At 68.0% G+C, this 57,671-nt stretch carries 56 protein-coding genes (2 of these 56 cut by a window edge); 26 read left to right on the top strand and 30 right to left on the bottom strand.

All coding sequences use genetic code 11. The annotated features are described in order from the left end of the window. Both JOE46_RS04010 and JOE46_RS04005 read left to right on the top strand, forming a co-directional pair. Positions 1-364, top strand: the 3' portion of a protein-coding gene (locus JOE46_RS04010; protein WP_097209838.1) for an SRPBCC family protein. It extends 71 nt beyond the left edge of the window; only the last 364 of its 435 coding nucleotides appear in the window; the start codon falls outside the window, past its left edge; the stop codon is at positions 362-364. Continuing rightward, on the top strand, positions 345-767 hold the full coding sequence (locus tag JOE46_RS04005; RefSeq protein ID WP_209926312.1) for a MarR family winged helix-turn-helix transcriptional regulator: 423 nt from the start codon (positions 345-347) through the stop codon (positions 765-767). Before JOE46_RS04010 ends, JOE46_RS04005 begins: the two co-directional genes overlap by 20 nt. A gap of 11 nt (positions 768-778) precedes the next feature. Here the strand turns inward: JOE46_RS04005 and JOE46_RS04000 are convergent, their stop codons facing one another. Next, a complete protein-coding gene (locus tag JOE46_RS04000) occupies positions 779-1,246 on the bottom strand; it encodes a DUF4334 domain-containing protein (protein WP_209926311.1) in 468 nt (155 codons plus the stop codon). A 46-nt stretch (positions 1,247-1,292) separates the two neighbouring features. Next, positions 1,293-2,390, bottom strand: a complete 1,098-nt coding sequence (locus tag JOE46_RS03995) for an NAD(P)-dependent alcohol dehydrogenase (protein ID WP_307861341.1) — start codon at positions 2,388-2,390, stop codon at positions 1,293-1,295. 186 nt (positions 2,391-2,576) lie between these two features. Between JOE46_RS03995 and JOE46_RS03990 the strand changes: the two genes are divergently transcribed. From JOE46_RS03990 to JOE46_RS03965, 6 genes are all read left to right on the top strand, one after another. Then, positions 2,577-2,810 carry a hypothetical protein gene (locus tag JOE46_RS03990; protein WP_097209841.1) on the top strand — a complete coding sequence of 78 codons (234 nt, stop codon included), beginning with the start codon at positions 2,577-2,579 and terminating at the stop codon, positions 2,808-2,810. A 3-nt stretch (positions 2,811-2,813) separates the two neighbouring features. Next, complete coding sequence (gene frdA / locus JOE46_RS03985) at positions 2,814-4,571, top strand: fumarate reductase (quinol) flavoprotein subunit (protein ID WP_209926310.1); 1,758 nt, start codon at positions 2,814-2,816, stop codon at positions 4,569-4,571. A gap of 3 nt (positions 4,572-4,574) precedes the next feature. Beyond that, positions 4,575-5,324 carry a succinate dehydrogenase iron-sulfur subunit gene (gene sdhB, locus JOE46_RS03980; protein ID WP_097209843.1) on the top strand — a complete coding sequence of 250 codons (750 nt, stop codon included), beginning with the start codon at positions 4,575-4,577 and terminating at the stop codon, positions 5,322-5,324. Further along, positions 5,321-5,731 (top strand): fumarate reductase subunit C, encoded by a 411-nt coding sequence (locus JOE46_RS03975; RefSeq protein ID WP_097209844.1) that lies wholly within the window; start codon positions 5,321-5,323, stop codon positions 5,729-5,731. The genes sdhB and JOE46_RS03975 overlap by 4 nt, the downstream gene beginning before the upstream one ends. Next, entirely contained in the window at positions 5,728-6,111 is a 384-nt protein-coding gene (frdD, locus tag JOE46_RS03970) for a fumarate reductase subunit FrdD (RefSeq protein WP_209926309.1), read from the top strand. The genes JOE46_RS03975 and frdD overlap by 4 nt, the downstream gene beginning before the upstream one ends. Positions 6,112-6,379: 268 nt before the next feature. Further along, positions 6,380-6,733, top strand: coding sequence for a hypothetical protein (locus tag JOE46_RS03965; RefSeq protein WP_245220920.1), 354 nt, complete (start codon positions 6,380-6,382; stop codon positions 6,731-6,733). 71 nt (positions 6,734-6,804) lie between these two features. Here JOE46_RS03965 and JOE46_RS03960 read toward each other — a convergent pair whose 3' ends face one another. The 7 genes from JOE46_RS03960 to JOE46_RS03930 form a co-directional block, all read right to left on the bottom strand. After that, positions 6,805-7,224, bottom strand: coding sequence for a metal-sulfur cluster assembly factor (locus tag JOE46_RS03960; protein WP_097209846.1), 420 nt, complete (start codon positions 7,222-7,224; stop codon positions 6,805-6,807). Continuing rightward, entirely contained in the window at positions 7,221-7,730 is a 510-nt protein-coding gene (gene sufU / locus JOE46_RS03955; RefSeq protein ID WP_097209847.1) for a Fe-S cluster assembly sulfur transfer protein SufU, read from the bottom strand. The genes JOE46_RS03960 and sufU overlap by 4 nt, the downstream gene beginning before the upstream one ends. 2 nt (positions 7,731-7,732) lie before the next feature. Then, a complete protein-coding gene (locus JOE46_RS03950) occupies positions 7,733-9,028 on the bottom strand; it encodes a cysteine desulfurase (protein ID WP_097209848.1) in 1,296 nt (431 codons plus the stop codon). A 4-nt stretch (positions 9,029-9,032) separates the two neighbouring features. Next, positions 9,033-9,824, bottom strand: a complete 792-nt coding sequence (gene sufC, locus JOE46_RS03945; RefSeq protein WP_097209849.1) for a Fe-S cluster assembly ATPase SufC — start codon at positions 9,822-9,824, stop codon at positions 9,033-9,035. Between the two features lie 35 nt (positions 9,825-9,859). After that, the gene (gene sufD / locus JOE46_RS03940; RefSeq protein WP_077041546.1) at positions 9,860-11,059 is read right to left on the bottom strand and encodes a Fe-S cluster assembly protein SufD; all 1,200 of its coding nucleotides are present in this window, start codon (positions 11,057-11,059) and stop codon (positions 9,860-9,862) included. Continuing rightward, positions 11,059-12,516, bottom strand: coding sequence for a Fe-S cluster assembly protein SufB (sufB, locus tag JOE46_RS03935; protein ID WP_097209850.1), 1,458 nt, complete (start codon positions 12,514-12,516; stop codon positions 11,059-11,061). The genes sufD and sufB overlap by 1 nt, the downstream gene beginning before the upstream one ends. Before the next feature lie 62 nt (positions 12,517-12,578). After that, positions 12,579-13,352, bottom strand: a complete 774-nt coding sequence (locus JOE46_RS03930; protein WP_374102880.1) for a helix-turn-helix transcriptional regulator — start codon at positions 13,350-13,352, stop codon at positions 12,579-12,581. 73 nt (positions 13,353-13,425) lie between these two features. Here JOE46_RS03930 and mptB point away from each other — a divergent pair, with 73 nt between their 5' ends. The 6 genes from mptB (at position 13,426) to JOE46_RS03900 (ending at position 19,924) form a co-directional block, all read left to right on the top strand. Further along, positions 13,426-15,192: a polyprenol phosphomannose-dependent alpha 1,6 mannosyltransferase MptB gene (gene mptB, locus JOE46_RS03925; RefSeq protein WP_179800408.1), complete on the top strand. Its 1,767-nt coding sequence runs from the start codon at positions 13,426-13,428 to the stop codon at positions 15,190-15,192. Beyond that, positions 15,189-16,133, top strand: coding sequence for an ABC transporter ATP-binding protein (locus JOE46_RS03920; protein ID WP_136909338.1), 945 nt, complete (start codon positions 15,189-15,191; stop codon positions 16,131-16,133). Before mptB ends, JOE46_RS03920 begins: the two co-directional genes overlap by 4 nt. After that, positions 16,130-16,921 carry an ABC transporter permease gene (locus JOE46_RS03915; protein WP_209926304.1) on the top strand — a complete coding sequence of 264 codons (792 nt, stop codon included), beginning with the start codon at positions 16,130-16,132 and terminating at the stop codon, positions 16,919-16,921. Before JOE46_RS03920 ends, JOE46_RS03915 begins: the two co-directional genes overlap by 4 nt. Before the next feature lie 86 nt (positions 16,922-17,007). Continuing rightward, positions 17,008-18,426, top strand: a complete 1,419-nt coding sequence (locus JOE46_RS03910; RefSeq protein WP_209928945.1) for a hypothetical protein — start codon at positions 17,008-17,010, stop codon at positions 18,424-18,426. A 63-nt stretch (positions 18,427-18,489) separates the two neighbouring features. Continuing rightward, on the top strand, positions 18,490-19,464 hold the full coding sequence (locus tag JOE46_RS03905; RefSeq protein WP_209926302.1) for a heme A synthase: 975 nt from the start codon (positions 18,490-18,492) through the stop codon (positions 19,462-19,464). A 52-nt stretch (positions 19,465-19,516) separates the two neighbouring features. Next, a complete protein-coding gene (locus JOE46_RS03900) occupies positions 19,517-19,924 on the top strand; it encodes a hypothetical protein (protein ID WP_245220919.1) in 408 nt (135 codons plus the stop codon). Positions 19,925-20,006: 82 nt separating this feature from the next. On the opposite strand, the gene JOE46_RS03895 is transcribed toward JOE46_RS03900, so the two are convergent. Next, on the bottom strand, positions 20,007-20,372 hold the full coding sequence (locus JOE46_RS03895) for a hypothetical protein (protein ID WP_097209856.1): 366 nt from the start codon (positions 20,370-20,372) through the stop codon (positions 20,007-20,009). A gap of 33 nt (positions 20,373-20,405) precedes the next feature. Here JOE46_RS03895 and JOE46_RS03890 point away from each other — a divergent pair, with 33 nt between their 5' ends. Next, positions 20,406-21,371 carry a quinone oxidoreductase gene (locus JOE46_RS03890; protein WP_097209857.1) on the top strand — a complete coding sequence of 322 codons (966 nt, stop codon included), beginning with the start codon at positions 20,406-20,408 and terminating at the stop codon, positions 21,369-21,371. A 523-nt stretch (positions 21,372-21,894) separates the two neighbouring features. On the opposite strand, the gene JOE46_RS03885 is transcribed toward JOE46_RS03890, so the two are convergent. Further along, on the bottom strand, positions 21,895-22,878 hold the full coding sequence (locus JOE46_RS03885; RefSeq protein WP_097209858.1) for a heme o synthase: 984 nt from the start codon (positions 22,876-22,878) through the stop codon (positions 21,895-21,897). A gap of 265 nt (positions 22,879-23,143) precedes the next feature. Here JOE46_RS03885 and tkt point away from each other — a divergent pair, with 265 nt between their 5' ends. The 8 genes from tkt to JOE46_RS03845 all read left to right on the top strand — a co-directional run bounded on the left by tkt (position 23,144) and on the right by JOE46_RS03845 (position 34,751). After that, positions 23,144-25,246: a transketolase gene (tkt, locus tag JOE46_RS03880; protein WP_209926300.1), complete on the top strand. Its 2,103-nt coding sequence runs from the start codon at positions 23,144-23,146 to the stop codon at positions 25,244-25,246. Positions 25,247-25,251: 5 nt separating this feature from the next. Then, positions 25,252-26,385 (top strand): transaldolase, encoded by a 1,134-nt coding sequence (gene tal, locus JOE46_RS03875; protein ID WP_209926298.1) that lies wholly within the window; start codon positions 25,252-25,254, stop codon positions 26,383-26,385. Continuing rightward, positions 26,330-27,934, top strand: coding sequence for a glucose-6-phosphate dehydrogenase (gene zwf, locus JOE46_RS03870; RefSeq protein ID WP_354580528.1), 1,605 nt, complete (start codon positions 26,330-26,332; stop codon positions 27,932-27,934). Before tal ends, zwf begins: the two co-directional genes overlap by 56 nt. Before the next feature lie 19 nt (positions 27,935-27,953). Further along, a complete protein-coding gene (opcA, locus tag JOE46_RS03865; RefSeq protein ID WP_097209861.1) occupies positions 27,954-28,862 on the top strand; it encodes a glucose-6-phosphate dehydrogenase assembly protein OpcA in 909 nt (302 codons plus the stop codon). After that, the gene (pgl, locus tag JOE46_RS03860) at positions 28,855-29,604 is read left to right on the top strand and encodes a 6-phosphogluconolactonase (protein ID WP_209926293.1); all 750 of its coding nucleotides are present in this window, start codon (positions 28,855-28,857) and stop codon (positions 29,602-29,604) included. Before opcA ends, pgl begins: the two co-directional genes overlap by 8 nt. Positions 29,605-29,961: 357 nt before the next feature. Beyond that, positions 29,962-30,681: a hypothetical protein gene (locus JOE46_RS03855; protein WP_209926287.1), complete on the top strand. Its 720-nt coding sequence runs from the start codon at positions 29,962-29,964 to the stop codon at positions 30,679-30,681. Further along, positions 30,668-32,641 carry a hypothetical protein gene (locus JOE46_RS03850; protein WP_209926286.1) on the top strand — a complete coding sequence of 658 codons (1,974 nt, stop codon included), beginning with the start codon at positions 30,668-30,670 and terminating at the stop codon, positions 32,639-32,641. Before JOE46_RS03855 ends, JOE46_RS03850 begins: the two co-directional genes overlap by 14 nt. A gap of 34 nt (positions 32,642-32,675) precedes the next feature. Beyond that, complete coding sequence (locus JOE46_RS03845; RefSeq protein WP_209926285.1) at positions 32,676-34,751, top strand: hypothetical protein; 2,076 nt, start codon at positions 32,676-32,678, stop codon at positions 34,749-34,751. Positions 34,752-35,070: 319 nt separating this feature from the next. Here the strand turns inward: JOE46_RS03845 and JOE46_RS03840 are convergent, their stop codons facing one another. The 3 genes from JOE46_RS03840 to secG form a co-directional block, all read right to left on the bottom strand. After that, on the bottom strand, positions 35,071-36,021 hold the full coding sequence (locus JOE46_RS03840) for a hypothetical protein (RefSeq protein WP_209926284.1): 951 nt from the start codon (positions 36,019-36,021) through the stop codon (positions 35,071-35,073). 345 nt (positions 36,022-36,366) lie between these two features. Beyond that, on the bottom strand, positions 36,367-39,183 hold the full coding sequence (gene ppc / locus JOE46_RS03835) for a phosphoenolpyruvate carboxylase (RefSeq protein WP_209926283.1): 2,817 nt from the start codon (positions 39,181-39,183) through the stop codon (positions 36,367-36,369). A 64-nt stretch (positions 39,184-39,247) separates the two neighbouring features. Next, positions 39,248-39,481, bottom strand: a complete 234-nt coding sequence (gene secG, locus JOE46_RS03830; RefSeq protein ID WP_097209867.1) for a preprotein translocase subunit SecG — start codon at positions 39,479-39,481, stop codon at positions 39,248-39,250. A gap of 212 nt (positions 39,482-39,693) precedes the next feature. Between secG and JOE46_RS03825 the strand changes: the two genes are divergently transcribed. Then, entirely contained in the window at positions 39,694-40,623 is a 930-nt protein-coding gene (locus JOE46_RS03825) for a tyrosine-protein phosphatase (RefSeq protein WP_209926282.1), read from the top strand. A gap of 69 nt (positions 40,624-40,692) precedes the next feature. Here JOE46_RS03825 and JOE46_RS03820 read toward each other — a convergent pair whose 3' ends face one another. The 8 genes from JOE46_RS03820 to uvrC form a co-directional block, all read right to left on the bottom strand. Further along, positions 40,693-41,142 carry a nitroreductase family deazaflavin-dependent oxidoreductase gene (locus tag JOE46_RS03820; RefSeq protein ID WP_269590057.1) on the bottom strand — a complete coding sequence of 150 codons (450 nt, stop codon included), beginning with the start codon at positions 41,140-41,142 and terminating at the stop codon, positions 40,693-40,695. 114 nt (positions 41,143-41,256) lie between these two features. Further along, positions 41,257-42,042 carry a triose-phosphate isomerase gene (gene tpiA, locus JOE46_RS03815; RefSeq protein WP_097209870.1) on the bottom strand — a complete coding sequence of 262 codons (786 nt, stop codon included), beginning with the start codon at positions 42,040-42,042 and terminating at the stop codon, positions 41,257-41,259. A gap of 3 nt (positions 42,043-42,045) precedes the next feature. Then, positions 42,046-43,257, bottom strand: a complete 1,212-nt coding sequence (gene pgk, locus JOE46_RS03810; RefSeq protein WP_209926278.1) for a phosphoglycerate kinase — start codon at positions 43,255-43,257, stop codon at positions 42,046-42,048. A 6-nt stretch (positions 43,258-43,263) separates the two neighbouring features. Beyond that, entirely contained in the window at positions 43,264-44,283 is a 1,020-nt protein-coding gene (gene gap, locus JOE46_RS03805) for a type I glyceraldehyde-3-phosphate dehydrogenase (protein ID WP_077041527.1), read from the bottom strand. Positions 44,284-44,467: 184 nt separating this feature from the next. Beyond that, entirely contained in the window at positions 44,468-45,451 is a 984-nt protein-coding gene (gene whiA / locus JOE46_RS03800) for a DNA-binding protein WhiA (protein WP_077041526.1), read from the bottom strand. Next, positions 45,442-46,458, bottom strand: coding sequence for a uridine diphosphate-N-acetylglucosamine-binding protein YvcK (gene yvcK / locus JOE46_RS03795; protein ID WP_097209872.1), 1,017 nt, complete (start codon positions 46,456-46,458; stop codon positions 45,442-45,444). The genes whiA and yvcK overlap by 10 nt, the downstream gene beginning before the upstream one ends. Further along, a complete protein-coding gene (rapZ, locus tag JOE46_RS03790; protein ID WP_077041525.1) occupies positions 46,455-47,321 on the bottom strand; it encodes an RNase adapter RapZ in 867 nt (288 codons plus the stop codon). Before rapZ ends, yvcK begins: the two co-directional genes overlap by 4 nt. 29 nt (positions 47,322-47,350) lie before the next feature. Continuing rightward, positions 47,351-49,492 (bottom strand): excinuclease ABC subunit UvrC, encoded by a 2,142-nt coding sequence (gene uvrC, locus JOE46_RS03785; RefSeq protein WP_209926276.1) that lies wholly within the window; start codon positions 49,490-49,492, stop codon positions 47,351-47,353. 131 nt (positions 49,493-49,623) lie between these two features. Here uvrC and ggt point away from each other — a divergent pair, with 131 nt between their 5' ends. After that, a complete protein-coding gene (ggt, locus tag JOE46_RS03780) occupies positions 49,624-51,549 on the top strand; it encodes a gamma-glutamyltransferase (protein WP_209928944.1) in 1,926 nt (641 codons plus the stop codon). A 24-nt stretch (positions 51,550-51,573) separates the two neighbouring features. On the opposite strand, the gene JOE46_RS03775 is transcribed toward ggt, so the two are convergent. From JOE46_RS03775 to JOE46_RS03740, 8 genes are all read right to left on the bottom strand, one after another. Then, positions 51,574-51,834: a hypothetical protein gene (locus tag JOE46_RS03775; RefSeq protein WP_209926273.1), complete on the bottom strand. Its 261-nt coding sequence runs from the start codon at positions 51,832-51,834 to the stop codon at positions 51,574-51,576. A gap of 224 nt (positions 51,835-52,058) precedes the next feature. Continuing rightward, positions 52,059-52,508: a PH domain-containing protein gene (locus tag JOE46_RS03770; protein WP_136909300.1), complete on the bottom strand. Its 450-nt coding sequence runs from the start codon at positions 52,506-52,508 to the stop codon at positions 52,059-52,061. Further along, positions 52,505-53,002 carry a 6,7-dimethyl-8-ribityllumazine synthase gene (gene ribH, locus JOE46_RS03765; protein ID WP_097209876.1) on the bottom strand — a complete coding sequence of 166 codons (498 nt, stop codon included), beginning with the start codon at positions 53,000-53,002 and terminating at the stop codon, positions 52,505-52,507. The genes JOE46_RS03770 and ribH overlap by 4 nt, the downstream gene beginning before the upstream one ends. Further along, positions 52,999-54,252, bottom strand: a complete 1,254-nt coding sequence (locus JOE46_RS03760; protein ID WP_097209877.1) for a bifunctional 3,4-dihydroxy-2-butanone-4-phosphate synthase/GTP cyclohydrolase II — start codon at positions 54,250-54,252, stop codon at positions 52,999-53,001. The genes ribH and JOE46_RS03760 overlap by 4 nt, the downstream gene beginning before the upstream one ends. Positions 54,253-54,345: 93 nt before the next feature. After that, on the bottom strand, positions 54,346-54,957 hold the full coding sequence (locus tag JOE46_RS03755; protein WP_209926271.1) for a riboflavin synthase: 612 nt from the start codon (positions 54,955-54,957) through the stop codon (positions 54,346-54,348). A gap of 13 nt (positions 54,958-54,970) precedes the next feature. After that, positions 54,971-56,062 carry a bifunctional diaminohydroxyphosphoribosylaminopyrimidine deaminase/5-amino-6-(5-phosphoribosylamino)uracil reductase RibD gene (gene ribD, locus JOE46_RS03750; protein ID WP_097209879.1) on the bottom strand — a complete coding sequence of 364 codons (1,092 nt, stop codon included), beginning with the start codon at positions 56,060-56,062 and terminating at the stop codon, positions 54,971-54,973. 1 nt (position 56,063) lies between these two features. Further along, the gene (gene rpe / locus JOE46_RS03745; protein ID WP_097209880.1) at positions 56,064-56,747 is read right to left on the bottom strand and encodes a ribulose-phosphate 3-epimerase; all 684 of its coding nucleotides are present in this window, start codon (positions 56,745-56,747) and stop codon (positions 56,064-56,066) included. A gap of 11 nt (positions 56,748-56,758) precedes the next feature. Continuing rightward, positions 56,759-57,115, bottom strand: coding sequence for an MmcQ/YjbR family DNA-binding protein (locus tag JOE46_RS03740; protein WP_097209881.1), 357 nt, complete (start codon positions 57,113-57,115; stop codon positions 56,759-56,761). A 62-nt stretch (positions 57,116-57,177) separates the two neighbouring features. Here JOE46_RS03740 and JOE46_RS03735 point away from each other — a divergent pair, with 62 nt between their 5' ends. Beyond that, positions 57,178-57,671, top strand: the 5' portion of a protein-coding gene (locus tag JOE46_RS03735) for a hypothetical protein (protein WP_097209882.1). It continues 157 nt past the right edge of the window; only the first 494 of its 651 coding nucleotides appear in the window; its start codon is at positions 57,178-57,180; the stop codon falls past the right edge of the window.

The raw sequence follows: 57,671 nt of genomic DNA, 5'->3' as shown, positions 1-57,671 counted from the left end.
CGAGAACTGGGTCACCTGGAACGCCGATATCGAGCACATCGAGATCCGGGGCGACTTCGCCGACGGCACCGAGATCATCATGAAACCCGCAGGCGACGAACCGGTGCACCTGCGCCTTGCCGAGGTCACCGAGAACCGGTTGTTCGTGGACGAGGCCGAGATCGAGGGCCTGACCTTGCGCACCGCGCATCGCGCCGAGCCCCTCGCCGACGGCGGCACCCGGGTCACGTACCGGATGGAGGTCACCGGCGCCGGCGCCGACGTGGTCGGCCCCGAGATCGGGCCCGCGGTCACCGGCGACTGGCCCGACACCATGGCGACCCTCGTCGCGAAGGCACTCGATCATGCCGCTTCGGCCCGGTGAGAGCCCGGGGTTCCTGCTCTGGCACGCCACCCTGCGCTGGCAGCGTGGCACCGCCGAGGCGCTCGAACCCCTCGGGCTCACCCACGTCCAATTCGTCCTGCTGGCCTGCACCTGGTGGCTCAACACCCACGACGAGAACCCGAACCAACTCGCCGTGGCTCGCCAGGCGGGAACCGATGTGAAGATGACCTCGCAGGTATTGCGCACGCTGGAGAAGAAGGGACTGATCGAGCGCCACGTCGATCCCGCGGACACCCGAGCCAAGTTGCTGCGGGTCACCGACTCCGGCGCCGCACTGGCGCCGCGGGCGATCGAGGCGGTCGAGGAGGTCGACCGGCGGTTCTTCGAGCCGGTGGACCGCGGTGAGGCCACCGAGCTGCTGCGACGCCTCGCCCCGATGTGATGGAAGGCCGGCTATCCGGCCTGGTCCTTGACAAGGGCGAAGTAGAAATGCTCGCCGCCGTCGAGCACGTCCTTGCCGTTCATGATGCCCATCAGGGTCCGATCATCGACGCGCTTGAAGTGGTCGAACACCGGCATCCCGTCGTAGATCATCGTCGCGGTGCACTCGCCCCTGAACTCCACCATCCACAGGCTCGCCTCCCCCTTGCCCGCCGCCACGTCGGAGTAGAGCTCGCCGTCCGGCCCGCGGCACAGCAGCGGCTGTACATCGAATCGCGCTCCGAAGTTCTTGCCATACCACCCGGACCTGGCGAGCAACCTGCCCGTGCGATGCCCTGTCTCGAAGCCGCTGCCCCGCCATCTGCCCTCGAGCTCATCGATGTGCACGGTCGGCAGCGCCGCCCAGATGCCATCGAGATCGCGCGGATCGACGGGCACTTCACTCTCGAGCAGCTCCCGGAATCTGTGTGTGTCGGCCACGGCCTCTTCCTGTCTTCGGATGAATCGGTCGGTTGACTGCGGTAGTTCAGAACGTGAGCACCGGCTTGACCACGGCCCCGCTCGCCGCCGCCGCGAGCGCCGTCTCGATCTCCTCGAACGGGAAGGTCGTGATCATCTCCTCGAACGGAAAGCGCCCGGCCCGCCAGAGGTCGATGAGCTCGGGAATGAACGCCCGCGGGTCTACGTCGCCCTCGATGACACCGGTCACGCTGCGGCCCATCAACAGGCTCGACTGGTCGAGAAGCACCGGATTGCGTCGACCTCGCAGGCCCACGGTCGCGCAACTGCCCGGCGAACGCAGCGCGGCAACCGCCAGGTCCAGGACTTCCTCGCTGCTGACGGTGTCCACGCTGTGGTCCGCGCCGCCACCGGTCAGCCTGCGCAGCTCGCGGCCGAGCCCGGGGCCCGCGCTGTCCAGCGCCGCGGTGGCGCCGAGCGTGAGGGCCAGTGCCCGGCGGGCGGGCAGCGGATCGACCACGATGACGGTCGCGCATCCGATGGCGGCGGCCGCCAGGACCGACCCGAGCCCGACCGCACCGGCGCCGAAGACGACGACCGAGGAGCCCGGCTGGGGTCGCAACACCCGCATCAGCGCGCCCGCGCCGGTCTGGATGCTGCAGCCGAGGGGCCCGAGCAACGCCAGCGGGAGGTCGTCCGCGACCTTGACCGCACCCGCCTCGCCCACCACGGCGTGTGTCGCGAAGGAGGACTGACCGAACCACCCGCCGTGCACCTCCTCGGCTCCGGACCGCAGCGTGGTAGTGCCGTCCGGCCGGTACCCCGAGTAGTTGAGCGCGGCGAAACCCGCACAGTAGGCCGGGTGGCCCCCTTTGCAGTTCCGGCAGCTCCGACACGACGCGAAGCTCAGGACGACGTGATCACCGGGGCGGAGCGAGTCGACGCCCGGCCCGATCGACTCCACCACGCCCGATCCTTCGTGTCCGAGAACGGCAGGCAGCGGAAAGGGAATCCTCCCCGCGGCCGCCGTCAGATCGGTGTGACAGATGCCGACGCCGGCCATCCGCACCAGGATCTCCCGATCCCTCAGCGTGTCGGTCTGGATGTCACGGATCCGGGCGGGCTCGCCGTATCCGGACAGCACCGCGGCCCGGCGTCCAACCACCACACCCACCTCCACAGAGTTGAGAACTGCCGTTAACTTACGGGTCCGCACCGGGTCGATCCCAGCCAAATGAGCGTATCGTCCGATGTGAGATGGATCACACGGATCGCGTGGCGCCTGGCCCCGACTGTCCGGCCGAGGAGACCGATCGTCGTTGTGGCCACCTGCCAGGCAAGGAGGTGGGCGATGATCAGCACCAGTTCCCCCTTCACCGCGGAGCCGGCTCCGTGCGGACACGCCGTGGACGGGCGACGCCACCAGGAGAACGACGACGCGGGATTGCTCATCGACGACCGCGTCTACGCGTGCGGTTGCCGCGTGATCCGCCACGAGTATCACGACGGATCCGTGCGCATCAAGACGATTCGGCACGACGGCAAGGTCCTGGCGGATGAGCACAGCGGCAACCACGAGGCCTGAGCGATGACCGCATTCCACTCTGTCGTCATCGTCGGCGGCGGTGGCGCCGGACTGCGTGCGGCCATCTCGATCGCGGAATCCGACCCGAACCGCAGCGTTGCGATCGTGTCGAAGGTCTACCCGATGCGCAGCCACACCGTCTCCGCGGAGGGTGGCGCCGCCGCGGTCATCGCCCCGGACGACTCCCTCGACGAGCACGCCTATGACACCGTGTCCGGCAGCGATTGGCTCTGCGACCAGGACGCCGTCGAGGCATTCATCGACGAGGCACCGAAGGAGCTGCTCCGCCTGGAGCACTGGGGCTGCCCGTGGAGCAGACAACCGGACGGGCACATCGCCGTGCGCGCGTTCGGCGGGATGAAGAGGAAACGCACCTGGTTCGCCGCCGACAAGACCGGATTCCACCTGCTGCACACCCTCTTCCAGAAGGCGCTGTCCTACCCGGACGTCGTGCGCTACGACGAGTGGTTCGCCACCACGCTGCTCGTCGACGACGGGCGGGTGCGGGGCGTGGTGGCCATCGAGCTGTCCACCGGCCGGATCGAGACGATCGTCGCCGACGCCGTCATCGTGTGCACCGGGGGCTGCGGCAGGGTGTTCCCGTTCACCACCAACGCCACCATCAAGACCGGCGACGGGATGGCCCTGGCCTACCGGGCCGGGGCAGGTCTGAAGGACATGGAGTTCGTCCAGTACCACCCGACCGGATTGCCGTTCACCGGCATCCTCATCACGGAGGCCGTCCGGGCCGAGGGCGGCTGGCTGATCAACAAGGACGGGTATCGCTACCTCCAGGACTACGACCTCGGCACGCCCACGCCGGGACCGGTGCTGCGCAGCATGGAGCTGGGGCCGCGGGACCGGCTCTCCCAGGCCTTCGTGCACGAGCAGGAGAAGGGCAGGACGATCGACACGCCCGACGGACCGATCGTCCACCTGGACCTGCGTCATCTCGGCGCCGACGTCATCGACGCGAAGCTGCCGTTCGTCAGGGAACTGTGCGCGAGCTACCAGAACATCGACCCGGTCCACGAGCTGGTCCCGGTACGCCCGGTCGTGCACTACATGATGGGCGGGATCCACACCGACCTGCACGGAGCCACCGATCTGACCGGGCTGTACGCCGCGGGCGAGGTCGCCTGTGTCAGCATCAACGGCGCCAACCGTCTCGGTTCGAACTCGCTGCCGGAGCTGCTCGTCTTCGGCGCCCGTGCCGGAGAGGCCGCCACCGCATACGCTGCGGCGGCTCACACCGCCGGTCCCACCGCAGCGATCGAGGCGCAGGGACGCGACGAGCAACGTCGACTCGAACGCGAACTCGCTCGTCACGACGGCGCGGGCGGTCCAAGGCCCGACCGGATCGCCGACATCCGAACCGGGATGCAGGAGGCGATGGAGTCCGGCGCCGGCATCTACCGGGACCAGCGCACCCTGCGCACGGCGATCGATCGGATCCGCGAACTGAAGCAGCGCTACGCGGCCGCCGTCATCGATGATCACAGCCGGACGTTCAACACAGAACTGATCGCCACTCTCGAACTCTCGGGGATGTTGGACGTCGCCGAGTGCATCGTCGACAGCGCGCTGCGGCGCGAGGAGTCCAGAGGTGCCCACCAGCGCACCGACTTCCCGGACCGCGACGACGACAGATACCTGGCTCATTCACTGATCCACCGGCAACCGGATGGCGAGGCTCGGGTCTCGTATCTGCCGGTGACGATCACCCGCTGGCCCCCGGGGCAACGGGTATACGGGAGGTGAGCGATGGCCGACCACGACACCATCGCCGTCGAGGTCACGCGGTACCGGCCGGAGCAGGAGTCCGTGCCCGCGCCGCAGTGCTATCGGGTCCCACTGCGTAAGGAGTGGACCATCCTCGACGGACTCAACCACATCAAGGACCGGCTGGACGGCACGCTGTCCTACCGATGGTCCTGCCGGATGGGGATCTGCGGCAGCTGCGGCATGACGGTCAACGGCGAGCCGAAGCTGGCCTGTTCGACGTTCCTGACCGACTACGCCCCCGGATCGATTCGGGTCGAACCGATGCGGAACTTCCCGGTGATCCGCGACCTCGTCGTCGACATCAGCGACTTCATGGCCAAGCTGCCCAAGGTCAAGCCCTGGCTGATCCGCGCGGACCAGGACGAGCCAGAGGACGGCGAGTACCTGCAGACGCCCGAAGAAAAGGACGCGTACCAGCGCTACAGCATGTGCATCAACTGCATGCTCTGCTACTCGGCCTGCCCGGTGTACGCCCTCGAACCCACCTTCCTCGGGCCCGCGGTGATCGCACTCGGTCAGCGCTACAACCTGGATTCCCGCGACCAGGGCGCCGAGGACCGGCGCGATGTGCTGGCCTCGGCGGAGGGCGCGTGGGCCTGCACCCTCGTCGGCGAGTGCAGCGTGGCGTGCCCCAAGGGCGTCGACCCCGCAGGCGCGATCCAGCGCTACAAGCTGACCGCGGCGACCAGGTCGCTCAAGGAGTTCCTGCTACCCCGGGGTGCGCGATGACCGCCGAGGGTACCGGCATCGTTCCTGCGCGCCGGTACCGTCAGCCGGTGTCGCGGCTGTGGTGGCTGCGGCGCCGGTCCTACCTGCTGTTCGCGCTGCGCGAGCTGTCCTGCGTGTTCGTGGCGTGGTTCGTCGCGTTCACGCTGATGCTGGTCGTCGCGGTCGGCTCCGGCCCCGAGTCCTATCGGGACTTCCTCGACTGGAGTGCGCGCCCATGGGTGATCGCCCTCAACGTGATCGCGGCGGCGTTCGTGCTGCTGCACGCCGTGACCTGGTTCAACCTGGCCCCCAAGGCGATGGTGGTCCGGTTGGGCGGACGCCCCGTTCGGCCTGCCGCGGTGGTCGCCGCACATTACCTGCTGTGGATCGTGTGTTCGATCATCGCGGTGTGGGTGATCCTGCGATGACGACGGCACCGAATCCGACCGGGCGGGCCAACACCAGGCGGTCCCCCGAACCGATGTTCTGGCTGCTGTTCAGCGGGGGCGGGATGGCCGCCGCCCTGCTCGCTCCCGCCCTGCTGATCCTGTTCGGCGTCGCGATACCGCTCGGCTGGATCCAGGCGCCCGACCATCAACACCTGCACTCCGTGCTGCGCAACCCGATCACGGTGCTGGTGCTCATCGGGCTCTGCGTGCTCGCGCTGTTCCACGTGGCGCACCGCTTGCGGTTCCTGCTGCAGCACGGCCTGCGGCTCGGCGGGGCGCGGGGTCCGCTCGCGGTGTTGTGTTACGGCACCGCCGCGGTCGGCTCCGTCGTGGCCGCGTATCTGTTGATCACGGCGTGAGAGGCAATCCCGGGATGCTCGGCCCGAGTACTTCTGGACGCACGTAACGAATTGTCGGTTTCTCCCGATTTTCGTGTGTCGGCACTCCGAATCATCGCGGGGCTTTGACATGATCGGAAACGGTTAGTTTCAACAAACAGGGGAGATTATGTACATGAACGGCAACACCTTTCGACGCATAGCAACCGCTGCGGCGGTATCGGCCGGAATCGCGGGGGGCCTCGTCGCGGGCGCCGGATCGGCAGCGGCAGAAACACAGGTCATACCCATGAGCACATGCTTCGGCCTGAGCCCGTACATCGTCGACCAGCCGTACATCGCCAGCAGGGCATTCTTCTATCAGGACGGACCCGGCACCGGCAACCTCACCCTCGCCGACGTGTCGAGCCTCTGGTTCTTCGCCCCGCCCTATCTGTCGGACACCCGCCTCGACTGGCACAACAAGACCACCGGGGCCAGGGGCACTCTCACCGCGACCACGCCGATCGGTATGGGCAGCTCCGTCAACCTCCGTCTCAACAGCGGTCCCGGTGACGTCGAGATCACCAGGAGTGCGGTCAACCGGAATGCGCTGTGGAGCATCCCGACCACGTCCTGCACTGGTACGGTGCGCGTCAACTGATCCCCATGACCGCATGACAAAGGCGCCAGACCCGATCACTCGGGTCTGGCGCCTTCTCTGTCACGTTCGGATCAGACGGTGAAGCCGAGCGCCCGCAGCTGATCGCGGCCGTCCTCCGTGATCTTGTCCGGGCCCCACGGCGGCATCCAGACCCAGTTGATCTTCAAGTCGTTCACGAGGCCGCTCTTGACCAGGGCGCCGCGCGCCTGCTCCTCGATCACATCGGTCAGCGGGCAGGCCGCGGACGTCAGCGTCATGTCGACGATGGCGACATCCTCGGCGTCGACGCTGATGCCGTACACGAGGCCGAGATCGACCACGTTGATCCCCAGCTCGGGGTCGACGACGTCACGCATCGCCTCCTCGAGCTCGTCCACCACGGCCTGCTGGTCGGGGGTCAGCTCGATGACCGCCTGCTCATCGGCGGCGGGCGCGGACTCCTGCACGGCCTGGTCCTCGGTGGACTCGGTGTTTGCCTGGGTCTCGGTCATGATGACGATCCTCCGGTCTGGACCGGCACAGCGGTGCCGATGACATTCTTCGTGGGCGCAGCGTCGGCGCCGTCGACTATTTGAACAACGGCATCCTTGAATGCCATCCATCCCAGCAACGCGCACTTCACGCGGGCCGGGTACTTCGAGACGCCCGCGAACGCGATCCCGTCGCCGATCACGTCCTCGTCGCCCTCGATGTTGCCGCGGCTGGTGATCATCGCATCGAACGCGTCGACCGTCGCGAGCGCATCCCGCACGCTCAGCCCGACGACCTGATCGGTGAGCACCGAGGTCGAGGCCTGGCTGATCGAGCAGCCCTGCCCGTCGTACGAGATGTCCCCCACCCTGCCGTCGTCGGTCAGCGCGACCCGCAGCGTGACCTCGTCGCCACAGGTCGGGTTGACGTGGTGCACCTCGGCGCCGAACGGCTCCCGCAGCCCCCGCCCGTGCGGATGCTTGTAGTGATCCAGGATGACCTCCTGGTACATCTGCTCCATCCGCATGTCTACGAAGCCCCGTCGACCGAGTCGTCGGTAGCACCCGGCGAGGGGTGCGTACCGAAGAAGTCCTGCGCCCGACGGATGGCCGCCGCCAGCGCATACACCTCGTCGGCGGTGTTGTAGACGGCAAACGATGCGCGGGCGGTCGCCGCCACGCCGAAGTGGCGGTGCAGCGGCCAGGCGCAGTGATGGCCGACCCGGATCGCGATGCCCTCGTCGTCGAGGATCTGGCCGAGGTCGTGCGCGTGGATTCCGTCCACCACGAAGGACACCGCGCCGCCGCGGTTCTCGGGGGTGGTCGGACCGATGATCCGCACGCCCTCGATGGCCCCGAGCTGTTCGAGCGCCAGCGCCGTCAGCTCGTGTTCGTGCGCAGCAACGGAGTCCATGCCGAGCTCGTTCAGGTAGTGCACGGCCGCACCAAGCGCGACGACCTGCGAGGTCATCGGCACGCCGGCCTCGAAACGCTGCGGCGGGGCTGCGTAGGTGGTCGCCTCCATCGTGACGGTCTCGATCATCGAGCCGCCGGTGATGAACGGCGGCATCGACGCGAGCAGCTCGCGCTTGCCGTAGAGCACGCCGACGCCCGACGGCCCGAGCATCTTGTGCCCGGAGAACGCCGCGAAGTCCACGTCCAGCGCATGGAAGTCCACCGGCATGTGCGGCACCGACTGGCACGCGTCGAGCACGACCAGCGCGCCGACCGCCCTGGCCCGGCGGACCAGCTCGGCCACCGGCGCCACGGCTCCCGTCACGTTCGACTGGTGCGTGAACGACACGACCTTGACCGCGTCGGTCAGCTCCAGCGACTCCAGGTCGATGCGGCCGTCCTCGGTCACCCCGTACCAGCGCAGTGTCGCGCCGGTCCGACGGGCCAGCTCCTGCCACGGCACCAGGTTCGCGTGGTGCTCGAGCTCGGTGATGACGATCTCGTCGCCCGGGCGCAGGTGTCGCTCGAAGCGCTCGTCACCGAGCACATAGGTCACCAGGTTCAGCGACTCGGTGGCGTTCTTGGTGAACGTCAGCTCGTCGGCGTCGGCCCCGACGAAATCGGCGATCGCCGCGCGCGCACCCTCGTACGCGTCGGTCGCCTCCTCCGCGAGCTGGTGCGCCCCGCGGTGCACGGCCGCGTTGCAGGTGGTGAGGAACTCCCGCTCGGCATCGAGCACCTGGACGGGGCGCTGCGAGGTCGCCCCGGAATCCAGGTACACCAACGGTTTACCGTCGCGCACCGTACGGCCGAGGATCGGGAAGTCCTTCCGGATCCTGGTGATGTCGAGTTCCTTCACCGAGGTGGTCATGGAACTAGGCTCCTGTCGCTGCAGCCTGCGTGAATCGGACGTAGCCGTTCTCCTCGAGCTCATCGGCGAGCTCCGCGCCGCCGGACTCGACGATCTGGCCACCGACGAAAACGTGCACGAACTCCGGGGTGATGTACCGCAGGATGCGGGTGTAGTGCGTGATCAGCAGGACGCCGCCGTGCTCACGCTCCTTGTATCGGTTGACGCCCTCGGACACGATGCGCAGCGCATCCACGTCGAGGCCGGAGTCGGTCTCGTCGAGGATCGCGATCTTCGGCTTGAGCAGGCCCAGCTGAAGGATCTCGTGGCGCTTCTTCTCGCCGCCGGAGAAGCCCTCGTTGACGCTGCGCTCGCTGAACGACGGATCGATCTCGAGCTCGGTCAGGGACTCCTTGACCTCCTTGACCCAGTGCCGGAGCTTGGGGGCCTCGCCGCGGACCGCGGTCGCCGCGGTGCGCAGGAAGTTCGACATCGAGACGCCGGGCACCTCGACCGGGTACTGCATGGCGAGGAACAGGCCGGCGCGGGCCCGCTCGTCGACGCTCATCTCGAGCACGTTCTCACCGTTGAGGGTGATGCTGCCGGAGGTCACCACGTACTTGGGGTGGCCGGCGATGGCGTACGACAAGGTCGACTTGCCGGAGCCGTTCGGGCCCATGATCGCGTGGGTCTCCCCCGAGCGGACCGTGAGGTTCACGCCCTTGAGGATGTTGATCGGCTCGGCGTTCTCGTCGGTGGTGGCGACGTTGACGTGCAGGTCCTTGATTTCCAGAACCGAGTTTTCAGAGGTGGTCATTCAATGTTCCTTAGAGAAGTGTGGTGTCGGCGATCTCAGACGCCGACCGCGGCGAGCTCGACCTCGATGGCTGCTTCGAGGCGCTCGCGCACCTCCGGGACGGCAATGCGGTTGATGATCTCGTGGAAGAACCCACGGACCACCAGGCGACGGGCCTGGTCCTCCGGGATGCCCCGCGAACGCAGATAGAACAGCTGCTCGTCGTCGAATCGGCCGGTGGCGCTGGCGTGCCCCGCGCCGACGATCTCGCCGGTCTCGATCTCGAGGTTCGGCACCGAGTCGGCGCGGGCGCCGTCGGTGAGCACCAGGTTGCGGTTGAGCTCGAAGGTGTCGGTGCCCTCGGCCGCGGCGCGGATGAGCACGTCGCCCACCCAGACGGTGTGCGCGTCCGGCTTGCCGGAGTGCGGATCGCCCTGCAGCGCGCCCTTGTAAACGACATTCGACTTGCAGTGCGGCTGTGAGTGATCCACCAACAGGCGCTGCTCGAAGAACTGGCCCGCGTCGGCGAAGTACAAACCCAGCAGCTCGGCGTCGCCGCCGGGCCCGTCGTACTTCACGGTCGGGGTCAGCCGCACCAGATCGCCGCCAAGGCTCACCGAGGTGTACCGGAGGACGGCGTCGCGGCTGAGCCGCGAGTGGTGCGCCGCGACGTGCACGGCGTCATCGGCCCAGTCCTGCACCGCGACCACGGTCAGCTTGGCGCTGTCGCCGACGATGAACTCGACGTTCTCCGCGTAGGTGCCGCTGCCGCGCTGGTCGAGGACCACGGTGGCCTTCGCGAAGGCCTCGAGCCGAACCTGGATGTGGCCGTAGGCCACCTTGTCCACGCCGGGCCCGGTCACCACGATGTTGACGGCGTCGGCGACCTCATGCTCCTTGGCCACGGTGATCACCGTGGCCGACTCGAAGCCGGAGTACGCCTGCGCGGCGATGCGGTCGGCGGGCACACCGGCCTGCCCGAGACGGGCATCGTCACGGCCGACGGTCTCGACGCTGACACCCTCGACCGCCTGGACCTCGACGGTCGCGGCGCCGGAGCGGACCGCGGTTCCGTCGTGCAGGCCGCGCAGCCTGCGCAGCGGCGTGAAGCGCCACGCCTCGTCGCGTCCCGCGGGGACCTCGAAAGCGTTGACGTCGTATGAGGTGAACACCTCGCCCTTGTTGGTGGCGGGCACGATGTTCTCACCGGCGACGGCGGCCTTGACCCCGGTCGTCGCCTCGTTTGCGTTGGCCACTAACCCACGGCCCCTTCCATCTGCAGTTCGATCAGGCGGTTGAGCTCGAGGGCGTATTCCATCGGCAGCTCCTTGGCGATGGGCTCGACGAACCCGCGCACCACCATGGCCATTGCCTCGTCCTCGGTGAGGCCGCGGCTCATCAGGTAGAACAACTGGTCTTCGCTGACCTTCGAGACGGTCGCCTCGTGACCCATCGACACGTCGTCCTCGCGGATGTCCACGTAGGGGTAGGTGTCGGAACGGCTGATCTGGTCGACCAGCAGGGCGTCACACTTCACGGTCGACTTCGAGCCGTGCGCACCCTTGTTGACCTGGACCAGGCCGCGGTAGGAGGCGCGCCCGCCGCCGCGGGCCACCGACTTGCTGACGATGGTCGAGGACGTGTACGGCGCCAGGTGCAGCATCTTCGCACCGGTGTCCTGGTGCTGGCCCTCGCCCGCGAACGCGACCGAGAGGACCTCGCCGCGCGCGTGCTCGCCCATCATCCACACAGCCGGGTACTTCATGGTGACCTTGGATCCGATGTTGCCGTCGACCCACTCCATGGAACCGCCCGCGTCCACCTTGGTGCGCTTGGTCACCAGGTTGTAGACGTTGTTCGACCAGTTCTGGATGGTCGTGTAGCGGCAATGGCCGCCCTTCTTCACGATGATCTCGACGACCGCGGAGTGCAGCGAGTCGGACTTGTAGATCGGCGCGGTGCAACCCTCGACGTAGTGCACCGAGGCGCCCTCGTCGACGATGATCAGGGTGCGCTCGAACTGGCCCATGTTCTCGGTGTTGATCCGGAAGTAGGCCTGCAGCGGGATGTCGACGTGCACGCCCGGCGGCACGTAGATGAAGGAGCCGCCCGACCACACCGCGGTATTGAGCGCGGAGAACTTGTTGTCGCCGGCGGGGATCACCGAACCGAAGTACTCCTTGAACAGCTCCGGGTGCTGCTTGAGCCCGGTGTCCGTGTCGAGGAAGATCACGCCCTGCTTCTCGAGATCCTCACGGATCGAGTGGTAGACGACCTCGGACTCGTACTGCGCGGCGACACCGGCGACCAGGCGCTGCTTCTCCGCCTCGGGGATGCCGAGCCTGTCGTAGGTGTTCTTGATGTCCTCGGGCAGGTCCTCCCAGGACTCGGCCTGCTTCTCGCTCGAGCGCACGAAGTACTTGATGTTGTCGAAGTGGATGCCCTCGAGGTTGGAGCCCCAGTGCGGCATCGGCTTCTTGTCGAAGGTCTTGAGCGCCTTGAGCCGGATGTCGAGCATCCACTCGGGCTCGTTCTTCTTCGCGGAGATGTCCCGCACGACGGCCTCGGACAGCCCGCGCTGCGCGCTGGCGCCTGCCACGTCGGAATCAGACCAGCCGTAGCCGTAATGGCCGAGCGAGGCGATGGCCTCGTCCTGCGTCAGTGCAGGCGACTTCTCCGTGCTGCCGGATGCCTGATCTTGGGTGACTGTCATGCGAGCTCCTTCCGGAGTCTTGTTGCGTGCCGGTGCGGGCTGGGCATCGGCGTGGGTGGTGCTTACTTCGGGGATGCGTCTGGCGACGAGTCGGGCTCGTCCGGTGGGGCGATCGGTATGTGAGTGGTGCAGGCGCAGTCACCGTTGGCGATGGTCGCCAGGCGCTGCACATGGGTGCCGAGCAACTCGGCGAAGGCTTGCGTCTCCGCCTCGCACAGCTCAGGGAACTCCGAGGCGACGTGCGAGACCGGGCAGTGGTGCTGACATATCTGGACGCCGTTGCCAACCGGCCGGGTGGTGGCGGCGAAGCCGGCCGAGGTGAACGCGTCCGCGATGGCGTCGGCGGTGTCGGCCACCTCGCCGGGGGTGTGCGGGGCGACGGGATCGATGTCGGCGACGATCGTCTGGACCCGGCGGCGCGCGAACTCCACGATCGCCTCCTCACCGCCGACCTCGCGGAGGTGCCGCATGGCGGCGCCTGCGAGATCGTCGTAGGAGTGGCCGAGGCGCGAACGGCCCGCAGCGGTCAGCTGGAACTGCTTCGCCGGGCGCCCGCGACCCTTGTGCTGCCAGCTCGCGGCGTTCGAGGATCGCGCCTCGCCCGCATCGATCAGCGCCTCGAGGTGACGTCGGACACCCGCGGCGCTCAGACCGAGCTTCACTCCGATCTCGGGGGCCGTGATCGGGCCCTGCTCGAGGAGAAGCTGGACGACGGCGGCCCTGGTGTGCCCTTCGTGGCCCACAACGGTTGCGGTCGGGGCACCACTGAGCGCAGGCGGAACAGGTGCATGACCTGCGCCTTCACTGCGCGCGTCCCGAGCCGGTGCCGTTTTCACAACACAAGTGTGACGGAATTATCGGAGCTGGTCCACCAAGGGTGCCCTGTATTACACCGCTACGCTGCCCCATGTGCCGCAGACCGACGACGCACCGGACTCCGGTGACACCCCAAGCGCCGGCCCGGCGACCAGATTCCGCGAACGGGCGGTGACCCTCGCCAAGCGAGGGCTGGGAATCGACGGCCCCCACCACGGCTTCGAGGTCTCGAGCCTGCACGGCGACGAGGCGGAGGCACCCGGGCTCAACAAGCGCGAGACCGGTCAGCTCAAGGGGATCAGGCGCTTCGGTGCGACCGGGGCCGTGCTGATGGCGATCGGCGCGCTCGGTGCGGGCGCGCAGCCGGTGCTGCAGAACCCGGTGCAGGGCCTGCGGATCCTCGGACTGCCTGCGCGCCTCGGCGCGACCGCGCTCACGCTGACGATGACCGGCAGCGTGATGGTGGTGCTGGCGTGGCTGCTGCTCGGCCGGTTCGCGATCGGCCGCTACCGAGGGGAAGGCGCCGCGCCCCGGCGGCTGACCCGCTCCCAGCTGGACCGCACCCTGCTGCTGTGGGTGATCCCGCTGACGATCGCACCCCCGATGTTCAGCAAGGACGTCTACTCGTACCTGGCGCAGAGCGAGATCACCGCACGAGGACTGGACCCGTACGCAATCGGGCCCGCCCAGGCCCTCGGCGTCGACCACGTGCTGACCAGGACTGTCCCGACCATCTGGCGCGACACCCCCGCGCCGTACGGGCCGTTCTTCCTCTGGATCGGTCGCGGCATCTCCGCGGTCACCGGCGAGAACATCGTCGCAGGCATCTTCCTGCACCGGTTGCTCGCGCTCGCGGGCGTCGCGCTGATCGTCTGGGCACTCCCCCGGCTGGCGCGCCGATGCGGCGTCGCCAGCGTCACCGCGCTCTGGCTCGGCGCCGCCAACCCGCTTCTGCTGTTCCACCTGGTCGCGGGGATCCACAACGAGGCGCTGATGCTCGGCCTGATGCTGGCGGGCATGGAACTGGCGCTGCGCGCCGTCGAGAGCGCCGACCCGATCCGGTTCGACATCCGCGGCGCCACCGCGGGCGGCAGGAACCTGACGTATCTGCTGGCCGGGTCCGGCCTGATAGCGCTGTCGGCGACGGTCAAGATCCCGTCGCTGCTGGCACTCGGGTTCCTCGGCATGGCGCTGGCGCGGCGCTGGGGTGGCACCGTCCGATCCGTGCTGGCGGCCGCCGGACTGCTGATGGCGGTGACCGCGGTGGTCATCCTGGTGGTGAGCCTGGCCAGCGGCCTCGGCTTCGGCTGGCTCTCCCCGGACACCCTCGGCACCGCGAACGAGGTGCGCAGCTGGATGTCGCTGCCGACACTGCTCGGCCTCGGCACCGGCCTGGCGGGCGTGTTCCTCGGACTGGGCGACCACACCACCGCCGTCCTCAACCTGACCCGGCCGATCGCCTCCCTCGCCGCGGCCTTCGTCGCGCTGCGCATGCTGGTCGCCGTGCTCGTCGGGCGCGTGCACCCGGTGGGCGCGCTCGGCGTCTCCCTCGGCGTCCTGGTGCTGCTCTTCCCCGTGGTCCAGCCCTGGTACCTGCTGTGGGCGGTCATCCCGCTGGCCGCGTGGGCGACCCGGCCGGTCTTCCGCATCCCGGCGATCGTCTTCTCGTCGGCGGTGAGTCTGATCGTGATGCCCAACGGCGGCGAGTACCAGCCGTTCATGATCGTCCAGGCCGCCGTCGCCACCATCCTCGTGGTGGGACTGGCGATGTTCCTGACCCGAGACCGGCTGCCCTGGCGGGCCGGGACCGGGGCACCGAACGGCCGCGGATCGAGCGCCGAATACGCTGAGGCCCCGTGAGCTCTTCCGCGTCCGACACGGCGCATCCGGTTCTTCGGCTCGATGGCGTGGTCAAGTCCTTCGGCAGCGTCACCGCCGTCGACGGCCTCGATCTGTCCCTGCACCGCGGCGAGGTGCTGGCACTGCTCGGCCCCAACGGCGCGGGCAAGACCACGACCGTGGAGATGTGCGAGGGCTTCCTGAGCCCCGACAGCGGCACCGTCCGCGTGTTCGGCCTCGACCCGATCGCCGATTCCGGAGCGGTCCGGGCGCGCGTCGGCGTCATGCTGCAGGGCGGCGGCGCCTACCCGGGGTCCCGGGCGGGCGAGATGCTGGACCTGGTGGCGGCGTACTCGGCCGATCCGCTGGACCCGGCATGGCTGCTGCGGACCCTCGGCCTCACCGACGCCGCCCGCACCCCGTACCGCCGGCTCTCCGGTGGACAGCAGCAGCGCCTCGCGCTGGCCTGCGCGCTCGTCGGACGGCCCGAGCTGGTGTTCCTCGACGAACCGACCGCGGGTCTCGATGCCCAGGCCAGGCTGCTGGTCTGGGAGCTCATCGACGCGCTGCGCCGCGACGGCGTCGCCGTGCTGCTGACCACGCACCTGATGGACGAGGCGGAGGCGCTGGCCGACCGCCTGATCATCATCGACCACGGCCGGATCGTCGCCGAGGGCACACCGACGGAGCTGACGCGACACGGTTCGGCCGGACAACTCCGGTTCCTCGCGCCCGAGAACCTGGACCTGAGTGGGCTGCGCGCCGCCCTGCCCACCGGATTCACCCCACGGGAGGTCTCCCCCGGGTCGTATCTGGTCGAGGGCATCGTCGACCCGAAGGTGCTGGCGACGGTGACCGCGTGGTGCGCCGAGCTCGATGTGCTCGCCACCGAACTGCGGGTCGATCAGCGCAGGCTCGAGGATGTCTTCCTCGACCTCACCGGACGGGATCTGAGGGGATGAACGTGCAAGACCGGCTCGCCGACAACAGGTTCGAGGCGGGGACCTTCACCCCCGATCCCAGGCCGAGCGCCGCGCTGCCCATGCTGGCGGCCCAGACCCGGCTCGAGCTCACCCTGCTGCTGCGCAACGGTGAACAACTGCTGCTCACCATGTTCATCCCGATCACCCTCCTGATCGGGCTGTGTCTGCTCCCGATCGGCGACCTCGGCGACCCCCGCGTCGACACCGTCCTGCCCGCCGTGATGATGGTGGCGATCATGTCCACCGCGTTCACCGGGCAGGCCATCGCCGTCGGTTTCGATCGGCGCTACGGCGCGCTCAAGCGGCTCGGTGCGACCCCCCTGCCGCGCTGGGGAATCATCGTGGGCAAGAGCGCCGCGGTCATCATCGTGGTCGCCATGCAATCGGTCCTCCTCGGTGGCATCGCCTTCGCGCTCGGCTGGCGACTCGAGCCGACCGGCCTGCTGCTGGGCGCGCTCATCATCGCGCTCGGGACCATCACATTCGCCTCGCTCGGGCTGTTGCTCGGCGGCACCCTGCGGGCCGAGATCGTGCTCGCGCTGGCGAACGTCCTCTGGTTCGTGATGGCGGGCATCGGCTCCGTCGTGTTCTCCGATGACATCCCAGGACCGCTGCACACGGCGGCCCGGCTGATCCCGTCCGGCGCCCTCGCCGAGGCCCTGCAACAGGCGATCGGCGGCTCGCTCGACCTGTTCGCGGTCGCGGTGCTCGTGGTGTGGGGTTCCGTCGCCGCATGGCTGGCGACCCGATACTTCAAGTTCACCTAATACGGATCGTTCCAAAACGTATTCATTTCCGCCGCGAAGCGGCAATATGCGAAGCCGTGCCGAAAACACTCCGCGCCCTCGCCTGCATGGCCGCCGTCTCCGCGATCACCTTCGGCGGCGGACTCGCCTCAGCCCAGCCCACATGGGGCCCGCTCGCACCGCCCAACCCGTTCCTCGGACCTATGGGCACCTCGACGATGCACGGCGACGCCGGGTCCTCGGACGCGACACCGCTGGACGGTCCCGGCGCCGGAGCCGTCGGGGTGACCTCGTACCCGCTCCTGGCCGCGTGCCCGACCGTGCTGCAGGGCTCCGACGGACTGGTGGTCGCGCTGTGCACCTCGGTCCTCGGCCAGGACCCGACCGTGCACCTGATCGATCCCGCCGCGCCGGCGGCGCCGGTGGGCGGATCGCTCGCCCAGCTCAAGCTGGCCAAGGGCAGCCTGCTCGGCGGGGTGTACGCATTCCTGGACAACCAGAACCGGCTGGTCGCGGTCGACGGTGACCGCAAGCTCCAGCGGGTCGGCCACGCGAACAACGCGCTGTTCATCGACTCGACCGTCGACCTGTCCGGGGCCATCCCGGACGGCGACGCGGTGACGGGCCTCGCGCCGGACTGGCAGGGCAACGTCTGGTTCGCGACTGGCGGCGGGGTGATCGGCTCCGTCGATGCGGCGGGCGTCGCGAAGACCGTCGCGGTCCCGGCAGGCGAGCAGGTGCAGAACAGCATCTCCACCTCCCCTGCGGGCACCTCGGTGGCCACCACCCACGCCCTGTACCAGCTGAGCCTCGCCGCCGACGGCACCCCGAAGATCGATTGGCGCCGTGAGTACGACCGGGGATCGGCCCGCAAACCCGGGCAGCTGAGCTGGGGCACCGGGTCCACCCCCACCTATTTCGGTCCCACCAACGGCTACGAGTACGTCGCGATCGTCGACAGCGCCGACACCCGGGTGAACCTGCTGGTGCACCGCACCGACACCGGGCAGGAGGTCTGCAAGATCCCGGTGCTCGGCGCGGGCGGACCCGGCAGCGAGAACTCCCCGATCGGCGTTGGCAACTCCGTCTTCATCGCGGGCACCTACGGCTACCCGTACCCGAAGGTGCCCGAGGGCGCCGGACCGGCCGTGCCCGCGACCGCCCCGTTCACCGGCGGCATGACCCGCGTCGACCTCGACGGGGCCGGCTGCCATCAGGTGTGGGACAACGCGTTACGCAGCTCCGCGGTGCCGCACCTGTCGACGGCGGACGGTCACCTCTACACGGTGCTGCGGGACGGAACCGGCGGCCCCCTCGACGGCTATGCGTTCGCCGCCATCGACCCGAACACCGGCTCGATCCTGAAGCGCACCGGGCTCCCCGGCACCACGGCGAACGACACCCTGCAGATGTCGGCGCTGATCACCGCGCAGGGCGACTACCTGCAGGGCACCATCACCGGCATGCTCAAGGTCGGTGCGAACGGTTCCGGCAGCCTCGGTAGTTCGGGGAGCTCCGGAAGCTGAGGTCCCGGGGCGCGGCCAGCCCCAACGACGCTCTGTAGTTGACGGGCATCTACCATCGGTGGCGTGCTGTATCGAGGGTTCCTGAGCCTGGTCAACCGTCTGCCGCTCCCCTCTTTGGCGGTGCAGAAATGGATCGCCGTCGCGGTGATCCTGTCCCAGGGCGGTATCGCCGTGACCGGCGCCGTGGTCCGGGTGACCGCGTCGGGCCTCGGCTGCACCACCTGGCCGCAGTGCCATCCCGGCAGCTTCGTGCCCACCGGGACCGCCACCGCGCCGTGGTTCCACCAGGCCATCGAGTTCGGCAACCGGCTGCTGTCGTTCCTGGTGGTGGCGACGGCGGCGGCGGTGGTGCTCGCGGTGACCCGCGCGGCCCGCCGCCGTGAGGTGCTCGCCTACGCCTGGCTGATGCCGCTCTCGACCGTCGCGCAGGCGGTGATCGGCGGCATCACCGTGCTCACCGGCCTGTTGTGGTGGACCGTCGCGGTGCACCTGCTGGTGTCGATGGCGATGGTGTGGCTGTCGGTGATCCTGTACCACAAGATCGACCAGCCCGACGACGGCGTCGAGGTCATCACCGTGCCGAAGCAGCTGCGCTGGCTGACCGCACTGTCCGGCGTCGCGCTGGCCGGGACGCTGGTCGCGGGCACCATGGTGACGGGCGCGGGACCGCACGCGGGCGACAAGAACCCCGAGCGCACGGTCGAGCGCCTGAACCTCGACATCACCAACCTGGTGCACCTGCACGCCGAACTGCTGGTCGCCTACCTCGCGCTGCTGGTGGGTCTCGGCTTCGGGCTGTACGCGGTCGGAGCCAGGGCTGCGGTGAAGCTTCGACTCAAGGTCGTCGTGGGCGTGGTGGGGGCGCAGGCCTGCGTCGGCTTGGTCCAGTTCTGGACCGATGTCCCCGCCGCCCTGGTGACGGTGCACGTCGCGCTGGCGGCCGCCTGCACGGCCGCCACCGCCGCGCTGTACGCCGCCGGTCGGGTTCGCGAGGTCGCCCCGGCCGAGTTGGAGCCCATGAAGTCGGGAATCCGGTGATCACGGCCGAAGAAACGGCCGATCTGGTGGAGCGCGGGTACCGTCAATCCGCATGACCCGATCCAGAACAGTGAAGCGTGTCGCCATCGCCGCAGCCCTGTCCTTCTCGACCGTCGGTCTGCTGGCGGTGGGTCCCGCGGCAGCTGCGCCGAGCACCATTCCGTTCCAGCTAGATCCCTTTATCCCGCTGGTCGAGCTACCCACTCCCAGGCTCGCCGCGACTGTGGGCGAACAACCGGGCGTGGCCACCTTGAGTGTGCTCAGAACTCCCGGAAGCGGAAACCCGCACAGTGCGGTTGTCCACTGGGTCAGTCTCGCCACCGGCGCGTCAGGGTCCGCGTCGTTTCCGACATTGAACGCTGCGCCCGTGACCATCCATCCGGGCGCTGGTCAGGTAGTTGCGTTGGTCGACCCACAGGCGATCGCGTCACCAGGCTTCGGGACCTTCTTCGTTCCCTGATTCGGCATGGGGAGAGAAACACGTCCTCGACGAATGCGGGCCCCGGTCCATGACCGGGGCCCGCATTCGTTGCCGGTCTTGCTCAGCCGAGACCGTTGCGGGCCTTCGGGAAGCGGGTCTGGTTCGCCACCCAACCGGCCATCTTCCGCCAGTGACCGACACGCGGGGTGACGATGCTGGTGATCGCGCGCTCCCACTCGGAGACGGTGACGTTGTCGACCGCGGCAACCACGGCGTTCGCCGTCGCGAGGTCGTCGACGACCTGATCGCCGAGGACGCCGTCGGCGCCGACGAGGGTGATCCGGACGCCGTCGAGGCCGACCGGCTGGATCACCGCCGAGGCCGAACCGCCGTGCTCGGCAACGAACTTCTTCACCGCGGCGACGGTCCGCGGGGGCAGCGATACGGCCGGGGCGCTCGCGCCGGAGTCCTGGGTGTCCACAGTCATGGCGTCAGAATACTGGAGAGTAGAAATAGGGGCATGCGCGCAATCACCGTGACCGAGTTCGGCGGCCCCGAGGTACTCCGAATGTCCGAGATCCCCGACCCGGCACCGGGCGCCGCGGACCTGCTGGTTCGCACGGACGCGATCGGCGTGAACTACATCGACACCTACTACCGGACCGGCGCCTACGCCGTGGACCTGCCGTACGTCCCCGGACTCGAGGGCAGCGGCGTCGTCGAGGCGGTGGGCTCCGACGTCACCGGCGTCCGCGCCGGCGACCGGGTGGCGTGGTCCTCGGCGCCTGGCAGCTACGCGGAGAGGGTCGTGGTGCCCGCCGCGGTGGCGGTGCCGGTGCCGGAGGGCGTCGGCGCCCCCGAGGCCGCCTCGGTGCTCCTGCAGGGCATGACGGCGCACTACCTGATGAACTCGGTGTACTACGTCGAGCCCGGCGACACCGTGCTCGTGCACGCGGGCGCGGGCGGGGTCGGCCTGGTGCTGACGCAGCTCGCGGTCGCCAGGGGCGCGCGCGTGATCACCACCGTGTCCTCGGACGAGAAGGAACTGCTGTCCCGGGAGGCAGGCGCGGCGGAGGTGCTGCGCTACTCCGACGACCTCGCGCAGCAGGTCCGGGCGCTCACCGACGGCGAGGGCGTGGCTGCGGCGTTCGACGGCGTCGGCGCCGACACCTTCGAGGCCAGCCTCGCGTCGGTTCGGATCCGGGGCACGCTCGCCCTGTTCGGGGCCGCCAGCGGGCCGGTGCCGCCGTTCGATCCGCAGCGGCTCAACCCGGCGGGCTCGGTGTTCCTGACCCGACCCACCCTCGCGCACTACACCCGCGACCGCGACGAGCTGCTGTGGCGCTCGGGCGAGGTGTTCGAGGCGATCAGGGACGGCTCGCTGAAGATCCGGGTCGGCGCGCAGTACCCGCTCGACGAGGCCGAGCAGGCACACCGCGATCTGCAGGGCCGCCGCACCACCGGCTCGATCGTGCTGGTCCCCTAGGCGCGCCGGCCGCACAACCCAGGCGGCGCCAGCGGTCGGCGCACACCTTGTGACAACGTCGCGCCCCCTTTGTGCCCGCAGTGTGTATGCGTCCTTGCCAGAAGGTGTGCGCGCAGGGGTGTGGCCCGGGCACGCGCGGCCTCGCAATCTCCTTACGACGTAAAGCAGCGATCCCTTACGTCGTAAAGAGATACGGCCAGTGTGCGTATGTGCAGTTCAGGGCGATTCCGCGCGCTCTATCGCAATGCTGCGGCTGGCGCCCGCCGCCGGGGACCCGAGAACCGGACCTCGTCCCAAGCCAGGGCTGACCCTGGACGGACATCGTCGCGGACCCGCGATCGAGTAGCGAACGAGGCCGGGACGACAGAGGTCTGTCGACGCGATCAGTGAGTGAACGGCTCGGGCGCACGGATATGACCCTGTGCACCTACACCCCGAGCAAGAGCGAGCTGGTGGACCTGGCGCACCACCGGATGCAGGAACACTCGAGAGAGATGAGGGGACGAAGCGACTGCCCCCGCGATCAGCTGAAGAAGGAGCCGATCGTGTCCATGCCCAACACCGAGTCCACCGCGAGCCCGCAGAACACCACGGCAAGGTAGTTGTTGGACTGCAGGAACAGGCGCAGCGGCTTCACGGGCTCGCCGCGGCGCACGCCCGCGTACAGCTGGTGCGCCATCAGCAGGAACCAGGCACCGGCGACCAGGGCGATGGCGGCGTAGACGACGCCTGCCGCGGGGACCAGGGCCAGCGTGGTCAGCACGGTCAGCCAGGTGTAGACGAGGATCTGCTTGGTGACGCGCTCCTCGGTCGCGATGACCGGGAGCATCGGCACGCCTGCCGCCTTGTAGTCCTCCTTGTAGCGCATGGCGAGCGCCCAGGTGTGCGGCGGCGTCCAGAAGAAGATGACCAGGAACAGCACGATCGGCTCCCAGCTGATCGAGCCGGTGACCGCGGCCCACCCGACCATCACCGGCATGCAACCGGCTGCACCGCCCCAGATTACGTTCTGCCAGGTCCGGCGCTTGAGGATCATCGTGTACACGAGCACGTAGAACGCAATGGTGAGCACGATCAGCACGGCCGCCAGCAGGTTCGTCGCCCACCACAGCCAGGCGAAGGAGCCGGCGCCGAGGACGAGTCCGAAGACGAGCGCGTGCGAGGTCGGCACCGCCAGGCGGGCCAGTGGCCTGCGGGCGGTCCGCTTCATCACCTTGTCGATGTCCGCGTCGACCACACAGTTGAGCGTGTTGGCGCTCGCCGCGCCCATCCAGCCGCCGAACAGCGTGCTCAGGATGAGCGGGAAGTTCACGTTGCCGCGATCCGCGAGCAGCATCGCCGGGATCGTCGCGACCAGCAGCAGCTCGATCACCCGCGGCTTCGTCAGGGCGAGGTAGGCGAGAACCTTCCCGATCGCCCGGCCCCAGAGGGTGTCGGGCCTTTTCACCTGGGTGGGCTCGGAGCCACCAGCGAGACCGTGTCCGCCATGCTCCACAATCCGCACCATTTCTCCTTGCGACACGCGAGTGACCACCTGATCCTGTCGCGCACCGCTGCGCGCCTGACTTCGCACTACTACACAAGATGGTAGACGGCACGGCGAACAGATCCGAACCGCAGGTCGCACTAACGCCGGTTCCAGCACAGACCACCCGGTCTCGACACGGCCTTTCGACCGATCGACCGGGATGCGCCCGAGCACTAGTGTTGTCGCGGAACTACCCTTGGCGTTACCGCGTCGCCGTACCCCCACTGTCAGGAGACTTCTGCTCGTGTCGATCACAGACGAGATCCGCGTCCTCACCCAGCCGGTGCACCCCACCGACTGGACGGAGCTAGACACCAAGGCCGTGGACACCGCCCGTGTCCTCGCCGCCGACGCCGTGCAGAAGGTGGGGAACGGCCACCCCGGCACCGCGATGAGCCTCGCGCCGCTCGCGTACACGCTCTTCCAGCGCGTGATGCGGCATGACCCGTCGGACGCCGAATGGGTCGGCCGCGACCGGTTCGTCCTGTCCTGTGGACACAGCAGCCTCACGCTGTACCTGCAGCTCTACTTGTCGGGTTACGACCTCGAGCTCTCCGACATCGAGGCGCTGCGCACCTGGGGTTCGCTGACCCCCGGCCACCCCGAGTACGGCCACACCGTCGGCGTCGAGATGACCACCGGCCCGCTCGGCCAGGGTCTGGCCTCGGCCGTCGGCATGGCGATGGCGGCGCGCCGCGAGCGCGGGCTGTTCGACCCCGACACCGCCGAGGGCGCCAGCCCGTTCGACCACAACATCTACGTCATCGCCTCCGACGGTGACCTGCAGGAGGGCGTCACCTCCGAGGCCTCCTCGCTCGCCGGTGTCCAGCAGCTCGGCAACCTGATCGTCTTCTACGACGACAACGAGATCTCCATCGAGCACGACACCGCCATCGCGTTCGGCGAGGACGTCGCCAAGCGCTACGAGGCGTACGGCTGGCACGTGCAGCGCGTGGAGGGCGGCGAGAACGTCTCCGCGATGCTCGACGCCGTCGCCGCAGCGCAGGCCGTGACCGACAAGCCGTCGATCATCGTGCTCCGCACCATCATCGGCTACCCCGCCCCGACCAAGATGAACACCGGCGACGTGCACGGCGCGGCGCTCGGTGCGGACGAGGTCGCGGGCGTCAAGGTGGCGCTCGGCTTCGATCCCGAGAAGTCGTTCGAGGTCGACCCGGCCGCGCTGGCGCACGCTCGCGAGGTCGCGGTCCGTGGCGCCGCCGCACGTGCGGCCTGGGATTCCGAGTTCGCGGCCTGGGCGGCTCGCGAGCCCGAGCGCAAGGCGCTCTTCGACCGCCTGCAGGCAGGCGAGTTCCCCGCCGGCTGGACCGACATCCTGCCGACCTGGGAGCCCGACGCCAAGGGCGCCGCCACCCGCAAGGCCTCGGCCAAGGTGCTCAACGCGCTCGGCCCGATCCTGCCCGAGCTGTGGGGCGGTTCCGCCGACCTCGCGGGCAGCAACAACACCACCATCGACGGTTCGGATTCCTTTGGTCCGGCGTCGATCTCGACGAAGGACTGGACCGCGCAGCCCTACGGCCGCACCCTGCACTTCGGCATCCGTGAGCACGCGATGGGCTCGATCCTCAACGGCATCGCGCTGCACGGCCCGACCCGCCCGTACGGCGGCACCTTCATGGTGTTCAGCGACTACATGCGTCCGGCCGTCCGCCTGGCCGCGCTGATGAAGACGCCCGCGATCTACGTCTGGACGCACGATTCCATCGGACTCGGCGAGGACGGCCCGACCCACCAGCCGATCGAGCACCTCGCCGCGCTGCGCGCGATCCCGAACCTCGCGGTGATCCGTCCGGGTGACGCCAACGAGACGGCGCACGCGTGGAAGACCGCCCTGGAGAACAAGACCGGGCCGACCGCGCTCGCCCTGACCCGCCAGGACATCCCGGTGCTCGAGGGCACCAAGGCCGGATCCGTCGACGGCGTTGCGCGCGGCGCCTACGTCCTCACGGAGGCCTCCACCGGCACGCCGGAGGTCATCCTGCTGGCCAGCGGCTCCGAGCTGTACCTGGCCGTCGAGGCCAGGGAGGCCCTCGAGGCGGAGGGCATCGCCACCCGGGTCGTCTCGGTCCCCTGCCTGGACTGGTTCCAGGAGCAGGACCAGGAGTACCGCGATTCGGTGCTGCCGCCCGCGGTCCGCGCCCGCGTCTCCGTCGAGGCCGGCATCGCGATGCCGTGGTACCGGATCATCGGCGACTCCGGTGAGGCCGTCTCGATCGAGCACTTCGGTGCGTCCGCCGACCACAAGACGCTGTTCCGCGAGTTCGGTTTCACGGCCGAGGCCGTCACCGCCGCTGCCCGCCGCACCCTCGACCGAGTGAAGGGTTGATCTCGATGAGCGATTCAGTACAGAACGCCAATCTCGCCGCGCTGTCGCAGGCCGGCGTGTCGGTGTGGCTCGACGACCTGTCCCGTGGCCGCCTCGAGTCCGGCAACCTCGCGGCACTCGTCCGGGAGAAGAGCGTCGTCGGTGTCACCACCAACCCGACCATCTTCCAGGGCGCCATCACCAAGGGTCACGAGTACACGATCCAGCTCAAGGAGCTCGCAGGCCGGGGCGCGAACGTGGATGACACGGTCCGCGCGCTGACCACCGACGACGTCCGCGACGCCTGCGACGTGCTGGCCCCGCAGTTCGAGGCCAGCGCGGGCGTGGACGGCCGCGTCTCGATCGAGGTCGATCCCCGACTGGCCCACGAGACGGACGCGACCGTCGCGCAGGCGATCGAGCTGTGGAAGATCGTCGACCGCCCGAACCTGCTCATCAAGATCCCGGCCACCCTGGCCGGGCTGCCCGCGATCACCCGGGTGATCGCGGAGGGCATCAGCGTCAACGTCACGCTGATCTTCTCGGTGGAGCGGCACAAGGCCGTCATGGACGCGTACCTGGCCGGCCTCGAGGCCGCGAAGGCCGCGGGCCACGACCTCACCCAGATCCATTCGGTCGCCTCGTTCTTCGTCTCCCGCGTTGACTCGGAGATCGACGCCCGCCTCGAGGCCATCGGCACCGAGGAGGCGCTGGCCCTGCGCGGCAAGGCCGGGCTCGCGAACGCGCGCCTCGCCTACGCCGCATACCAGGAGGTGTTCGAGGGCGGCAGCACCTACGCGGCGCTGGCGGCCTCGGGCGCCCGCGTGCAGCGTCCGCTGTGGGCCTCGACCGGTGTGAAGAACCCCGACTACTCCGACACGCTCTACGTGACGGAGCTTGTCGCACCGAACACGGTGAACACGATGCCGGAGAAGACGATGGACGCGGTGGCCGATCACGGCGTCATCACCGGCGACACCATCACCGGTACCGCCGCCGCCTCGCAGCAGGTCTTCGACGCGATTGCCGCGGCCGGCGTCTCGCTTCCCGAGGTGTTCGAGAAGCTGGAAACCGAAGGAGTCGACAAGTTCGAGGTCTCCTGGAATGAGCTTCTCGAAGCCATTTCCGGGGAACTCGCGGCCGCGTCCGACAAGGGCTGACCCGGTGCCGGGCACGGGCTCCGCTCCGCGGTGGGACAACCCACTCCGGGACGAGAGGGACAAACGACTGCCGCGAATCGCGGGCCCGTGCGCACTGGTGATCTTCGGGGTCACCGGCGATCTCGCACGCAAGAAGCTGATGCCTGCCGTGTACGACCTGGCCAACCGGGGCCTGTTGCCGCCGGGCTTCGCCCTGGTCGGCTTCGCCCGAAGGGACTGGGCGGCCGAGGACTTCGGCAAGGTCGTCCACGACGCGGTCAAGCAGCACTCCCGCACCCCCTTCCGCGAGGAGGTGTGGGAGCGGCTCGCCGAGGGAATCCGGTTCGTGCAGGGCAGCTTCGACGACGATGCGGCGTTCGTCGAGCTGACCAAGACCCTGCGTGATCTCGACGAGGAGCGTGGCACCGGCGGCAACCACGCGTTCTACCTGGCCATTCCGCCCGCCGCGTTCCCCACCGTGTGCGAGCAGCTGTCCAAGTCCGGGCTGGCGCAGCCGGTGGAGGACCAGTGGCGACGGGTGGTCATCGAGAAGCCGTTCGGGCACGACCTGGAGAGCGCGAAGGAGCTCAACGCGGTCGTCAACACGGTCTTCCCCGAGGACTCGGTGTTCCGCATTGACCACTACCTCGGCAAGGAGACGGTGCAGAACATCCTGGCGCTGCGCTTCGCAAACCAGCTGTTCGACCCGATCTGGAACGCGCACTACGTCGACCACGTGCAGATCACCATGGCGGAGGACATCGGGCTCGGCGGCCGGGCCGGGTACTACGACGGCATCGGTGCCGCCCGCGACGTCATCCAGAACCACCTGCTGCAGCTGCTCGCGTTCACCGCGATGGAGGAGCCCGTCAGCTTCGAGCCCTCCGAGCTGCAGTCCGAGAAGATCAAGGTGCTCTCCGCCACCAGGCTCGCGGAGCCCCTCGACGAGACCACCGCGCGCGGTCAGTACGCGGGCGGGTGGCAGGGCGGCCAGCGAGTGGTCGGCCTGCTCGACGAGGAGGGCTTCTCGAAGGACTCCACCACGGAGACCTTCGCCGCGATCACCCTCGAGGTGGACACCCGCCGCTGGGCGGGCGTCCCTTTCTACCTCCGCACCGGAAAACGTCTGGGCCGCAGGGTCACCGAGATCGCGGTGGTGTTCAAACGGGCTCCGCACCTGCCGTTCGACAAGACCATGACCGAGGAACTCGGCCAGAACGCGCTGGTGATCCGGGTGCAGCCGGACGAGGGCGTGACGATGAGGTTCGGCTCCAAGGTGCCCGGGTCCTCCATGGAGGTCCGCGACGTCAACATGGACTTCAGCTACGGCCAGGCGTTCACCGAGTCCTCCCCCGAGGCCTACGAGCGCCTGATCCTCGACGTGTTGCTCGGCGAGCCGTCGCTGTTCCCCGTCAACGCCGAGGTCGAGCTGTCCTGGAAGATCCTCGACCCGGTGCTCGAGCACTGGGCCGAGTCCGGCAAGCCCGAACCGTACGAGGCCGGCACCTGGGGTCCGGAGTCGGCGCAGGAGATGCTCCGTCGCACCGGACGTGAATGGAGAAGGCCGTGACAATCGTGGAGGCGCTCCAGTGATCATCGACATCCCCTCGACGACCACCGAGAAGATCAACAAGAAGCTCGTCGAGGTCCGCGAGACCGGCGGTGCGGTGACCCTCGGTCGGGTGCTGACGCTCGTCGTCTGCACCCTGGACAGCGAGAACGCCGAGGACGTCATCGACGCGGCCAACGAGGCGAGTCGCGAGCATCCCTGTCGGGTGATCGTGGTCGCGCGCGGCGACCGGTCGGCCGAGACGCGGCTCGACGCGCAGATCCGGGTCGGCGGCGACGCGGGCGCGTCGGAGGTCGTGGTGCTGCGGCTCCACGGTGAGCTCGCCGACCACGAGAGCAGCGTGGTCGTGCCCTTCCTTCTCCCCGACACCCCGGTGGTGGCGTGGTGGCCCGACAAGAGCCCGCCGTTCCCCGCGCTGGATCCGGTGGGGCGGTTGGCGATCCGCCGCATCACGGATGCGACCGGGGCGCGGGACCCGCTGGCCACCATCAAGTCGCGGCTGCAGTCGTACACCGCCGGCGACACCGACCTCGCGTGGAGTCGCATCACCTACTGGCGGGCGCTGCTCACCTCCGCGCTCGACCAACCGCCGTACGAGCGGATCGTCTCCGCGACGGTGTCCGGCCTCGCCGAGGAACCCGCCGTCGACATGATCGCCGGGTGGCTGGCCAGCCGCATCGACGGGCCGGTCCGACGGGTGGCAGGCGAGCTGAGGGTCGTGCTGGAGCGCGAGACCGGGTCGGTGACGCTCAGCAGGCCGCAGACCGGCAAGACCGCGACCCTGAGCCGACTCGGAGCACCGGACTCACTTGTCTCGCTTGCTCGTCGAGAGACCCGCGACTGCCTGGCCGAGGAGCTGCGCCGCCTCGACCCGGACGAGATCTACCACGCGGCGCTCTCCGGGCTGACGAAGGTGAACTATGAGTGACAACGTGAGCGTGCAGACCTACGCCGACTCCGATGAGCTGGTGACGGCCGCGGCCGCCCAGTTCGTCGACGTGATCGTCGCCGCGCAGGCCGAGCGCGGCGAGGCCGCGGTGGTGCTCACCGGCGGCGGGAACGGGATCGGGCTGCTGCGCAAGGTCCGGGAGAATCCGGGCGCCGTCGACTGGTCCAAGGTCGACTTCTACTGGGGCGATGAACGATTCCTGCCCCGGGGAGATCCGGACCGCAACGAGGTCCAGGCGCACGAGGCGCTGCTCGACCACGTGCCGGTGACGCCTGCCCGCCTGCATCCGATGCCCTACGGCGACGGGCTGTACGCGGGCGACCCCGATGCCGCGGCCGTCGCCTACAGCCATCTGCTCAGCGCGCACGCCGGGTCGAACTCGATCCCCGAGTTCGACGTCCACCTGCTCGGCATGGGCGGCGAGGGCCACATCAACTCGCTGTTCCCGGACACCGATGCCGTCCGCGAGGACAAGCGGTTCGTCGTGGGGGTCACCGACTCCCCCAAGCCGCCGGCGCAGCGGGTCACCCTGACGCTTCCGGCCGTGCGGCGGGCCAAGCGCGTGTGGCTGCTGGTCGCGGGCGCGGACAAGGCCGAGGCCGTGAGCGCGGCGCTGACCGGCGCCCGCCCCGTGGACATCCCGTCGGCCGGTGCCATCGGCTCCGAGTCGACCATCTGGATGCTCGACAAGGCCGCAGCGGCAAACCTGCCCGCGAGCTGACGCTCAGCTCTCATCCGGTTCGTCCTCCACGACGGGAGGACGGACCGGATGCACTTCGGGGGCACCCCATACCTCGCGCGGCACGGCCGCCGATCGGCAGCCGCTGCGGATCGCGGGGCGGTTACGTGACCGCTTGTCGATTCCCCCACGCCATGCTGCCTGCGCTCCTGAGCAGTCGGTCATCGCGGGACTCCCTCCTCGGCCTGTTGCGGCCGTTGGGGAGTTTGACGCGGCGTCGGCGCGATCGGTTCCACTGCTGGGTCAGCTACGGAGTTACACCATGACAGCCCTCAACACTGAGCCAACTTGAACTCCCCACTCCCCCCGCTTGATCTCGCGCACGGTTAGGCTGCCGCGGTGGATCATAAGTCTGGCGTGGACTCACACGACGCTCCCGTCACAAGCCGGGAGCAAGACGCCGTGCGGATCTTGCTCCTCATTGACGGAGCTTGTGAACCGCTTAACACCGCGGAAGCCACCGATCCCCAGTTCGTCGACGCGGTCGGTGTAGTCCGAGCGGAACTTCGGTTGCAGAAGCTTGACTTCTGGCTGCGGAACCCTGATTACCTCGCGAACGAACTGCTGACCGAATTCGAATCGAGCGGCGAGACGCCGTTGCTTGAGCTGGCCGGTTCTATTCTTGACTCCGAAGAACCTGAGGTTCGCCGCTATCCGATGCTTCGTCACCATTTTGGCGCCTACGAGCCACTCGACAACGCGCTGGCTGTCCTGCGCAGCGCCGGTCTCGTGATCCGCCGTCGGCGCGGGACTGTCGACCAAGTACGCCAGCATGACTACTACCTTTTGCGAGAAGGTCGCCGTGTCACGAGAGAAGTGCTTGAACAGGCGCCGCCCTTTGCCTACTACGTCGACCGTGTGGCGCTCGTGTTAGCTCTCGCTGATGGAAAGGGTGGAAACCAGCTGAAGAAGCGCCAGTACCTTCAACGGGAGTACGCGGAGGCTGCCCGCGGCGAACGAATCGGGTCCGTCGCCGTTCGTGCACGGGCTCGGCTCAAGGAACTTCAACTGGCCGCGGGCCGCAGCGATGACAAGAATCAAGACTATGTCCAATCGTGAATCCGAGTTGGCGGAGCGCATCGCCGCCAAGGCCAAAGTCGAGCCTTCTGACGTACGTGAAGTTTTCAACGCTCATGGCGTTCCCCTGGCGACTCCGCCAGCCCGCCCGCGGCCGCTGCGTGTCCACAAGCTGCGGGTCGCGGGTGTGCGGACGGGCACCGTTGCTCCTGGCCCCTTCAATTCGACCATGGACTTCGCTGCCGGACTTACCGCACTGGTTGCGGCGAACTTCAAGGGAAAGACAAGCGTCCTCGGTTTGATCACCTTTTGCCTGAGGGGCACGCCGGACGACCTCGATGGTGTACAGCACTGGCTTCACGAAATCGATGTGGATGCCACGGTGGCTGGACAAGCCATGGGGTTCCGCCTCACCCTTCGGGAAAGCAAGATCGTCGAAGCCGTCGTTCTAGCCGCTCCCAACATTGACGCCCTGCGTTCGACCCGGGAACCGGATCCGACACATGGCATTACCGCGTTGCTTCAAGCGGCAGACTCGGAAAGCTACGCCGACCAGGTCACCTCTCTGATGATGGATTGGATGGACCTGCAACCCCTAGTAAGTGCTCACAAGGAAGTCAGTACACAGACACATGGATGGAATGCATACTTTCGCGCACTCTATCTGCCAACTGGGCGATCTAAGGCATTGATTGGTGACGTACTAATGGCCGGGCTCCCTGGTCGACTCCTTCAAGTCTTTCTTGATCTGCCAGCAGTAGCCGTCCTGGCAAAGCTGAAGACGAGCGAGCAGCTTCTCACCAAAGGTAAAAACAGGCAACGCGAGGCAAATACAGCTGCCCAGCAGACGCGCATCGAGGAACGTTCCGAACTCCTCAAGCAGCTGGAACAGGCGCAGGCAACCCTCGCCGATCTCACAGCGAAATCAACTGAAGGGGAACACAGCCTCACAGACTCTGCTGCGGAGGCGGTCCGATTGGCCGAGACTGTGGCCGGGAGTCAAACTGCCTGGAATGACAGCATGCAGATATATCAACGTGCCCGCGCGCAACGACAACGCGACGCAAAACTCCTCAATGATGTCAACGAGAGTGCAACTGCTCGCCTGCTGTTCCACGGTCTCGACCCAAAAGCCTGTCCAAGGTGCGACCAGGACATCGCCGACGAGCGTCGACGAAATGAATCTGCTTCCCACACATGCGCTGTGTGCGCGCGCCCCGTTGAGGGAGACGACGATACTCCGCAGGCGATAAGCGAGGAGGCGGAGAGCCGCCTTTCTGCCAGCAAAGCGGCGGAGGAAGCCGCGAAGGCGGCGTTTGACGAGGCCACAGCACTACTCGCCCAGCGGACGCACGAGCTCGAACAGGCAGAAGCGACACTCCGCAAAGCGGATTGGGCACACCACCTTCCGGCCAGGACTCAAGCTCGTGACGGCGTGATGCGGCTCGAGGGCGCACTGAGCGTTCTACCCGAACTGGTGTCACCACCCGAAGATCAGGCTGAACAGCAGACACTGAAGATCCTGCGTGCCGCAATCAAGGTCCTCGAGGAGGATCACACGACATCCTTCGCCAAGGTATCTGCAGACATTAACGAGAACATCACTATGCTGGGACGCCAGTTCGGCGTCGAGTCACTCGAGTCCGTCGCGATTAATCGCGCTGCACAACTTGAGATCACGCGCAACGGTGGCGCCAAGACGAGTTTCAGCGGCCTGGACGCGGGTGCCCGCGTACGAATGCGAGTCGCTGTCGTTGTCGCATTGATGCGGATCGGGTTCACTCATCAGATTTCAACTCACCCTGGACTCCTTCTCATCGACAGCCCCAAGTCCGAGGAGGTGCAAGATATCGACATCCGCAGCCTGCTCAATGCCCTAAAGACACATGCCCACGAGCACAAATTGCAGGTGTTGATAACCACGGCAGACTCCGAGCTCGCTCACGACGTACTACCAAACGAAAACATTATCGAAGCAACTAACGGTAAACCACTATGGTAGGCAGACCTGCCCGATGCCGAAGGAGGCCTGCGTCGTGACCTTGTTGGCCGAGCGACTGACGCAGCTTTCTGAGACTCGAATCGACGTGGTGACTTTCGATGCCCTCGGGCTCGATCCTGAGCAAGTGCAGGATGAGATCGTTGACGTCGCCGCTGGCCCGTTGGCGCCACTGATCGCCGAAGCGGTGGTGCACGCCGTCAATACCGGCGATTCGACCTGGCGGCGGGTTGTGGAGCTCTTCCCGCGAAGCTTCACACAGCAGAGGAGCCTCCTAGCGCTTTCATCGTCCATCGAGACAATTCTCGGCAGCTCCGCTGCCACGGAATCTCTCGGGAAAATGCTCAACGCGGCGCTACTAGACGGACTCCAGGAGACGATCTCGAGCGGTCCACTATTGGCCGCCGCCAGGCTAGAAGGTGCCGTACGGCTCGCCGTATCCAAAGCAGTTCACCCATACCACGTATGGGGCGTTCTCCAGGAACTCAAGGTCGATGGTCCCGATGATTTCCTCGAACGATTACCCCGCATCCTCGGCTTGGCCTTGGACTGCTGGGCTCAGACCGACACCACGGTCGCCACCGCGGTGCGCAATCTACTGAAGCAACTAGCCACCGATGAGGCCGCGGACGTCGACGCAATGTTTGAGCTGGGGTGCGATCGGCTCCGAGCTAGCTTCGCAGCAGCGACCCTTGCCGAGTCAAGTACGCACTTGAACGAAGCACGGCAGTTGTTCGCCGCTGCCGAAGCCGCGGAAGAGTGTCGTGACGACGCCGCGGCGTATCACGCTGCCTGTGATGCAATCCTCGCGTTCGCGGCCGGCAACTACGCCCAGGTTTCTGAAGCCGCCGAGAAGTTGGAGACGGTGTTAGAGCGCAGGGCCGCGTGGCTCTGGGGTACTCATCAACAGGCCTGGCTCTTACCTCGCCGATCCGTGGAGCTAGCGTGGAACGGGCTTCTCTTGCAGCTCCAAGCCGCATCATCGATACTCACCGCCGACGTATGGATGACACCATGGTCAGCACTAGACGCGGTACTCGCCGCATACCGCTCCAGTCGTACGGTGCAGCCCCTTGGAGCCGACATTGCGACTCCAGGGTTAGCCGCGCTCATTGAACCCGCGGTGGAAGACACGCTGATCCGCAGGGAGTCGTTTCTCAACATTCTGCGGCACGCAGCCGGGAACCCGGAGACACATCCACAACGCTTGTTCGACGCGGACACTGCGGCCACCATCCTGTCGCGAATCGAGTCACGGCAGACGAACTCGCAGCGGAATGAATCAACCGTGATCAGCGACGAAGGTGATCCCGGAGGGGCCAGCGTAGACGACCGGTTGTACCGATTGGCGCCGAACCTCATCCGGCAGGCTGGTCTGGACTTTGCTCGACGACTTGCGGCCGATATCGACGACACCCGCCTTGCGACCATCGAAGGACTCGCACACGACAGTGATATCGCGCGCCTGCGAGCGACGGATCCGATAATCGTTCCACTATTGGACTCGTTAGTGACCAGCTTGTGCGGTCATCCCGACTTTATCGGTGAGGTTCGGCACACCTTCAGCGCACTGGTCGTGCAGACTCTTCTCTTCCTAAAGAGCCGTGGCGACCTAACGCGCACTACCCTCTTTGGCAAGGGAAAGAAGGGCGACCCACCGTACGACTACCGACGGAAGCCCGAGAATGGCCAACGTCAGGCTTTAGAAGACGACCTTCAACGAGACTTTCACGGATGGCTTCAAGCGGGCCCATTACACAACGTGGTCCGTGTCGAGCCCGTCGACCTCGCGATGGGACGCGCCGACGTGATGATCCATTTCGGGTCACTGAGGTACCTTATCGAGATCAAGAAGGACAGTACTGACAATAGCCGCGAACACATCGAAGGCACCTATCTCGCGCAAGCGGCCGAATACAGCAACACCAATGCACCCTTCGGGCAACTTCTCGTACTCGATCTCACCGACAAGAAGGCATCCACAGGCACCCTCCGACTCAACGAAGCGACCTGGATCGCCAAGCACCGCCCAACCGGAGCGCGAGAAGACCGCTATGTTCTCACCGGAATCCTTGCCGGAAACCGCATCACTCCATCGACCTACTCCAAATAGTTGACGCAGTACGTCGTCGATCACACCGGCCAAATCGAAACTACAGCTCGCTGGACGAATCCGAAACTGGATACAGTCAACCGAAAGTTGAACCCTTCTTGTCCATTTCGCTGCCTCGATCCGGGCCCCTTAGGCCCCAGGTCCCACCCTGGAGTTTCGTTTCAAACCGCCTCAGTAGGCCAGGTAACAAACAGTGCATCCAGAAACGATTGATCGAAGGCGCCGTCGAGAACAGCACCGAGGACTTCCTCGACATCTCCATCCACCATCGCCGCCGCTACCCCTGACGAAACAGCGGACTGTCGGTGCGGCTCTCGCGCTAGAAAGGGGCGCGAGGAGCTGCAAGATCGACTGGTTGGGCCCACATCCGCTCATAGTGGCCCAACATCTCATCGATTACGCTGTCAATTGTTGGTGATCGGTAGACCGCATGCCCGGGTTCCCACATCCACGACTTTCCAGCGGGGCCACTAAAAGTAAAGTCGTCCCAGACCATCACAACTGCGTGCACTCGAGTCGTGTTCCTGAAGAATCCGGCCAGGACCCCGTCGACCTCACCGAGATATGAAGGGTCACTGGACCAGGAAGTCGGCAGCTTCATGAAGATCGCACCCATCCCACCTTTGGGGAGTTGTTTGCGCGCCTGCCGCAACGTATTCAACAGCCGATTCTTGGCGTAGGGGCAATCCTCGGCTCGTGTCTTGACCTCGATTGACAACTTCAGATCCGGAATACGCAACCACAGATCGATGTCGTAGTCGTCACCCTTAGTACCGCGTTCGCGACGCAAGTCGATCAGCACGGGCAAGCGTACGAGCCAACGAACGACATCGGCCTCAAACGCCGCACCTTCGAGATCTCGATGCATAAGATTGTCACGCAATGTCTCGTAGAAGTCCTCGTTCCGAAACTCAAATAGCCGCCGTGCTAACTCCCCCAATCGCTGGTAATGCTCAGCCAATGTGGGCACATCGAGATCTCCACTCCGCCGCAAGTACTTCCCTCCGGGACCTGGCCTCACGTCCCGAGAGCTCGTCGCAATGTCAGCGTTTGCGCCTACCCACTCGTCCCCGAGGTGAAGCTCGAGCACCAGCATGAACAGGTGTAAATCACGTGTGAACTGCGACAATTTTGGAAACCCTTCGCTGATATCACCACGAAGTCGATCCACCAGTGCGCAGCTCTCCTCCCACCGAATTACGTCCACAGCCTGCTCGTCGGGAGTCTTCCGACGGGGAGACGGACAACTGAGGGGATCGTTGGCGGCCATAGGTGCATCATGCACTGTGCACAACTCGAACGTGGCCTCATCATAGAAGCGCCACTGTCAATGTAGACGCGACAGCAAATCGGGACGGACGGCCCGACCGCCGATAGCAACTCGAAACCCTTACCGCACTGCGTAATCGGTGGCCATCGATGATTGAGATTGTCGACCGGTTCACCCTGACCGATCTACCTACCGCCCAAACCGAACCGGTATGGGCGGAACATCACACTCCAACGACGACCTCCTAGTCACGCATCGCAGCAGATCGAGCGCGTCGTTTTCCTCGACCGTCATGTCAATGGTAACCATCGGCGGTCGTCCCTCCCTCACCCGAAGGTCGATCCGCTACCCGCTGTTGCGCAGCGCCGTGGCCAGTCCGTTCATCGTCAGCTGGATGCCACGCCGCACCAGGTCGCTGTCGTCGCCGGAACGATACCGGCGCAGCAACTCCACCTGCAGGTGATTCAAGGGCTCCAGATACGGGAACCGGTTGTGCACCGACCTCCGCAGTCCCGGGTTGTCGGCGAGCAGGTCGTCGTTGCCGGTGATCGCCTTGTACATCGCGATCGTCCGCGCGTGCTCGGCGGTGATCTTGCCGAACACCCTCTCCCGCAACGCCACATCCGGCACCAGCTCCGCGTACCGCGCCGCCAGGCCCATGTCCGACTTCGACATCACCATCGCCATGTTCGACAGGACGGTGCGGAAGAACGGCCACCGCTCATACAGCTCCGTGAGCCTCGCCAGGCGCGCCGGATCGCCGCCGACCCAGTCCTCGAACGCCGTCCCCGTGCCGTACCACCCCGGCAGCATCACGCGGGACTGGCTCCAGGACAACACCCACGGGATCGCCCGCAGGTCCGCGATCGACTTGGTGGCCTTCCGCGAGGCCGGCCGACTGCCGATGTTCAGCGCGCCGATCTCGGCGACCGGCGTCGAGGTGGTGAAGTACTCCACGAACCCGGGCGTGTCGTGCACCAGGTCGCTGTACGCGACCCGGGCCGCCGCCGCCAGCTCGTCCAGCACCGAGTACGCCGGTTCCGCGTCCGTGCCGAGCCCCTCCACATCCAGCAGCGTCGACTCGAGCGTCGCCGCGAGCAGGGTCTCCAGATTGCGGTGCGCCAGTCGGGGTTCGGCATACTTCGCGGCGATCACCTCGCCCTGCTCGGTGATGCGCAGCGACCCCGCCACCGCGCCCGGGGGCTGCGCGAGGATCGCCTCGTAGCTCGGTCCCCCACCACGCCCGACGGTGCCGCCACGACCGTGGAAGAGCCGCAGCCGAATTCCCGCCGACCGCGCCGCGTCCACCAGGTCGAGCTCGGCCCGGTACAGCGCCCAGTTCGCCGCGAGGTATCCGCCGTCCTTGTTCGAGTCCGAGTACCCCAGCATCACCTCCTGCCGGCCGCCGCGGGCGGTCAGCAACGCGCGGTACACCGGCACGTCCAGCACCGCGGTCAGCGTCGCCGCCCCGCCCTGCAGGTCCTCGATGGTCTCGAACAGCGGGACGATCCCGACCGGGCACGACGGCGCGGACCCGTTCGCCCCCGGATCGAGCAGGCCTACCTCCTTGAGCAGCACTGCCGCCTCCAGCATGTCGCTGACGGAGGTGCACATGCTGATGATGTAGTTCGGGATCGCCCCCGTCCCGATGCTCTTGACGGCCTCCGCCCCCGCGGCCAGGATCGCCAGCTCGGAGGTGGTCAACTCGCCGAACTTGGCCCCGGGACCCACCAGCGGCCGCCGCATCCCGAGCTCGGCCGTCAACAACGCGACCCGCTCCTGCTCGGACAGCGACCGATAGTCCGGATGCACACCCGCCCATGCGAACAGCTCCGCGACCACCTGCTCGTGCACCTCCGAGTTCTGCCGCATGTCCAGCCCGGACAGGTGGAACCCGAACGCCTGCACCGACTCACGCATCGTCGCGAGCCGATCCTCGGCCACCAGCTCGTCGCCGTGCCCGCGCAGCGAGGCGTCGATCACGTCGAGCTCGGCGAGCAGCTCCGCCGCCGTGCCGAACGGCTCCAGGCCCGCCTGGTGAAGCGCGGACCTCGACAGCGCGACCTCGGCCCCGCCGAGGATGCGGACCGCGGTCGCCGTGAGCCGCCCCCGGATCCCGCGCAGCGCACGCCGATACGACTCGTCCGACCGGAACGGCGAGTCGTCGCCCGATGCGTCAGCGAGGGCCCGCAACGCCGCCGAGGAGTCGACGAGCCGATCCGACATGGACAGTTCCCGCTCGAGCAGCTCGAGCTCACCGAGATGGTGTTCGAGCGCGGTGGCCGCGGCCCGCCGGGTCGCCCGGCGCACCACGTCCGCCGTCACGAAGGGATTCCCGTCGCGGTCGCCGCCGATCCAGGATCCGAGGGTGAGCATCGGCTCGGCCAGCAGGTTCGCCTCCGGCCACCGTCGCCGGAGTTCCGCGCGCAGCTGGGCATTGATTTTCGGAACCACCTCGAACAGGGCCGCGTCGTAGTACCGCAGACCCACCTCGATCTCGTCCTGGATCCGCAACCGCGAGAGCCGGATCAGGGCCGTCTGCCACAGGGTGAGGATCTGCCGGTGCAGGTCGCGGTCGACTCCCGCCAGTTCGCCCGGGTCCAGCTCCGTGCGCTCGCGGAATCGCATCAGCTCGGTGATCCGGTGCTGGGTTTCGAAGACCGTCCGGCGGCGGGTCTCGGTCGGGTGCGCGGTGATCACCGGCACCACCGACGCGCCCTCGAGCTCATGGGACACGGTCGCCGGATCGAGTTGCGCCGCATCGAGTTTCCGGTATGTCGCGGCGAGGCTGCTGTCCTGTGGCGGCTCGCCCGCCCGGACGTGGACCGCCCGGCGCCGCTCGCGATGCAGGTCTTCCGCGAGGTTCGCCAGGAGGGCGAAGTGGCTGAAGGCGCGGATGACCGGGATCGCGACGCCGACATCGACGCTCGAGAACAGGGCGGCCAGTTCGGCGCGATCGATCTCCGATCGGCGCACCCGGAACGACTCGACCCGGGCGCGCTCGACCAGCTCGAAGACCTCGTCGCCCGCCTGCTCGCGGATGATCTCGCCGAGAATCCCGCCGAGCAGCCGGATGTCCTCGCGCAGCGGTTCGGTGGCCTCCCGCGGAGGCTCGGCCGGGTGGTGGGGACGCGGACCCTCGTGCACGGGCAACGGGTTCATGGAACCAGTATCGGTGCTCAGCCCCGTCCCGGCAGGATCAGGACGCCCAGATACGGTGGTGTCGTCAGCTGTACTTGATCTGGAGACCGATACCGAGGATCGCGATCAGCCAGATGATGGCCGTGAACACGGTGAGCCGGTCGAGGTTCTTCTCGACGACCGTGGAACCGGACAGGCTGGACTGCACGCCGCCGCCGAACAGGCTGGACAGGCCGCCGCCCTTACCACGGTGCAGCAGCACCAGCAGGATCAGCAGCAGGCTGGTGATCACCAGCAGGATGTCCAGGAACAGTTCCATGTAATCTCCACGCCTTCGCTGACGGATACGGCCACAAGTCGCCCAAGCCTACCGTTCGGCCCGCCATGGACTCGTATCGGACCGGATTGTGAGCCGTCCAACACGAATTGTGACCGCTGAGCGGGAGGAACGGCCGTCATTCGAGACAGCGGAGCGCCCACGTGACTACCTTCGCCTCCCGACAGACCACAAATCCGATGGGAAGGTTCTTCATGTCTCGACACGGTTCCAGGATCGCGGGGTCTCTGCTGGTGACGAGCGGAGTGCTGCTCGCCGGTTTCAGCGGCGCCGGGCTCGCGCAGGCCGACCCGATCCTTCCCCCGGCGCTCGCCGAACTGCTCAACTCCGGGTCCGCCGGCCTCGGTAGCGTCGGCGCCGGCCAGACCGCGCCGGACGCACCGCGGCTCGCCAGCATCGACAACTTCCGCGATGTCGCAGGCACCGGAGCCGGGTACCCGGGAGCGCACGGCAAGAACGTCAACAAGGGCGTGTTCTACCGCGCCAACGCGATCGTCCCGAACGACGCCGACATGGCGACGCTGACCGGACTGAATCTCTCCACCGTCTACGACCTCCGCGCCGACGACGAGGTCGCCCAGAAGCAGGACGTGCTGCCCGCAGGCGTCACCTACAAGCGCATCCCGATCCTCTCCGGCAACATCAACGAGATGCTCGGGAAGATCAAGTCCCCCGAGGACGCCCGGACGATGATGCAGGACATGAACCGCGCCTTCGTCACCGGTTCGGTCGAGCGGTCGAAGTTCAACGAACTCCTCACCGACATGGCGAACACCGACGGCGGCCAGGTCTTCCACTGCACCGCGGGCAAGGACCGCACCGGCTGGACCTCGGCCCTGCTGCTCGGCATCGCGGGCGTGTCGAGCCAGACGATCATGGACGACTACCTGCTGACCAACGAGTACGCCAAGGACTCGATCGCCAAGAACACCGAGGGCCTCAAGCGCGCATTCGGTGACGCATACGTCAACTTCATCCCACTGGTCACCGTCGAGTCGAGCTTCCTGCAGGCCGGCCTGGACCAGGTCAAGGCGGATTACGGCACCGTCGACAAGTACCTGACCGACGGCCTCGGCCTGGATCAGGCCACCATCGGCAAGCTGAAGGCCAAGCTGCTCCGCTGATGTGACCCTCGCGGAACGCCGGTGGGCGCGCGGCCCGAAGCCACGCGCCCACCGGCGTTCCGCGTTCCGCTATCGCGGGGTGAGCACGACCAGCGGGATCGGGCGGTCGGTGTGCCGCTGGTAGCCGCTGTAGCGGCCGCCGTTGTTCGCGTCGGCCGCCGCGAACAGCCGCGCGTAGTCCGCGTCCTCCGGCCCGATCAGGCGGGCGGTGACCGGCACGGTGGTGGTGCCGACCCGGACCGAGGCGTCCGGACGTGCCCGCAGGTTGAAGTACCAGCCGGGCGATCGCGGTGCGCCGCCGTTGGAGGCCACCACCACGTAGTCCCGACCGTCCTGCACATAGGTGAGGCTGTTGACCCGCGCCTGCCCGGTCTTCGCCCCGACGGTGTCCAGCAGCAGGCACGGCACCCCGAGGATCCGGTGGCCGATCCGGCCGTTCGTGCGCTCGTAGACCCACTGATGCGCCTTCAACACCTGGACCCCGATCTTCTTGACCGCGGGGATCTCCTCGAACTTCACCGGACGCTCCTCTAGTCGACGACAACTACATGTTACCTCTCGACACATAAAACGCCGATGGGCGCGCGATCCGAAGACCACGCGCCCACCGGCGTTCGTTCTGCGACCGTCAGATCACGGCAGCGGACCGCCCGCAGCGATCGCCGAGAGCGTCGCGAACTCGTCAGCCTTGAGCGAGGCGCCGCCGACGAGGGCACCGTCCACGTCCGACTGGCCGACGATCTCGCCGACGTTCTTCGCGTTCACCGAGCCGCCGTAGAGGACGCGAACGCCCGCCGCGACCTCGGCCGACGCCAGCGTCGCGAGCTCACCGCGAACCGCCTTGCAGACCTCCTGCGCATCCGCCGGAGTCGCGACCCGGCCGGTGCCGATGGCCCACACCGGCTCGTACGCGACGACGACCTTGGCGATCTCGTCCGCGGACAGCCCGGCGAGGGATCCACGCAGCTGCTCCAGGTTGTACTCCACCTGGTTGCCTGCCTCGCGGATCTCCAGTCCCTCACCGATGCACACGATGGGGGTCAGGCCGTTCTTCAGCGCCGCCTTGGTCTTGGCGAGCACCGTCTCGTTCGACTCCCCGTGCAGGGTGCGACGCTCCGAGTGGCCCACCACCGCGAAGGTGCAGCCCAGCTTGGCCAGCATGGCACCGCTGATCTCGCCGGTGTAGGCGCCGGAATCGTGCGCGGAGACATCCTGCGCACCGTAGGTGAGCAGGAGCTTGTCGCCCTCGACCAGCGTCTGCACGCTGCGGATGTCCGTGAACGGCGGGATCACCGTCACGTCGACCTTGTCGAAGTACTTCGCGGGCAGCGAGAACGCGATCTTCTGCACCAGGGCGATGGCCTCGAAGTGGTTGAGGTTCATCTTCCAGTTGCCCGCGATGAGCGGCTTACGTGCCATCGCTCAGCCCTCCAGCGCTTCGATGCCAGGAAGGGACTTGCCCTCGAGGTACTCCAGGGAGGCGCCGCCGCCGGTCGAGATGTGCGAGAAGCCGTCCTCGGGCAGGCCGAGCAGCCGCACCGCGGCCGCGGAATCGCCGCCGCCGACGACGCTGAACGCGCCCTTGCCGGTGGCCCCGATGATCGCCTCGGCGACACCCTTGGTGCCTGCCGAGAACTTCTCGAACTCGAACACGCCCATCGGCCCGTTCCAGAACACCGTCTTGGCGCCGGACAGGATCGCCGCGAAGCGCTCCACCGACTCCGGTCCGATGTCCAGGCCCATCCAGCCGTCCGGGATCTCGAGCACCGACACCGTCTTCGACTCCGCGTCGGCGGAGAACGAGTCGGCGATCACCACGTCCTGCGGGATGTGGATGACGTCGGCGTACCGCTCGAGCAGCGACTTGCAGGTGTCGATCATCGACTCCTCGCACAGCGAGTTACCGACGGACACCCCCTGCGCGGCGAGGAAGGTGTAGAACATGCCGCCGCCGATGACCAGGGTGTCGGCCTTGGTGGCCAACGCCTCGATCACGGCCAGCTTGTCGGAGACCTTCGAGCCGCCGAGCACCACCGCGTAGGGCCGCTCGGAGTCCTCGGTCAGCTTCTGCAGCACCTCGACCTCGGTCGCGACCAGGGCGCCCGCGTAGTGCGGCAGCAGCTTCGCCACGTCGTAAACCGACGCCTGCTTGCGGTGCACCACACCGAATCCGTCGGAGACGAACGCGCCGTCGCCGTCGACCAGCTCCACGAGCGCCTTGGCGAGGGATTCCCGCTCGGCGTCGTCCTTGCTGGTCTCACGGGGATCGAAGCGGATGTTCTCCAGCAGGAGCACGTCGCCGTCGGTGAGTCCCTCGGAACGGGCCAGCGCATCCTGTCCGACGACATCGCCTGCCAGCTGCACGTTGCGTCCGAGCTCCTCGCCGAGCCGGGCCGCGACCGGTGCCAGCGACAGCGCCGCGTCGGGCTCGCCCTTGGGGCGGCCCAGGTGCGCCATCACGATGACCTTGGCGCCTGCCTCGGCCAGCGTGCGGATCGTCGGTGCGGACGCGATGATGCGGCCCGGGTCGGTGATCGTGCCGTTGTCCAGCGGGACGTTGAGGTCCGAGCGCACCAGCACGGTGCGGCCCGCGACCCCGGCGTCCAGCAGATCCTTCAGTGTCTGAACAGCCACGTGGATCTACAGGGACTTCGCGACGAGACCGATGAGGTCCGCCAGACGGTTGGAGTAGCCCCACTCGTTGTCGTACCAGGAGACGATCTTGACCTGGTCGTCGATCACCTTGGTCAGGCCCGAGTCGAAGATCGACGAGTGCGGGTCGGTGACGATGTCCGAGGACACGATCGGCGCGTCGGTGTACTTGAGGATGCCCTTGAGGGGGCCCTCGGCGGCGGCCTTCATCGCGGCGTTGATCTCGTCGGCGGTGGCCGACTTGCGCAGGTTCGCGGTGAGGTCGGTGACCGAGCCGGTGGGGATCGGAACCCGCAGCGCGTAGCCGTCGAGCTTGCCGAGCAGCTGCGGGAGGACCAGGCCGATGGCCTTGGCCGCACCGGTGCCGGTGGGAACGATGTTCAGGGCGGCCGCGCGGGCGCGACGCAGATCGCTGTGCGGGGCGTCCTGCAGGTTCTGGTCCTGGGTGTACGCGTGGATCGTCGTCATCAGGCCCTTGACGATGCCGAACTCGTCATCGAGGACCTTGGCGATCGGGCCGAGGCAGTTGGTGGTGCACGAGGCGTTGGAGATGATGTTCTGGCTGCCGTCGTACTTGTCGTCGTTGACGCCCATCACGATGGTGATGTCCTCGCCCTTGGCGGGCGCGGAGATGATGACCTTCTTGGCGCCGGCCTCGAGGTGACCCTTGGCCTTGGCCGCATCGGTGAAGATGCCGGTGGACTCGACGACCACGTCGACGCCCAGGTCGCCCCAGGGCAGCTCGTCCAGCGGGCCGCGGTGCGCAAGCGCCTTGATCCGCTGGTCGCCGACGACGATGGTGTCGTCGCCGTCGAGGGAGACGTCGTACGGCAGACGGCCCAGGATCGAGTCGTACTTGAGCAGGTGGGCGAGGGTCGCGTTGTCGGTCAGGTCGTTGACCGCCACGATCTCGATGTCGGTGGTGCCGAGCGCCTTCTGCGCATCGACCGCCCTGAAGAAGTTACGTCCGATACGACCGAAGCCGTTCACGCCTACCCGGACAGTCACAATTCGCTCCTTTGACCATTCTCAGTGTTCATCGATCAGATGTGTGCCCCACACTAGTGCTCCGCGCGGGACGCAAAGACAGGTGGCCCAGTGGGATGGATCACCCACTGCACCCGAGGTGAGGCTCAATACATGGCCGGCTCCGCCGCGCTACGCCTCAGTGCCGATGGTCGGCTCCGCTGCGCTACGCCTCGTCCAGCAGGTCGGCGGTCACCGCGGACTCCGTGTCCGGGATCCCCGTGTCCTTCGCCTTGCGGTCCGCCATCGACAGCAGGCGACGGATCCGGCCCGCGACCGCGTCCTTCGTCATCGGCGGATCGGCCAGCTGGCCGAGCTCCTCCAGCGAGGCCTGCCGGTGCTGCACCCGCAGGCTGCCCGCGGCGGCGAGATGATCGGGCACGTCGTCGCCGAGGATCTCCAGGGCCCGCTCGACCCGCGCCGCCGCGGCGACCGCGGCCCGCGCCGACCGCCGCAGGTTCGCATCGTCGAAGTTCGCCAGCCGGTTCGCCGTTGCCCGGACCTCCCGGCGCATCCGGCGCTCCTCCCAGGTCAGCCTCGTGTCCTGGGCGCCCATCCGGGTGAGCAGCGCGCCGATCGCCTCGCCGTCGCGCACCACGACCCGATCCGTGCCACGGACCTCCCTGGCCTTGGCCGCCACACCGAGCCTGCGGGCCGCGCCGACCAGTGCGAGCGCCGCCTCCGGGCCAGGGCAGCTGATCTCCAGTGCCGAGGAACGACCGGGCTCGGTCAGCGAGCCGTGCGCGAGGAACGCACCCCGCCACGCCGCCTCCGAGTCGACGACGCTGCCGCCGACGACCTGGGCGGGCAGCCCACGCACCGGACGGCCACGCAGGTCCAGCAGACCCGTCTGGCGTGCGAGGGCCTCGCCCTCCTTGGCCACCCGCACGATGTAGCGGGAGCTCTTGCGCAGCCCGCCCGCGCCGAGCACGTGCACGTCGGAGGAGTAGCCGTACAGGTCGAAGATCTCGCGGCGGAGCCGGCGCGCGGTGTTGCCGAGGTCCACCTCCGCCTCGACCACCACGCGCCCACCGACGATGTGCAGCCCGCCCGCGAACCGAAGCAGGGACGAGACCTCGGCCTTGCGGGCGGAGACCTGGGTCACCGCAAGCCGGCTCAGCTCGTCCTTGACCTCCGCTGTCATTGCCACGAAGTGGTCTCCCTTCCGGGGGTTGTCTGGCGTTCCTTCGGCACCGCGAGGCGGTCGAGGACCGCGGCGAGCTTGCCCGCGTGGTGTGTCGCACCGCCGTTGTCCGCAACGTCGGCGTAGGTCAGTTCGGCCCCCAGGAGCTGGGCGGCCCGGTGAAGATAGTCGCGCTCGCTGCCCTCCGGCACCGACGCCGAGTCGACGATGATGTCGTCGACCGTCAGCTCGGGCGCATGCTGGGACAGTACGTGCAGATGGCGCTCCGCCGAGAACCCCGTCGTCTCGCCCGGCTCGGCCACCAGGTTCAGGATCAGCGTCTTGCGCGCCCTGGTCTCCATCAGGGCCTGCACCAGCTCGGGCACCAGCACGTGCGGGATGACACTGGAGAACCAGGAGCCGGGACCGAGAAGCACCAGGTCGGCCCGCTCGATGGCGGCGACCGACTCGGGGCAGGCAGGTGGATCCGGCGGCAGCAACCGCACACGGCGCACCTTCCCCGGAGTGGTGGCGACGGCCACCTGCCCGCGGATGCACCGACTGACCCGCGGGTCGCTCTCCAGACCCACCACGTCGGCCTCGATGTCGAGCGCGATCGGCGACATCGGCAGCACGCGACCGTGGATGCCGAGCACCCGGCCCATCTCGTCGAGGGCGGCGACGGTGCCGCCCATCACCTCGCTGAGCCCGGCCAGGATGAGGTTGCCGACCGAGTGACCCGCGAGCGCGCCGGTGCCGCCGAAGCGGTGCTGCAGCGTCGCCGTCCAGGTCCGCACCTCGGGTGTGTCCGCCGCCAAAGCGGCCAGCGCCATCCGAAGGTCGCCGGGCGGGATCACGCCGAGTTCGGACCGCAGCCGACCCGAGGAGCCGCCGTCGTCTGCGACCGTCACGACCGCGGTGACGTCGGAGCTCACTCGCCTCGCTGCACCGAGAGTGGCGTAGAGACCGTGACCGCCGCCGAGGGCAACGATCGTGGGGCCGGCGGGAACCTCCGCGAAGGAGTCGGACGTCATTCGCGCCCCAGGTCCCGGTGCACGACCTTGACGGTCACACCCTGCTCCCGCTCCAACATGCCCGCAAGGGCCTCAGTCATTGCCACACTCCGATGCTTCCCGCCGGTGCACCCCACCGCAATTGTCATGTAACGCTTGCCTTCCCGACGGTATCCGTTGGTCGTCAACTCCAACAAATGCCGGTAGGTGTCCAGGTAGTCCCTTGCGCCGTCCTGAGAGAGGACGTAGTCGCTCACCGCCGCATCCCGCCCGGTGTGTTCGCGCAGTTCCGGAATCCAGTGCGGGTTCGGCAGGAACCGCACGTCGCACACGAGATCAGCATCCATCGGCAGCCCGTATTTGAAACCGAAGGACTGCACGGTGATCGCGATCGCCCCGGTCGTCTCGCCGCCGAACGCGGACTCGATCTTCTGCCGCAGCTCGTGCACCGACAGCGACGAGGTGTCGATCACCAGGTCCGCGTCGGCCTTGACCGGCGCGAGCTGCACCCGTTCGGCCTCGATCCCCTCGATCAGGGTGCCGTCGACGCCGTCCTGCTGCAGCGGGTGGCTGCGCCGGACCTGCTCGAACCGTCGGACCAGCACCTGATCGGTCGCCTCCAGGAACAGCACCCGGGTCCGCGTCGCCTTCGATTCCACCTCTTTGATGACCGAGACGAGGTCGCCGGTGAACCGGCGACTCCGGACATCGATCACGACGGCGAGCTTGGGGATACGCGATCCGGGTTCGAGGCCGAGGTCGACCATCCGGGAGATCAGTTCGGGCGGCAGATTGTCCGCGACGTACCAACCGAGATCCTCGAGCACGTTCGCCGCGGTACTCATTCCGGCGCCGGACAGGCCGGTGACCAACGCCACCTCCATGTCCGACTCCCCCTGCCCCGTCACGTCACTCACTCGACTCCCGCCCTCCTCAGTCCGTTTCCGTGCTGGTCGGAGCCCCCGAACTCACCCTCACCCGCCGTCGTGGCGGTCACGCTGGGACCATCATCCCCCACCGCGGCGTCCACCACCGGGTCATCCGCGCCCATTGATGTCGCGGCTTGTGCCGGATCGGGTTCGGCCCCGAGCGCGACCAGCACCGCCTTCGCGGTGGTGACCCCGATCCCGGGCACCTCGATGATCTCCTCCACGGTCGCCTGCTTGAGCTTGGCCACCGACCCGAAATGGGTGACCAGCGCGGTGCGCCTGGCCTCGCCGAGCCCGCGGACGGAGTCGAGCGCCGAGGCCGTCATCCGACGCGAACGCTTGCTCCGATGGAAGGTGATCGCGAATCGGTGTGCCTCGTCGCGCACCCGCTGCAGCAGGTACAGCGATTCACTGGTGCGCGGCAGGATCACCGGGTCCTCGTCGCCCGGCACCCAGACCTCCTCGAGCCGCTTCGCGAGGCCGACGACGGCGACATCGGTGATCCCCAACTCATCCAGGACGGCCGCCGCCGCCGCGACCTGTGGCGCGCCACCGTCGACGACGTACAGGTTCGGCGGATAGGCGAACCGCCGCGGCCTACCGGTCTGCGGGTCGAGTGCCGCTTCGGGCGCCGGGTCTCCCCCGTCGCCCGCGTCCGCATGGCCGGCGGCGTCCGTACCTGCCACGTCCGCCGCGTGCCGCAGGAAACGTCGACGCGTGACCTCGGCGATGCTGGCCACGTCGTCCGAACGCCCGTCCCCCGCAGCCTCTTTGATCGAGTAGTGCCGGTAGTCGGACTTGCGGGGCAGGCCGTCCTCGAAGACCACCAACGAGGCGACCACGTCGGTGCCCTGGACGTGACTGATGTCCACGCACTCGATCCGCAGCGGCGCCTGATCGAGATCGAGCGCTTCCTGAATCCCTTGCAGCGCCGCCGATCTCGAGGTGAGATCGCCCGCCCTGCGGAGCTTGTGCTGCGCCAGCGACTCCTTGGCGTTGCGCTGCACGGTTTCGGCGAGGGCCTTCTTGTCGCCGCGCTGCGGCACCCGCAGGGTCACCGCCGATCCCCGCAGGCCGCTGAGCCAGACCTGGAGTTCCTCGGCGTTCGGCGGCAACTCCGGCACCAACACCTCGCGCGGCACCACCGTCGTCTTGTCCGCGGTCAGCCCGGGCTGATCGGTCATCGCGGCCTGTTCGCCGTAGAACTGGGTCAGGAACTGTTCGACCAGGTCTTCGGATCCACTCTCCCCGGAGCGCTCGACCACCCAGCCGCGCTGACCGCGCACCCGGCCGCCCCGGACGTGGAACACCTGGACCGCGGCCTCGAGCTCGTCGGCCGCGAAGGCCACCACGTCGGCGTCGGTCCCGTCGCCGAGCACCACGGCCTGCTTCTCCAGCGCCTTGCGCAGCGCCCCCAGATCGTCGCGCAGCCGCGCCGCGCTCTCGAAGTCCAGGTCGTCGGAGGCGCGCAGCATCTTCGCCTCGAGCTCGCGGACCAGTTTGTCTGTGCGCCCGGAAAGGAAGTCGCAGAAGTCCAGGGCGATGCGCCTGTGCTCGTCGGCGCTGACCCGGCCGATACACGGGGCCGAGCACTTGTCGATGTAGCCGAGCAGGCAGGGCCTGCCGATCTGGTTGTGCCGCTTGAACACACCCGCCGAGCAGGTGCGGGCCGGGAACACCCGGAGCAGCAGATCGAGCGTCTCGCGGATCGCCCAGGCGTGCGCGTACGGACCGAAGTACCGCACCCCCTTGCGGCGCGGACCGCGGTACACGAACAGTCGCGGGTACTCCTCGTTCAGGGTCACCGCCAGGACCGGATAGGTCTTGTCGTCCCGGTAGCGAACGTTGAAGCGTGGATCGAACTCCTTGATCCAGTTGTACTCGAGCTGCAGCGCCTCGACCTCGGTGCCGACCACGGTCCACTCCACGCTGCCCGCGGTGGTGACCATCTGCCGGGTGCGCGGATGCAGGGACGCGACGTCCGCGAAATAGGAGCTCAACCGGCTCCGCAGGCTCTTCGCCTTACCGACGTAGATGACCCGGCCGTGAGGATCGCGAAACTTGTAGACGCCTGGCGCCACCGGAATGGTTCCCGGGGCGGGGCGATAGGTGGCTGGATCGGGCACAACACCAGGCTAGTCGTCCCCACCGACCACCCCGGACAGCCGCACCGAGGGCCCCTTCGCCTGCTAGCGTCGGAAGCCGGGGCACGTAGGCCACTCGTTCTGGGGTGATCGGTGTGAGCACAGGCGATGCGATGCGTCTCGCCGCGGCGACCGCGACGGTCCTGACACTGACGCTGGCGGTCGGATGCTCCGCCACCGACGACGGTGCGGCCGGCCCGTGCACCATCGCGGCGAACGGCACGCCCATCGCCGCCGCACCCCTGACCCAGCCGCCCACCAGTGCGAACCTGTCCACTCATCCCGAGATCGCCACCGGATACCGCGCCGGGATGACCCCCGTCACGACGGCCACGTTCGCGGTGTCCACCGCGAACCCCGTCGCCACCGAGGCCGCTTGCCGGGTACTCGACGACGGCGGCACCGCGGCGGACGCGCTGATCGCGGCGCAGGCCGTGCTCGGTCTGGTCGAGCCGCAATCGTCGGGCATCGGCGGCGGGGCCTTCCTGCTGTACCACGACGCGGCGACCGGGACCGTCGACGCCTACGACGGACGTGAGACCGCGCCGATGGCCGCCACCGAGAACTACCTGCGTTTCATCGACGACGCCAACCGGACCGAGCCGACACCCTCGGCGCGGGCGAGCGGCCGCTCGATCGGCATTCCCGGGGTGCTGCGCATGCTGGAGATGAGCCATCGCGAACACGGAAAGCAGCCATGGGACACCCTGTTCGAGCCTGCGATCGCACTCGCGGACAACGGGGTCGAGATCAGTCCCCGGATGGCGAGCTCGATCGCGGGCTCGGCCAGGGACCTGGCCGTCGACGAGGATGCGCAGACGTACTTCCTCAATCCGGACGGGTCACCGAAGCCGGAGGGCACCGTGTTGACGAATCCGGCGATGGCGAAGACGTTGGGGGCGATCGCCGCGGAGGGGGCCGACGCGTTCTACGTGGGGCCCATCGCCGAGGCGATCGTGGCGGCGACCGATGACCCGAGCGGAGGTCGCACACCCGGCGCGATGACCACCGCGGACCTCGCCGGATATCAGGCCAAGAAGCGCACCGCGTTGTGTACGGACTACCGAGGGCGCGAGGTCTGCGGGATGCCGAGCCCGTCGTCCGGCGGCACCGCGGTGGCCGCCACGCTGGGGATCCTGAGCAACTTCGACCTGTCGGCGTACCCGCCGACCGCACTCGACGCGGACGGCGGCGAACCCGACGCCACGGGCGTGCACCTGATCGCCGAGGCGGAACGACTGGCCTACGCGGACCGGGACAAGTACGTCGCCGACTCGGACTTCGTGCCGCTGCCTGGCAACTCCCCCGACACCCTGATCGATCCGGACTACCTGCGGGGCCGCTCGGCGCTGATCGACCCGCGCCGGAGCATGGGCACCGCCCAGCCCGGCGACTTCGGCCCGGTCGCCATGGGTACGCAGCCGGGCAACGACCACGGCACCAGTCAGATCACCGTGGCCGACCGGTACGGCAACGTCGCGGCGATGACCACCACCATCGAGTCGGCGTTCGGCTCCTTCCACATGGTCGACGGCTTCCTGCTCAACAATCAGCTGACCGACTTCTCCGCGCAGCCGACCGCGCCGGACGGTTCGCCGCTCGCCAACCGGGTGGAGCCGGGAAAGCGGCCGCGCAGTTCGATGGCCCCGACCCTGGTGTTCGAGCGGGGCAACGGGCACCGCGGCGAGGTGCTGCTGGCCGTGGGGTCCCCCGGCGGCTCCGTGATCATCCAGTTCGTGGTCAAGACGCTGGTCGGCATGCTCGACTGGGAACTCGACCCGCAACAGGCCGTGTCCATGGTCGATTTCGGCGCGGCGAACACACCGAAAACGAACGTCGGCGGCGAGCACCCCAACATCGAGGCCGCCGACAATGGCGCCACGGACCCACTGGTGCGGGCGTTGACCGAGATGGGCCACCAGGTTTCGACGGAACCGCAATCGAGTGGGCTGAGCGTGCTGGGGCGTCACGACGAGGGCTGGATCGGCGGCGCGGACCCGCGCCGGGAGGGCGCGGTGACCGGCGACGTCGTCGGGTAGCCGAAGTGCCAGGGGCGCAGCGACTTACGCGGAGGTGGAGACCAATTTCCGCCGACTCGGTGCGTGCGGATGGTTGCCACGCCCCGCGGGGGCGCGGCGACCGTCGGCCCGACGGAGGTCGGCCAGCCGCTGGGACGGCTGACAACCGGACGGCTGGGACGCGGCGGTCACGGCGGCGCGGGCGCGGTCGAGCCGACGGAGCTCGACGAAGTAGACCGCGCTGATCGCGACGTAGATGGCGGCCATGATGATCGGGCCGCATGCGAGGACGAGGAGGATTTCCACTGGACCTCCAATGCAATTGAGTCGGGCACCCGATCCGAGCGGTCTCGAATTCGACGTACTTGACTCGATCCACACTAGTGGGCTGGTACGCACCAAAAGGTCACAGCCGCGTGAACTCGGGCCGATCCGGACGTGGGATGGGACACACCTTTTCGGATACGAGAACGGCCCGACGCGCTCTTGGCACGTCGGGCCGTGGTGGTCGAGCGGGGCGCCTGGCAGATCTATTCGGCGTCCGCCTGCGCGTATTTCGATTCGAGTTCGCGGAACTTCCTGACCGCGTTCACGGCGTACTCACGGTCGTTCGCCTGGATCGCCATGGCCGGGATGTACTCGTCGTCGGGCAGCTCGATCCGCGCCCAGGCCGCCCCGTCCGGGAAGGTCAGGCCGCGCACCAGATCCCACTCTACGAACCGCTCGGTGAACGCGTTGCGCACCGAGACTCCACTGGCGTTGGCGCGTAGCCGCGGGCGGGTCAGCAGCAGCGCGCCGCCGGCGAGGATCCCGCCGATGCCGACCATCGCGAGCTGATCGATCAGCCGGAAGTACACGCCTGTCGCCGAGCTGCGCAGCAGCACCGCGAGCACGACGAACACCAGCACGAACACAGCCGCGACCGCCATCGCGTAGCGGGCGGACCGCTTGGACCGTACGTCCATCTCCCACGCGCTCATCGGAACGACTGCTCGGTCCAGGGCTGACGCAGGTGACGGAGCGTCACCGCGGTGTCGAGCGCGGCGGCACAGGCCTGACCGCCCTTGTCCTCGACGGAGCCGGGGAGTCCGGAGCGGTCCCTGGCCTGCTGTTCGGTGTCGGTGGTGAGCACCCCGTTGCCGACCGGGGTGCTCTCGTCGAGGGAGACCCGGGTGAGGCCGGCGGTGACGGCGTCGCAGACGTACTCGAAATGCGGGGTGCCGCCACGGATCACGACACCGAGCGCGACCACCGCGTCGTGGGTGCGGGCCAGCGCCTGCGCCACCACCGGCAGCTCGATGGCGCCGGCGACGCGGACGAGCGTGACGTCCTCGAGCTGGGCCTGCTCGGCCACCCGCTGCGCGCCCGCGACGAGGGCCTCGGAGATCTCGGCGTGCCACTGCCCGGCCACGATCGCGAGCTTGAGGTCCTTCGCCTCGTCGAGCTGGAGCTGTGGCAGCCCCTCGCCGCTCATACCGCGCCCCCGCTCTCGAAGTCGTCGAGACCGATCAGGTCGTGACCCATCCGGTCCCGCTTGGTGCGCAGGTAGGTGAGGTTCTCGGCGTTGGCGCGCAACGGCATCGGCACCCGCTCGGTGATCTGCAGGCCGTAGCCGTCCAGCCCGACCCGCTTGGCCGGGTTGTTCGTCAGCAGCCGCATGGACGAGATGCCGAGATCGACGAGGATCTGCGCGCCGATGCCGTAGTCGCGGGCATCCGCGGGCAGCCCGAGTTCCAGGTTCGCGTCGACGGTGTCGGATCCCGCGTCCTGCAGCTGGTACGCCTGCAGCTTGTGCATCAGGCCGATGCCCCGGCCCTCGTGACCGCGCATGTACAGGACTACGCCTCGGCCCTCCTGGGCGACCATGTCGAGCGCCGCGTCGAGCTGCGGGCCGCAGTCGCACCGCAGCGAACCGAACACGTCTCCGGTCAGGCACTCCGAGTGCACGCGGACCAGCACGTCGCTGCCGTCGCCGTCCGGACCGGCCAGGTCGCCGCGCACGAGGGCCACGTGCTCGACCTCGTCGTAGATGCTCTGGTAGCCGACGGCCTTGAACTCGCCGTGGTTGGTCGGGATCCGCGCCTCGGCGATCCGCACCACGTGCTTCTCGTGCTTGCGACGCCAGGCGATGAGATCCGCGATCGAGATCATGGCCAGGTTGTGATCGTCGGCGAAGACCCGGAGCTCGTCGGTCTGGGCCATGTGGCCCTCGTCCTTCTGGCTGACGATCTCGCAGATGACGCCCGCGGGACGCAGGTCAGCCATCCGGGCCAGGTCGACGGCCGCCTCGGTGTGGCCTGGCCTGCGCAGCACGCCGCCCTCCTTGGCGCGCAGCGGCACCACGTGGCCGGGGCGGGTGAAATCGCTCGCGCCCGAGTTCGGGTCGGCGAGCAGGCGCATCGTGGCGGCGCGGTCGGAGGCCGAGATGCCGGTGCCGATGCCTTCCTTGGCGTCGACCGTCACCGTGTACGCGGTGCCGTGCTTGTCCTGGTTGCTGGAGAACATCGGCGGCAGGCCGAGTCGGTCGCAGTCGTCACCGTCGAGCGGGACGCAGAGGTAACCGGAGGTGTAGCGGACCATGAAGGCCACCAGCTCCGGGGTCGCCTTCTCGGCGGCGAAGATGAGGTCGCCCTCGTTCTCGCGGTCCTCGTCATCGACGACGACGACGGCCTTGCCTGCGGCGATATCGGCGACTGCGCGCTCGATACTGTCGAACCTGGTCACGTGGTGCGCTCCATCAAAGTCATGAATAGCTCTCCGTGCACCCGTAAGTGCACCTCAACAGTACGACCCCGACTCCTCGGGCCCGAAATTCGGCTACCGGCCGGCGGTCTGCAGACGCTCGACGTACTTCGCGATCACGTCCACCTCCAGGTTCACCGGGGTACCGGGGGCGGCACCGCCGAGGGTGGTCATCTCGAGGGTGGTGGGGATCAGCGAGATCTCGAAGAACTCGCCGCCGTCCCCGTCGCGACCGAGGGCAGACACGGTCAGCGAGACGCCGTCGACGGTGATCGAGCCCTTCTCCACCACGTAGCGGGCGATCGTGTCGGGCAGCGAGATCCGGACGACCTCCCAGTTCTCCGACGGCGACCGGCTGATGACGGATCCGGTGGCGTCGACGTGTCCCTGCACCAGGTGGCCACCGAGGCGGCTGTTCAGCGCCGCGGCCCGCTCCAGGTTCACCCGACTGCCGACGTCCAGCGCGCCGAGGCTGGAGCGGTTCAGCGTCTCCGCCATCACATCGGCGGTGAAGGAGTCGCCGCCGAGCACCTCCACCACGGTCAGGCAGACGCCGTTGACCGCGATCGAGTCGCCGTGCCCGGCATCGGAGGTCACCAGCGCGCCACGCACGGTGAAGCGGGCGGCATCGGCCAGGTCCTCCTTGGCGACGATCTCACCCAGTTCTTCGACGATCCCGGTGAACACTTCAGTCCGCTCCTCAGTTGTTGGTGCTGTTCTGTTCATTCTCGTCCTCGGCTCGCACGCCGCGGTCGCCGGGCGTCAGGCTCAGCAGCAGATCCGGCCCGAGCGTCTCGACGGACTCCCGGTGGAACCGGAGCGCCTGCGCGATGTTCGTGACCCCAGCATCCTCTACGGCGGCCGCCCCCGCGCCGAGCAGTACCGGTGAGAGGAACGCCAGGATCCGGTCCACCAATCCCGCCTCGAGGAACGCGCCGGCCAGACGGGGTCCGCCCTCGAGCAGGACATCGGGCAGATCGGCCAGCGCCTCGACCACCTCGCGGGGGTCACGGGTCCGCAGCACCAGGGTCGGCGCCGCGTCGTCGAGCACCCGGGCCGAGGCCGGGATCTCGCGCTCCCCCACCACCACTCGCACCGGCTGGTGATCGGCGAGGCTGCCGTCCGGATTGCGGGCGGTCAGCCACGGGTCGTCGGCGAGGACGGTGCCGGTGCCGACCACGATGGCGTCAAGCTTGGCGCGCTCCCGGTGTACCCGCGCCCTCGCCTCGGGGCCGGTGATCCACTGGCTGGTGCCGTCGGCCGCCGCGCTGCGTCCGTCGAGGCTCGCGGCGAACTTCCAGGTGACATGGGATCGTCCGGTGCGCTGGCGGTGCAGCCAGGCGCGCAGCGGCCCGAGTTCGACGTCGTGGGCACCGAAACCGGGCAGCACGTCGATCCCCGCCGAACGCAGGGTCTGCGCGCCGCCCGCGGCCTGCGGATGGGGATCGTCCACCGCGAAGAGCACCCGGGACACCCCGGCCTCGATCAGGGCGAGCGCGCAGGGGCCGGTCCGGCCCTGGTGGTTGCAGGGCTCGAGGGTGACCACCGCGGTGCCGCCCCTGGCCCGGCTGCCCGCGGCGCGCAGCGCCATCACCTCGGCGTGCGGTCCGCCGACCGGGCTGGTCGCCCCGACGCCGACGACCGCGCCGCTCTCGTCGAGGATCACGGCGCCGACCGGCGGATTGGGGCTGGTGGTCCCGCGCACCCGCTCGGCGGCATCGACGGCGAGCCGCAATGCCGCCGACTCGGACTCTGTCGGCTCCGACCCGGGGGCGCGACGGGGACCGGGCACGTTAGTGGGCCAGGGTCAGGTGCGGCGAGGCCGACGCGGCCTGCGCGCGCAGCGCGCGAACGGCCTCCGCCGGGTCCGAAGCCCCGTAGACGGCCGAGCCGGCGACGAAGCAGTCGACGCCCGCCTCCGCGGCCGCCTCGACGGTGTCGGTGTTGATCCCGCCGTCGATCTCGACCAGCAGGGTCAGCTCACCCGAATCGACCAGCTTGCGCACCGCGCGCGCCTTGCTCAGCACCTCGGCCATGAAGGACTGCCCGCCGAAGCCGGGCTCGACGCTCATCACGAGCAGGGTGTCGAACTCCTTGAGGATCTCCAGGTAGGGCTCGATCGGGGTGCCGGGCTTGACGCTGAGGCCCGCCTTCGCGCCCGCCGCCCTGATGTCGCGCGCGACCGCGATCGGATCGTCGGTGGCCTCGGCGTGGAAGGTGACGTTGTGTGCGCCCGCCTCCGCGTACGGCGGCGCCCAGCGGCCGGGGTTGTCGATCATCAGGTGGCAGTCGAGCGGGATGTCGGTCGCCTTGAGCAGGCTCTGCACGACCGGGAGCCCGAGCGTCAGGTTCGGCACGAAGTGCGCATCCATGACATCGACGTGCAGCCAGTCGGAACCGGCCACGGCGGCGGCCTCCTCGGCGAGCCGGGCGAAGTCTGCGGAAAGAATGGACGGAGCGATCATCGGGTGAGCCACAAGTCGCCAGCTTAGTTGGTGCGCGAAGCCTCTTCGACGTGGCGCTTGCGCAACCTCGCGGGCGCCCTGATCCGCCAGGCCTCGGCCACGAGTTCGATCAGCTGTTGCCGATCCACCCGTTCTAGGTCGACCAGGATCGCGCCGTAGCCGTCGTAATGCGGCGTCGTGAAGAACGCGGGGTCGCCGGAGGCCAGCAACGCCTCCTTCTCCTCCAGTGCGCACAGCAGCATCAGCCCGCCCTCGGCCTCGCTGCGCAGCCGCGCGAACCCCTTGCCGCCGACCTTGAGCGCGGGGGTGTTGTACGAGGTGGACACCTCGACCTCCGGCAGGCGCTCCGCGATGTCGACGACGTCTTCCCAGGTGTGCATGAGTTCAGATTGCACCCGCCAGCATCCCCGGGCTTGGACGTATGGGCAGTTACGCTCGAACGGTGACGCGCGACCGCATCATCCGCCTCCGGCGCGAGGCGTGGGGATTCGCCATCGGATCGATCTTCTTCGCCGTCGGGGCGGTACCGCAGTACGCCGAGGCGGTCGGCGTGGTGGCCACCAACCTCACGTTCTTCGTCGGCGCCATCTTCTTCACCCTCGCCGCCCTGATCCAGCTCGTCCTCAGCGGCAGGCAGCCGCCTCGGCGCGGCACGAACCCCGCCGACCGGGCGGACTGGTGGGCCGCCGCCATCCAGTTCGCAGGCACGCTCTGCTTCAACGTGAGCACGACGGAGGCCCTGCTCACGGTCATGGATGCCGATGCGCACCTGTCGGACGGCTGGCGCCCAGATGCCTTCGGATCGATCTGCTTCCTGGTTTCCAGCGGACTCGCCGTCGTGGCCACCAGGGATCGCCACACCCTGTGGGACACCCACGCCCGCACCTGGCACGGCACCTGGCTCAACATGCTCGGCTCGGTCTTCTTCGGGCTGTC

Source organism: Rhodococcus sp. PvR099, assembly GCF_017833315.1.
Lineage (GTDB): Bacteria > Actinomycetota > Actinomycetes > Mycobacteriales > Mycobacteriaceae > Rhodococcus_G > Rhodococcus_G oryzae.
The sequence above is the reverse complement of the archived record's forward strand: the minus strand, read 5'-3'. Positions and strand labels throughout refer to the sequence as shown.

Coding starts and splice junctions, on each gene's coding strand:
- JOE46_RS04005 (WP_209926312.1), top strand. CDS start 345: ATGCCGCTTCGGCCCGGTGAGAGCCCGGGGTTCCTGCTCTGGCACGCC.
- JOE46_RS03990 (WP_097209841.1), top strand. CDS start 2,577: ATGATCAGCACCAGTTCCCCCTTCACCGCGGAGCCGGCTCCGTGCGGA.
- frdA (WP_209926310.1), top strand. CDS start 2,814: ATGACCGCATTCCACTCTGTCGTCATCGTCGGCGGCGGTGGCGCCGGA.
- sdhB (WP_097209843.1), top strand. CDS start 4,575: ATGGCCGACCACGACACCATCGCCGTCGAGGTCACGCGGTACCGGCCG.
- JOE46_RS03975 (WP_097209844.1), top strand. CDS start 5,321: ATGACCGCCGAGGGTACCGGCATCGTTCCTGCGCGCCGGTACCGTCAG.
- frdD (WP_209926309.1), top strand. CDS start 5,728: ATGACGACGGCACCGAATCCGACCGGGCGGGCCAACACCAGGCGGTCC.
- JOE46_RS03965 (WP_245220920.1), top strand. CDS start 6,380: ATGAGCACATGCTTCGGCCTGAGCCCGTACATCGTCGACCAGCCGTAC.
- JOE46_RS03960 (WP_097209846.1), bottom strand. CDS start 7,224: ATGACCGAGACCCAGGCAAACACCGAGTCCACCGAGGACCAGGCCGTG.
- sufU (WP_097209847.1), bottom strand. CDS start 7,730: ATGCGGATGGAGCAGATGTACCAGGAGGTCATCCTGGATCACTACAAG.
- JOE46_RS03950 (WP_097209848.1), bottom strand. CDS start 9,028: ATGACCACCTCGGTGAAGGAACTCGACATCACCAGGATCCGGAAGGAC.
- sufC (WP_097209849.1), bottom strand. CDS start 9,824: ATGACCACCTCTGAAAACTCGGTTCTGGAAATCAAGGACCTGCACGTC.
- sufB (WP_097209850.1), bottom strand. CDS start 12,516: ATGACAGTCACCCAAGATCAGGCATCCGGCAGCACGGAGAAGTCGCCT.
- JOE46_RS03915 (WP_209926304.1), top strand. CDS start 16,130: ATGAACGTGCAAGACCGGCTCGCCGACAACAGGTTCGAGGCGGGGACC.
- JOE46_RS03910 (WP_209928945.1), top strand. CDS start 17,008: ATGGCCGCCGTCTCCGCGATCACCTTCGGCGGCGGACTCGCCTCAGCC.
- JOE46_RS03900 (WP_245220919.1), top strand. CDS start 19,517: ATGACCCGATCCAGAACAGTGAAGCGTGTCGCCATCGCCGCAGCCCTG.
- JOE46_RS03895 (WP_097209856.1), bottom strand. CDS start 20,372: ATGACTGTGGACACCCAGGACTCCGGCGCGAGCGCCCCGGCCGTATCG.
- JOE46_RS03890 (WP_097209857.1), top strand. CDS start 20,406: ATGCGCGCAATCACCGTGACCGAGTTCGGCGGCCCCGAGGTACTCCGA.
- JOE46_RS03885 (WP_097209858.1), bottom strand. CDS start 22,878: ATGGTGCGGATTGTGGAGCATGGCGGACACGGTCTCGCTGGTGGCTCC.
- tal (WP_209926298.1), top strand. CDS start 25,252: ATGAGCGATTCAGTACAGAACGCCAATCTCGCCGCGCTGTCGCAGGCC.
- zwf (WP_354580528.1), top strand. CDS start 26,330: ATGAGCTTCTCGAAGCCATTTCCGGGGAACTCGCGGCCGCGTCCGACA.
- pgl (WP_209926293.1), top strand. CDS start 28,855: ATGAGTGACAACGTGAGCGTGCAGACCTACGCCGACTCCGATGAGCTG.
- JOE46_RS03850 (WP_209926286.1), top strand. CDS start 30,668: ATGTCCAATCGTGAATCCGAGTTGGCGGAGCGCATCGCCGCCAAGGCC.
- JOE46_RS03840 (WP_209926284.1), bottom strand. CDS start 36,021: ATGGCCGCCAACGATCCCCTCAGTTGTCCGTCTCCCCGTCGGAAGACT.
- ppc (WP_209926283.1), bottom strand. CDS start 39,183: ATGAACCCGTTGCCCGTGCACGAGGGTCCGCGTCCCCACCACCCGGCC.
- secG (WP_097209867.1), bottom strand. CDS start 39,481: ATGGAACTGTTCCTGGACATCCTGCTGGTGATCACCAGCCTGCTGCTG.
- JOE46_RS03825 (WP_209926282.1), top strand. CDS start 39,694: ATGTCTCGACACGGTTCCAGGATCGCGGGGTCTCTGCTGGTGACGAGC.
- tpiA (WP_097209870.1), bottom strand. CDS start 42,042: ATGGCACGTAAGCCGCTCATCGCGGGCAACTGGAAGATGAACCTCAAC.
- yvcK (WP_097209872.1), bottom strand. CDS start 46,458: ATGACGTCCGACTCCTTCGCGGAGGTTCCCGCCGGCCCCACGATCGTT.
- rapZ (WP_077041525.1), bottom strand. CDS start 47,321: ATGGAGGTGGCGTTGGTCACCGGCCTGTCCGGCGCCGGAATGAGTACC.
- ggt (WP_209928944.1), top strand. CDS start 49,624: ATGCGTCTCGCCGCGGCGACCGCGACGGTCCTGACACTGACGCTGGCG.
- JOE46_RS03770 (WP_136909300.1), bottom strand. CDS start 52,508: ATGAGCGCGTGGGAGATGGACGTACGGTCCAAGCGGTCCGCCCGCTAC.
- ribH (WP_097209876.1), bottom strand. CDS start 53,002: ATGAGCGGCGAGGGGCTGCCACAGCTCCAGCTCGACGAGGCGAAGGAC.
- JOE46_RS03740 (WP_097209881.1), bottom strand. CDS start 57,115: ATGCACACCTGGGAAGACGTCGTCGACATCGCGGAGCGCCTGCCGGAG.